Origin of the sequence: Beduini sp., assembly GCF_047239305.1 — a bacterium.
Lineage (GTDB): Bacteria > Bacillota_I > Bacilli_A > Erysipelotrichales > Coprobacillaceae > Beduini.
This window is the reverse complement of the sequence record NZ_JBKTEM010000002.1, coordinates 461374-518097: the sequence shown is the minus strand read 5'-3', so window position 1 is coordinate 518097 and position 56724 is coordinate 461374. Positions and strand designations below refer to the sequence as shown.

The 56724-nt window shown below is 38.1% G+C and carries 57 protein-coding genes and 1 other annotated feature (1 of these 58 only partly in view); of the genes, 11 read left to right on the top strand and 46 right to left on the bottom strand.

Annotation, left to right across the window (positions count from 1 at the left end):
- Window positions 1–3: 3 nt before the first annotated feature.
- Window positions 4–1356 carry a PTS sugar transporter subunit IIC gene (locus ACLRVU_RS06255; RefSeq protein ID WP_412891172.1) on the bottom strand — a complete coding sequence of 451 codons (1353 nt, stop codon included), beginning with the start codon at window positions 1354–1356 and terminating at the stop codon, window positions 4–6.
- 218 nt (window positions 1357–1574) lie between these two features.
- Here ACLRVU_RS06255 and ACLRVU_RS06250 point away from each other — a divergent pair, with 218 nt between their 5' ends.
- A complete protein-coding gene (locus ACLRVU_RS06250; RefSeq protein WP_412891171.1) occupies window positions 1575–2741 on the top strand; it encodes a MerR family transcriptional regulator in 1167 nt (388 codons plus the stop codon).
- A gap of 131 nt (window positions 2742–2872) precedes the next feature.
- On the opposite strand, the gene tuf is transcribed toward ACLRVU_RS06250, so the two are convergent.
- From tuf to rplK, 13 genes are all read right to left on the bottom strand, one after another.
- Window positions 2873–4057, bottom strand: a complete 1185-nt coding sequence (tuf, locus tag ACLRVU_RS06245) for an elongation factor Tu (RefSeq protein ID WP_041139882.1) — start codon at window positions 4055–4057, stop codon at window positions 2873–2875.
- Window positions 4058–4152: 95 nt separating this feature from the next.
- Window positions 4153–6225, bottom strand: a complete 2073-nt coding sequence (gene fusA, locus ACLRVU_RS06240) for an elongation factor G (RefSeq protein WP_147553787.1) — start codon at window positions 6223–6225, stop codon at window positions 4153–4155.
- A 33-nt stretch (window positions 6226–6258) separates the two neighbouring features.
- Window positions 6259–6729, bottom strand: coding sequence for a 30S ribosomal protein S7 (rpsG, locus tag ACLRVU_RS06235; protein ID WP_041139884.1), 471 nt, complete (start codon window positions 6727–6729; stop codon window positions 6259–6261).
- A 42-nt stretch (window positions 6730–6771) separates the two neighbouring features.
- A complete protein-coding gene (gene rpsL, locus ACLRVU_RS06230; protein ID WP_041139885.1) occupies window positions 6772–7185 on the bottom strand; it encodes a 30S ribosomal protein S12 in 414 nt (137 codons plus the stop codon).
- Window positions 7186–7394: 209 nt separating this feature from the next.
- A complete protein-coding gene (locus tag ACLRVU_RS06225) occupies window positions 7395–9209 on the bottom strand; it encodes a glycerophosphodiester phosphodiesterase family protein (protein ID WP_412891170.1) in 1815 nt (604 codons plus the stop codon).
- 89 nt (window positions 9210–9298) lie between these two features.
- Entirely contained in the window at window positions 9299–12967 is a 3669-nt protein-coding gene (gene rpoC / locus ACLRVU_RS06220; protein ID WP_147553785.1) for a DNA-directed RNA polymerase subunit beta', read from the bottom strand.
- Window positions 12968–12981: 14 nt separating this feature from the next.
- A complete protein-coding gene (gene rpoB / locus ACLRVU_RS06215) occupies window positions 12982–16671 on the bottom strand; it encodes a DNA-directed RNA polymerase subunit beta (RefSeq protein WP_412891169.1) in 3690 nt (1229 codons plus the stop codon).
- Between the two features lie 142 nt (window positions 16672–16813).
- Window positions 16814–17410, bottom strand: coding sequence for a class I SAM-dependent methyltransferase (locus ACLRVU_RS06210; RefSeq protein WP_412891168.1), 597 nt, complete (start codon window positions 17408–17410; stop codon window positions 16814–16816).
- Complete coding sequence (locus tag ACLRVU_RS06205) at window positions 17407–17670, bottom strand: hypothetical protein (protein WP_412891167.1); 264 nt, start codon at window positions 17668–17670, stop codon at window positions 17407–17409. Before ACLRVU_RS06205 ends, ACLRVU_RS06210 begins: the two co-directional genes overlap by 4 nt.
- Window positions 17671–17732: 62 nt before the next feature.
- Window positions 17733–18104: a 50S ribosomal protein L7/L12 gene (gene rplL / locus ACLRVU_RS06200; RefSeq protein ID WP_412891166.1), complete on the bottom strand. Its 372-nt coding sequence runs from the start codon at window positions 18102–18104 to the stop codon at window positions 17733–17735.
- A gap of 19 nt (window positions 18105–18123) precedes the next feature.
- Window positions 18124–18642: a 50S ribosomal protein L10 gene (gene rplJ / locus ACLRVU_RS06195; RefSeq protein WP_147553780.1), complete on the bottom strand. Its 519-nt coding sequence runs from the start codon at window positions 18640–18642 to the stop codon at window positions 18124–18126.
- Window positions 18643–18680: 38 nt separating this feature from the next.
- Window positions 18681–18801, bottom strand: a sequence feature (ribosomal protein L10 leader region).
- Window positions 18802–18813: 12 nt separating this feature from the next.
- The gene (gene rplA / locus ACLRVU_RS06190) at window positions 18814–19500 is read right to left on the bottom strand and encodes a 50S ribosomal protein L1 (protein ID WP_147553779.1); all 687 of its coding nucleotides are present in this window, start codon (window positions 19498–19500) and stop codon (window positions 18814–18816) included.
- 83 nt (window positions 19501–19583) lie between these two features.
- Window positions 19584–20000 carry a 50S ribosomal protein L11 gene (gene rplK, locus ACLRVU_RS06185; protein ID WP_041139894.1) on the bottom strand — a complete coding sequence of 139 codons (417 nt, stop codon included), beginning with the start codon at window positions 19998–20000 and terminating at the stop codon, window positions 19584–19586.
- Window positions 20001–20221: 221 nt separating this feature from the next.
- Here rplK and ACLRVU_RS06180 point away from each other — a divergent pair, with 221 nt between their 5' ends.
- Window positions 20222–20677, top strand: coding sequence for a GAF domain-containing protein (locus ACLRVU_RS06180; RefSeq protein WP_412891165.1), 456 nt, complete (start codon window positions 20222–20224; stop codon window positions 20675–20677).
- A 25-nt stretch (window positions 20678–20702) separates the two neighbouring features.
- Here ACLRVU_RS06180 and nusG read toward each other — a convergent pair whose 3' ends face one another.
- From nusG to ACLRVU_RS06140, 8 genes are all read right to left on the bottom strand, one after another.
- Window positions 20703–21260: a transcription termination/antitermination protein NusG gene (gene nusG, locus ACLRVU_RS06175; RefSeq protein ID WP_041139896.1), complete on the bottom strand. Its 558-nt coding sequence runs from the start codon at window positions 21258–21260 to the stop codon at window positions 20703–20705.
- Between the two features lies 1 nt (window position 21261).
- Entirely contained in the window at window positions 21262–21450 is a 189-nt protein-coding gene (secE, locus tag ACLRVU_RS06170) for a preprotein translocase subunit SecE (RefSeq protein WP_041139897.1), read from the bottom strand.
- 11 nt (window positions 21451–21461) lie between these two features.
- Window positions 21462–21611 (bottom strand): 50S ribosomal protein L33, encoded by a 150-nt coding sequence (rpmG, locus tag ACLRVU_RS06165; RefSeq protein WP_041139898.1) that lies wholly within the window; start codon window positions 21609–21611, stop codon window positions 21462–21464.
- A 52-nt stretch (window positions 21612–21663) separates the two neighbouring features.
- Window positions 21664–22281: a sigma-70 family RNA polymerase sigma factor gene (locus tag ACLRVU_RS06160; protein ID WP_412891164.1), complete on the bottom strand. Its 618-nt coding sequence runs from the start codon at window positions 22279–22281 to the stop codon at window positions 21664–21666.
- Between the two features lie 16 nt (window positions 22282–22297).
- Window positions 22298–23023 carry a 23S rRNA (guanosine(2251)-2'-O)-methyltransferase RlmB gene (gene rlmB / locus ACLRVU_RS06155; RefSeq protein ID WP_412891163.1) on the bottom strand — a complete coding sequence of 242 codons (726 nt, stop codon included), beginning with the start codon at window positions 23021–23023 and terminating at the stop codon, window positions 22298–22300.
- Window positions 23024–23033: 10 nt separating this feature from the next.
- Entirely contained in the window at window positions 23034–23444 is a 411-nt protein-coding gene (locus ACLRVU_RS06150) for a Mini-ribonuclease 3 (protein WP_412891162.1), read from the bottom strand.
- Window positions 23444–24781 (bottom strand): cysteine--tRNA ligase, encoded by a 1338-nt coding sequence (gene cysS / locus ACLRVU_RS06145; RefSeq protein ID WP_412891161.1) that lies wholly within the window; start codon window positions 24779–24781, stop codon window positions 23444–23446. The genes ACLRVU_RS06150 and cysS overlap by 1 nt, the downstream gene beginning before the upstream one ends.
- Window positions 24782–24948: 167 nt before the next feature.
- Complete coding sequence (locus ACLRVU_RS06140; protein ID WP_412891160.1) at window positions 24949–25488, bottom strand: hypothetical protein; 540 nt, start codon at window positions 25486–25488, stop codon at window positions 24949–24951.
- Between the two features lie 323 nt (window positions 25489–25811).
- On the opposite strand from ACLRVU_RS06140, the gene ACLRVU_RS06135 reads away from it, so the two are divergent.
- Entirely contained in the window at window positions 25812–26180 is a 369-nt protein-coding gene (locus tag ACLRVU_RS06135; RefSeq protein ID WP_412891159.1) for a cell wall hydrolase, read from the top strand.
- A 10-nt stretch (window positions 26181–26190) separates the two neighbouring features.
- Window positions 26191–26637: a spore coat protein GerQ gene (gene gerQ, locus ACLRVU_RS06130; protein WP_412891158.1), complete on the top strand. Its 447-nt coding sequence runs from the start codon at window positions 26191–26193 to the stop codon at window positions 26635–26637.
- A 23-nt stretch (window positions 26638–26660) separates the two neighbouring features.
- On the opposite strand, the gene ACLRVU_RS06125 is transcribed toward gerQ, so the two are convergent.
- On the bottom strand, window positions 26661–27854 hold the full coding sequence (locus ACLRVU_RS06125) for a bifunctional folylpolyglutamate synthase/dihydrofolate synthase (RefSeq protein ID WP_412891157.1): 1194 nt from the start codon (window positions 27852–27854) through the stop codon (window positions 26661–26663).
- A gap of 123 nt (window positions 27855–27977) precedes the next feature.
- On the opposite strand from ACLRVU_RS06125, the gene ung reads away from it, so the two are divergent.
- Window positions 27978–28646: a uracil-DNA glycosylase gene (gene ung / locus ACLRVU_RS06120; RefSeq protein WP_412891156.1), complete on the top strand. Its 669-nt coding sequence runs from the start codon at window positions 27978–27980 to the stop codon at window positions 28644–28646.
- Between the two features lie 36 nt (window positions 28647–28682).
- On the opposite strand, the gene ACLRVU_RS06115 is transcribed toward ung, so the two are convergent.
- Genes ACLRVU_RS06115 through ACLRVU_RS06090 form a run of 6 tightly spaced genes read right to left on the bottom strand, consistent with a single transcriptional unit; the run spans window position 28683 to window position 32191 of the window.
- A complete protein-coding gene (locus ACLRVU_RS06115; protein ID WP_412891155.1) occupies window positions 28683–30134 on the bottom strand; it encodes a UDP-N-acetylmuramoyl-L-alanyl-D-glutamate--2,6-diaminopimelate ligase in 1452 nt (483 codons plus the stop codon).
- A gap of 15 nt (window positions 30135–30149) precedes the next feature.
- Window positions 30150–30392 (bottom strand): FtsB family cell division protein, encoded by a 243-nt coding sequence (locus ACLRVU_RS06110; RefSeq protein WP_412891154.1) that lies wholly within the window; start codon window positions 30390–30392, stop codon window positions 30150–30152.
- 8 nt (window positions 30393–30400) lie between these two features.
- Window positions 30401–30847 (bottom strand): spore cortex biosynthesis protein YabQ, encoded by a 447-nt coding sequence (yabQ, locus tag ACLRVU_RS06105; protein WP_412891153.1) that lies wholly within the window; start codon window positions 30845–30847, stop codon window positions 30401–30403.
- Window positions 30847–31140 (bottom strand): sporulation protein YabP, encoded by a 294-nt coding sequence (gene yabP / locus ACLRVU_RS06100; protein ID WP_412891152.1) that lies wholly within the window; start codon window positions 31138–31140, stop codon window positions 30847–30849. Before yabP ends, yabQ begins: the two co-directional genes overlap by 1 nt.
- 56 nt (window positions 31141–31196) lie before the next feature.
- On the bottom strand, window positions 31197–31469 hold the full coding sequence (locus ACLRVU_RS06095) for an RNA-binding S4 domain-containing protein (protein WP_041139909.1): 273 nt from the start codon (window positions 31467–31469) through the stop codon (window positions 31197–31199).
- Entirely contained in the window at window positions 31466–32191 is a 726-nt protein-coding gene (locus ACLRVU_RS06090; RefSeq protein ID WP_412891151.1) for a glycerophosphodiester phosphodiesterase family protein, read from the bottom strand. Before ACLRVU_RS06090 ends, ACLRVU_RS06095 begins: the two co-directional genes overlap by 4 nt.
- A 155-nt stretch (window positions 32192–32346) precedes the next feature.
- Here ACLRVU_RS06090 and ACLRVU_RS06085 point away from each other — a divergent pair, with 155 nt between their 5' ends.
- Entirely contained in the window at window positions 32347–33129 is a 783-nt protein-coding gene (locus tag ACLRVU_RS06085; protein WP_412891150.1) for a Cof-type HAD-IIB family hydrolase, read from the top strand.
- Here ACLRVU_RS06085 and ACLRVU_RS06080 read toward each other — a convergent pair.
- Window positions 33121–33837, bottom strand: coding sequence for a transglutaminase-like domain-containing protein (locus ACLRVU_RS06080; RefSeq protein WP_412891149.1), 717 nt, complete (start codon window positions 33835–33837; stop codon window positions 33121–33123). The genes ACLRVU_RS06085 and ACLRVU_RS06080 overlap by 9 nt on opposite strands.
- A 10-nt stretch (window positions 33838–33847) precedes the next feature.
- A complete protein-coding gene (locus ACLRVU_RS06075) occupies window positions 33848–34594 on the bottom strand; it encodes a DeoR family transcriptional regulator (protein WP_412891148.1) in 747 nt (248 codons plus the stop codon).
- 170 nt (window positions 34595–34764) lie between these two features.
- On the opposite strand from ACLRVU_RS06075, the gene ACLRVU_RS06070 reads away from it, so the two are divergent.
- A complete protein-coding gene (locus ACLRVU_RS06070) occupies window positions 34765–35658 on the top strand; it encodes a glycyl-radical enzyme activating protein (RefSeq protein ID WP_412891147.1) in 894 nt (297 codons plus the stop codon).
- On the opposite strand, the gene ACLRVU_RS06065 is transcribed toward ACLRVU_RS06070, so the two are convergent.
- The 7 genes from ACLRVU_RS06065 to kdpA all read right to left on the bottom strand — a co-directional run bounded on the left by ACLRVU_RS06065 (window position 35655) and on the right by kdpA (window position 44766).
- Complete coding sequence (locus ACLRVU_RS06065) at window positions 35655–35846, bottom strand: hypothetical protein (protein WP_412891146.1); 192 nt, start codon at window positions 35844–35846, stop codon at window positions 35655–35657. The genes ACLRVU_RS06070 and ACLRVU_RS06065 overlap by 4 nt on opposite strands.
- Before the next feature lie 101 nt (window positions 35847–35947).
- Window positions 35948–36658, bottom strand: coding sequence for a response regulator (locus ACLRVU_RS06060; protein ID WP_412891145.1), 711 nt, complete (start codon window positions 36656–36658; stop codon window positions 35948–35950).
- Entirely contained in the window at window positions 36651–39335 is a 2685-nt protein-coding gene (locus tag ACLRVU_RS06055) for a DUF4118 domain-containing protein (RefSeq protein WP_412891144.1), read from the bottom strand. The genes ACLRVU_RS06060 and ACLRVU_RS06055 overlap by 8 nt, the downstream gene beginning before the upstream one ends.
- A gap of 111 nt (window positions 39336–39446) precedes the next feature.
- Window positions 39447–40331, bottom strand: a complete 885-nt coding sequence (locus ACLRVU_RS06050) for a hypothetical protein (protein WP_412891143.1) — start codon at window positions 40329–40331, stop codon at window positions 39447–39449.
- Window positions 40328–40933, bottom strand: a complete 606-nt coding sequence (gene kdpC / locus ACLRVU_RS06045) for a potassium-transporting ATPase subunit KdpC (protein WP_412891142.1) — start codon at window positions 40931–40933, stop codon at window positions 40328–40330. The genes ACLRVU_RS06050 and kdpC overlap by 4 nt, the downstream gene beginning before the upstream one ends.
- An 11-nt stretch (window positions 40934–40944) precedes the next feature.
- Complete coding sequence (kdpB, locus tag ACLRVU_RS06040) at window positions 40945–43014, bottom strand: potassium-transporting ATPase subunit KdpB (RefSeq protein ID WP_412891141.1); 2070 nt, start codon at window positions 43012–43014, stop codon at window positions 40945–40947.
- A 15-nt stretch (window positions 43015–43029) separates the two neighbouring features.
- Complete coding sequence (gene kdpA, locus ACLRVU_RS06035; RefSeq protein ID WP_412891140.1) at window positions 43030–44766, bottom strand: potassium-transporting ATPase subunit KdpA; 1737 nt, start codon at window positions 44764–44766, stop codon at window positions 43030–43032.
- A gap of 210 nt (window positions 44767–44976) precedes the next feature.
- Here kdpA and ACLRVU_RS06030 point away from each other — a divergent pair, with 210 nt between their 5' ends.
- Complete coding sequence (locus tag ACLRVU_RS06030) at window positions 44977–45444, top strand: GNAT family N-acetyltransferase (protein ID WP_412891139.1); 468 nt, start codon at window positions 44977–44979, stop codon at window positions 45442–45444.
- On the opposite strand, the gene ACLRVU_RS06025 is transcribed toward ACLRVU_RS06030, so the two are convergent.
- Both ACLRVU_RS06025 and ACLRVU_RS06020 read right to left on the bottom strand, forming a co-directional pair.
- Window positions 45441–45941, bottom strand: a complete 501-nt coding sequence (locus ACLRVU_RS06025; RefSeq protein ID WP_412891138.1) for a 2'-5' RNA ligase family protein — start codon at window positions 45939–45941, stop codon at window positions 45441–45443. The genes ACLRVU_RS06030 and ACLRVU_RS06025 overlap by 4 nt on opposite strands.
- Window positions 45931–46389, bottom strand: a complete 459-nt coding sequence (locus ACLRVU_RS06020) for a GNAT family N-acetyltransferase (protein ID WP_412891137.1) — start codon at window positions 46387–46389, stop codon at window positions 45931–45933. The genes ACLRVU_RS06025 and ACLRVU_RS06020 overlap by 11 nt, the downstream gene beginning before the upstream one ends.
- A 161-nt stretch (window positions 46390–46550) precedes the next feature.
- Here ACLRVU_RS06020 and ACLRVU_RS06015 point away from each other — a divergent pair, with 161 nt between their 5' ends.
- Complete coding sequence (locus tag ACLRVU_RS06015) at window positions 46551–47183, top strand: CatB-related O-acetyltransferase (RefSeq protein WP_412891136.1); 633 nt, start codon at window positions 46551–46553, stop codon at window positions 47181–47183.
- Between the two features lie 37 nt (window positions 47184–47220).
- Here ACLRVU_RS06015 and ACLRVU_RS06010 read toward each other — a convergent pair whose 3' ends face one another.
- The 5 genes from ACLRVU_RS06010 to ACLRVU_RS05990 all read right to left on the bottom strand — a co-directional run bounded on the left by ACLRVU_RS06010 (window position 47221) and on the right by ACLRVU_RS05990 (window position 53106).
- Window positions 47221–48567 (bottom strand): MATE family efflux transporter, encoded by a 1347-nt coding sequence (locus ACLRVU_RS06010; RefSeq protein ID WP_412891135.1) that lies wholly within the window; start codon window positions 48565–48567, stop codon window positions 47221–47223.
- On the bottom strand, window positions 48560–49402 hold the full coding sequence (locus ACLRVU_RS06005) for a GNAT family N-acetyltransferase (protein WP_412891134.1): 843 nt from the start codon (window positions 49400–49402) through the stop codon (window positions 48560–48562). The genes ACLRVU_RS06010 and ACLRVU_RS06005 overlap by 8 nt, the downstream gene beginning before the upstream one ends.
- A gap of 111 nt (window positions 49403–49513) precedes the next feature.
- Complete coding sequence (locus ACLRVU_RS06000) at window positions 49514–51760, bottom strand: ABC transporter permease (protein ID WP_412891133.1); 2247 nt, start codon at window positions 51758–51760, stop codon at window positions 49514–49516.
- Between the two features lie 2 nt (window positions 51761–51762).
- Window positions 51763–52458 (bottom strand): ABC transporter ATP-binding protein, encoded by a 696-nt coding sequence (locus ACLRVU_RS05995; RefSeq protein ID WP_412891132.1) that lies wholly within the window; start codon window positions 52456–52458, stop codon window positions 51763–51765.
- 63 nt (window positions 52459–52521) lie between these two features.
- Window positions 52522–53106: a TetR/AcrR family transcriptional regulator gene (locus tag ACLRVU_RS05990; protein ID WP_412891131.1), complete on the bottom strand. Its 585-nt coding sequence runs from the start codon at window positions 53104–53106 to the stop codon at window positions 52522–52524.
- 152 nt (window positions 53107–53258) lie between these two features.
- Here ACLRVU_RS05990 and ACLRVU_RS05985 point away from each other — a divergent pair, with 152 nt between their 5' ends.
- Complete coding sequence (locus tag ACLRVU_RS05985; RefSeq protein WP_412891130.1) at window positions 53259–54140, top strand: helix-turn-helix transcriptional regulator; 882 nt, start codon at window positions 53259–53261, stop codon at window positions 54138–54140.
- A 108-nt stretch (window positions 54141–54248) separates the two neighbouring features.
- Window positions 54249–56174, top strand: a complete 1926-nt coding sequence (gene bilR / locus ACLRVU_RS05980; protein ID WP_412891129.1) for a bilirubin reductase, long form — start codon at window positions 54249–54251, stop codon at window positions 56172–56174.
- A 44-nt stretch (window positions 56175–56218) separates the two neighbouring features.
- Here the strand turns inward: bilR and ACLRVU_RS05975 are convergent, their stop codons facing one another.
- Window positions 56219–56724, bottom strand: partial view of a hypothetical protein gene (locus tag ACLRVU_RS05975; RefSeq protein WP_412891128.1) — the 3' portion only. 355 nt of this gene lie beyond the right edge of the window; 506 of the gene's 861 nt are visible here — the last part of the coding sequence; its start codon lies off the right edge, out of view; the stop codon is at window positions 56219–56221.

The window sequence follows — 56724 nt, the reverse complement described above, 5'->3', positions numbered from 1 at the left end:
TTTTTATTCTGCATTGGCATTTTGTTTGTTTGATACCATTACAAATGGCATCCATAACAATGTCAATAACACGATTTCGATTGCATTGTAAATCGCTGCCTTGATTCCTCCACCTGTTGCTAAGAATGCGAACAAGATTGGTGGTGTTACCCAAGGTGCTGTTAATGATACTCTCTCGATAATGTTCAAATCCATTAAGATATATGTCAATGCTGCCAAAATAACTGGCCCTGCAATGAATGGTAACATATAGATTGGGTTCATTACGATTGGTACACCGAATGTGATTGGTTCGTTGATTTCGAATAATCCTGGTGCAATTGAAATTCCGATAACTGTACGTTCTGCTTGTACCTTACCAAAGATTAACACTGCAATAATTAATCCTAATGTTGATCCTGATCCACCGATTACGGCGAATGGTGCCATACCATGAGCGATGTTTGGAATATCTGCTCCTGTTTTTCCTGCTTCATATGCTGCTGTATTTTCTAATAACATTGGAGTAAAGATTGGTGTTGTTACTGATCCTACAATGTTTGCCCCATGTAATCCGAATACCCATAAGAAGTTGATTAAGAAGTAAACTAAGATAACTGTACCTAATGTATCTGCTACACTGTTTAATGGTGCTGATACGAATTTCTGTACGATTGTCCATAAGTTCATTCCTGCTAATTTGTCAATATAGATTCCAGCTGCTACAATTAAGATAACTGTAATGATTGCTGGGATCAATACTGTAAATGATCCTGCTACTGCTGGTGGTACTCCATCAGGCAATGTGATTTTTAATTTATCGTTTCTTGATAATCTTACAAAGATTTCTGCTACGATAATTGTTAAAATCATCCCAACGAACATCCCGTTTGAATCCAGTTTGTTCGCTGCTAGTCCGCCAGTAGCTACATCTGCTGTTAACACATCTACATTTGTTGCTTTGTCAGCCCATGAGTAGTTGTTTGTTAATGTCTGCACTGCTGGTGCTAATCCTAAATAGCAAGTTAAGGCTACTACTGAAGTGGCAATCCCATCTCCGTTTAGTCCTTTTGCCATTTGGTATCCTAATGTTACGACTAACAAGATTGCCATCATGTTGATAGATCCTTTGTTAACTGCTGTCATAACGTCCTGAATACCTGTTGTTTTAATAAAGTTTGTGTATCCTTCTTGAATTGAAACGATGTTCAACCCGTTTTCTGCAAAGATACCTTGGATGTTGTTGATCAATACCGCAATCGCACCAACGATTGTAACTGGCATGATAACAACGAATGCATCCCTGATCGCAACTAAGTGTCTTTGTGACCCGATTCTAGCTGCAAGAGGGACAAATTTTTCTTCCAAAAATTTCATTGTCTTTTTTCCTCCCGTAAGGTTCAGCCAACGCCTGCTCAGAGCGCTAACTGATTGCTGTGTCTGTGCACTATTGTAGTATATATTGTGGAAGCGCTTTTGTCAATCGTTTTGGAAGCGATTTCGCAAAAAAGTTCACATAAAATTCACAATTCAAAAAACTACTGCTTGACAGTGACGTATGGTCAATCGGTATACTTTATACAGGAGGATTATATATGTTATATTTTACTATTCTTGAATTTTCAAAGATTGCACAAACAACAACAAGAACTATTCGATTTTATATAAAAAAAGAATTACTAAAGTCAGTATATGACAAAACGCGCAATCTTACTGTTTTATCAGAAAAAGAGTTCATCACCCTGCAGATGATTGACCTTTTAAAATCAGCTCATTTTACATTAAAAGAAATTAAATTCATACTAGAGAAGAATGATTTTAAGGAACGTTTGAAACTACAGAAAAACATTTTAATTAAACAGATTACTGAAAACCAGGCAATGCTTGAAATGATCGAAAAAATTGAAATCAACAATGAGAATTCACCGCAAGATTATTTAAAAATATATCAGCATCATTTAAAAGACCACCACTATAAACAGCAGTTCCTAGATAATTCCCCCTTAGATATACGCATCCAATTTCATGAACGCTATAATACTGTCAAACCGGAATGGTTTTTATGGCTCTTTGACCAGTATCAATTCAATGACCATGACTGTGTTTTAGAAGTAGCCTGTGGTCAAGGAACACTATGGAGAAAAAATCAAAAACGTATACCTAAAAATATTTCTATTTCACTTACTGACTTATCAGATAAAATGGTCGCAAGCAGCGTTGATCTTCTGTCATTGCCACAAATTAAAGAAGTGCTGACTACCGATGTCCATCACCTGCCATATCACGATAATACCTTTAATATTGTTATTGCTAATCATTTATTCATGTATTTCGATGATTTAGAGAATGTTTTAAAGGAAATATCCCGTGTCTTAAAGCCTAATGGGCGTCTGTATGCTTCTACAATCTCAAAGTACCATAATTCAGAATTAGAAAATTTATTGAAGCAGTTCAATCCTCATGCCAACATGGGACAAAAGCTGCTCACCGATCAATTTTCATTAGAAAATGGTGAAAAGAAATTAGCTTCCTATTTCAAGAGTATTACTAAAAACGAACGTCGAATCCCTTACTTAATCGATGATCCGGAAATGCTCACTCAATATATCTATTCAACAAGATGGATCGGCAATATTCAAGAGATTCTTGACGATCGCTATGATGATTTTAAAAAGTTTGTGGAGAAGGAGATGTTGAAACAGGATGGCTTGTTTGAGACAACAAATTACAGTGGTCAATTCACAGCAATAGTTAAAAAATAAGAATGTTGATTCACTTTAAAGCGGCAGGTATGTCGCTTTTTTATTTCCTAATGGACTTTTGTATGATTAAAATTTTTAGGCACTCTTATTTCTAAAAGAAAAAATCCCGCCTAAGCGAGATTTTAGTTTAATTATTCAATGATTTCTGATACGTTACCAGCACCAACTGTTCTACCACCTTCACGGATAGAGAATTTAGTACCGTTTTCGATAGCGATTGCGTGAATTAATTCTACAGTTAATTCAACGTTATCACCAGGCATAACCATTTCAACACCTTCTGGTAATTCGATTACACCAGTGATGTCAGTAGTTCTGAAATAGAACTGTGGTCTATAGTTTCCGAAGAAAGGAGTGTGACGTCCACCTTCGTCTTTTGATAATACGTATACTTGACATTTGAATTTTTTGTGAGGATGTACTGAACCTGGTTTAGCTAATACTTGTCCACGTTCGATTTCATCACGGTTAACACCACGTAATAATACCCCTACGTTATCTCCTGCTTCAGCGTAATCTAATAATTTACGGAACATTTCGATACCAGTAGCTACAGTATTTTTAGTTTCATGGATACCAACGATTTCTAATGGGTCATTTAATTTTAATTGTCCACGTTCAACACGTCCAGTGGCAACAGTTCCACGTCCAGTGATTGTGAAAACGTCTTCAACTGGCATTAAGAAAGGTTTGTCAGTGTCACGAGTTGGAGTTGGAATATAAGAATCTACAGCAGCCATTAATTCATCAATAGCTGGAGTCCATTTTGGATCTCCTTCTAATGCTTTTAATGCTGATCCACGGATGATTGGAGTATCATCTCCAGGGAATTCATATTCGTTTAATAATTCACGAACTTCCATTTCAACTAATTCTAATAATTCTTCGTCATCAACCATATCACATTTGTTTAAGAATACGATGATGTAAGGTACACCTACTTGACGAGATAACAAGATATGTTCTCTAGTTTGAGGCATAGGTCCGTCAGTTGCAGCTACTACTAAGATAGCTCCATCCATTTGTGCTGCACCAGTGATCATGTTTTTGATGTAGTCAGCATGGCCTGGACAGTCAACGTGTGCGTAGTGACGAGTTTCAGTTTCGTATTCAACGTGAGAAGTATTGATTGTAATACCTCTTTCTTTTTCTTCAGGTGCGTTATCGATTGCAGCATAATCCATTGCAGCAGCACCACCTTTTTTTGCTAAGCAAGTAGTGATAGCAGCTGTTAAAGTAGTTTTACCATGGTCAACGTGCCCGATAGTACCAATATTTACGTGCGCCTTTGAGCGGTCAAATTTTTCTTTAGCCATTCTAAAGTTTCCTCCTATATTTAGTATATTTATTAAACAATTACAACATCATTGTAATTTATTTAACTGTAAAAATCAACTGTATTTTTTAAGAATTAATTACCAGTATTTTTCTTGATAATTTCATCTCTGATACTCTTAGGAACTTGTTCATAACGATCAAATTGCATTGTGTAATTTCCACGTCCCTGAGTAAATGAACGCAAGTCAGTTGCATAACCGAACATTTCTGAAAGTGGGATACTTGCCTGAACAACAATTGCATTTCCTCTTTCTTCCTGACCTTCGATCATACCACGTCTAGAAGAAACATCTCCCATAACGCTTCCTAAGTATTCATTTGGTGCTGTTACTTCAACTGCCATGATCGGTTCTAACAATACTGGATCACATTTCTTAGCAGCAGCTTTTAAAGCCATAGAAGCAGCGATCTTATAAGCCATTTCTGATGAATCGACATCATGGTAAGATCCGTCGAATAAAGTAGCTTTAACATCTAATACTGGATACCCAGCAATGATACCTGTGTTTAATGCATCTTCAAGACCAACACGGATAGAGTTAATATATTCTCTAGGAACTGATCCACCTACGATAGCATCAACGAATTCAAATCCTTTACCTTCATTAGGTTCAAATTTGATCCATACGTGACCGTATTGTCCACGACCACCAGACTGTTTAACGTATTTCCCTTCACATTCAGCAGCAGATTTAATTGTTTCTCTGTACGCTACTTGTGGAGCTCCTACGTTAGCTTCAACTTTAAATTCTCTTTTCAAACGGTCAACGATAACGTCTAAGTGTAATTCACCCATCCCGGCGATAATTGTATCCCCAGTTTCTTCGTCTGTATAAGTTTTGAAAGTTGGATCTTCTTCAGCTAATTTAGCTAAAGCTAAACCTAATTTATCTTGGTCTTGTTTTGTTTTTGGTTCAATCGCAACGTTGATAACCGGTTCAGGGAATTCCATTGATTCCAAGATTACGAAATGATCTTCATCACAGATAGTATCCCCTGTAGTTGTGTTTTTAAACCCAACAGCTGAAGCGATATCCCCAGCATATACAGTTGAGATTTCTTCACGTTTATTAGCATGCATCTGTAAGATACGTCCTAATCTTTCTTTCTTGTCTTTCGTAGAGTTCAATACATATGAACCAGAATCAACAGTACCAGAATATACACGGAAGAATGTTAATTTTCCAACAAATGGATCTGTCATGATTTTAAAAGCCAATGCAGCAAATGGTTCTTCATCTGAAGCATGTCTTTCTACTTCTTCACCTTTTTCGTCAATTCCTTTAATTGAAGGAATGTCTGTAGGTGCAGGTAAGAAATCGATTACGGCATCCAACATCTGTTGAACCCCTTTATTTTTGTAAGCTGAACCACATAATACTGGGAAACATTCAACAGCGATCGTACCTTTACGTAAAGCTGATTTAATTTCTTCTTCTGTGATTTCTTCTTCTTCTAAGACTTTCATCATTAGATCATCATCGAATGAAGCAGCAGCATCAATCATTTTAGCACGATATTCTTCTGCTTGAGCTTTATATTCTTCAGGAATATCGGTATATTTTTGATGTTCACCTTTTTCATCTTCATTGAAGATTGCTTGCATCTTAATTAAATCGATAAGTCCTTCAAAATGATCTTCAGCACCGATTGGAAGCTGTACAGCAACTGCATTTGCTCCTAATCTTTTGTGTAAAGATTCTAATGACATAATGAAATCCGCACCAGTCGCATCCATCTTGTTACAGAATACGATACGAGGTACTTTATAAGTTGTAGCTTGGCGCCATACTGTTTCAGTCTGAGGTTCAACCCCAGCTTTTGAATCCAATACGGTAACCGCACCGTCTAATACACGTAATGAACGTTCAACTTCAACAGTGAAGTCAACGTGACCCGGAGTATCGATAATGTTTACACGATGCCCAGCCCATTGTGCTGTAGTAGCGGCTGAAGTGATAGTGATACCACGTTCTTGTTCTTGTTCCATCCAGTCCATCTGTGAAGCACCTTCATGCGTTTCACCGATCTTATGGATTTTTCCTGTATAGTACAGGATACGTTCAGTCGTAGTTGTTTTACCAGCATCGATGTGAGCCATGATCCCGATATTACGAGTTTTTTCTAATGAAAATTGACGAGCCATAATAATCTCCTTTCTAAATTGTTAGTGAGTTTATTACCAACGGAAATGTGCAAATGCTTTGTTTGCTTCTGCCATTTTGTGAGTATCTTCTTTTTTCTTAACTGAAGCACCAGTTCCATTAGATGCATCAATAATTTCGTTAGCTAAACGATCTACCATTGTATTTTCGTTTCTTAAACGAGAATAGTTCACTAACCATCTTAATCCTAAAGTAATTCTTCTTTCAGGTGATACTTCAACTGGTACCTGATAGTTAGCTCCACCGATACGTCTAACTTTAAGTTCTAATACCGGCATGATATTGTTAATCGCTTTATCAAAAACTTCCATAGCTGGAGTTTGTGTTTTCGCTTCAATTTTAGTAAATGCATCATAAAGAATGTTTTGAGCAACACCCTTTTTACCATCTAGCATAATATTGTTTACTAATTTAGTAATTAATTTTGAATTGTATACTGGATCTGGTAATACATCTCTTTTAGCAACATGACCTTTTCTTGCCATTGCGTCTTCCTCCTTCCAAAGATTAAATATCTATTTCTAAGCTTATTGTTTTGGTTTTTTTGCTCCGTATAAAGAACGTCCTTGCATACGATCTTTAACACCAGCACAGTCCATAGTTCCACGAATGATATGGTAACGTACCCCTGGTAAGTCCTTAACACGTCCACCACGAATTAATACAACACTATGTTCTTGTAGGTTGTGACCAATTCCTGGAATATATGCTGTAACTTCCATACCATTAGATAAACGAACACGGGCATATTTACGTAAAGCCGAGTTAGGTTTCTTTGGTGTCATTGTAGCAACACGAGTACAAACTCCACGTTTTTGTGGTGCAGCAACTTTAGTAGGTCTCTTAGATAAAGAGTTATATCCTCTATTTAATGCTGGAGATTTTGATTTTGATACTTTATCACTACGTCCTTGTTTTACTAATTGATTAATTGTAGGCATTTCTTATCTCCTTTCTTGAACTAAACACACATTACCAGGTGTTTCAAATTCAATTGTTATTTTTATGCTCAATAACGAGCACCTTTGACATTGTATTATAAATATTTGATAGTGTCAACCTAAAATTTAAAATTTTTATTGAAATATTCCGCTTTTTATCTATTTATGCCAAAACGGATCATTAATAAGTATGATCCGTTTATTTATTATTATTCATCTAATAACTGTTTATAGAAATTCCGCAGTTCACTGTCACTGGCAAAGATTTCCTCACGTGCTTTAATCGGATAATTGGTAATCATCGCATCTCCGCCAAGTCCGATCGAGCGCTGCATATCGCTCTCGGTATTGACAGTCCAAATATAGACATCTTTCCCAGCTAAATGCACCTTTGCTACCTCATCTTTGCTTAAATAGGTTTGTTCCAAAGTGAAGAAGTCTGCTGCGGGAAGTTTCCAGTACTGTCCATAGCTCATTGAAATAATAAATCCACATTGCATAGTCGGATCGATCGCTTTAACGCTTTCCAAGATCGAATAATCCAAACAATGAATCTGAACATCTTTGCTCATCCCCGTCTTTTTGACGACCTCCATCGTCGCCTCTGCTAAACGCTGATCATGTCCGTTAGGTTTAGGTTCGATTAAGACTTTAATTCGTCCGCGGCATAATTTCAAGACATCCTCTAAGGTTGGCACTGTGGCATTAGCATACTGTCCGTTAAAATCATTACTGCTGTTGACATGCAGAGTTTGCAGTTCGTCTTTTGTCCATTCCCAGACATTGACATTCTGATCAAAAATACGTCCCAAGCTGCTGTCATGAGTGACCATCACCACGCCATCCTTTGATTCTTGAACATCGAGTTCTATGTAGTCAGCTTTGGCATCAATTGCAGCGATGAATGCCGGCATGGTATTCTCAGGAGCAACGGCACAATATCCACGGTGAGCGATAATCTTCATTTTATTGCTGGCTAGGCTTTGATCCCAATCTCCCTGTCGGAGTGAATTCATTGAAATCAGATTGACAAGGAACACCCCTGTCACAAAGGCTGCCAGTACCCCAACGGTTAAAAAGCCATTTTGAATCTTTCGATGCTTTTGGATCGGTTCAATTGCTTTTGGCAGTTCTTCCTTTTTTTCAATACGCAGACGATTATATAATTGTGAAACATACGCATAGGTTGTAAACATGGCAATACTGCTGGAAAAAGAAGTAAAAATACTTTCCAGTGAATCTGTAATAGTCAGATACATAGCACCCTTTACCCCCTGCGGGTAATAATGATTCACCACTAGAAAAACCAACGCTGAAATTCCAACAGAGATTAATGTCGTGATAAAGAAAACAAGTAGAGTCAATAAAATGTAATCCCAAATCATTCGGATACGATGCTTGGCACTTAGTTTCCAGCTTGCAATCATTGATTTTAAACCGCCATAACCATCTAATGTGAAATACTGATAAGTAAACAATGTTCCTAAGGCAAAGACGGATAATAAAATAAGGGTACCATAGTAAAGAACTTCCAATCTAAAGGGCAATGCTTCGGTTATAAACCGCGGCAATTCTAAATTACTGACAAAGCTGGAAGTAAGGATTAACTGTGTAAAAGGAATAATAACTACTGTAAAGGGAATTAATATCCAGTTACGCGGTGACAACAGTCTTTTAGAACGGGAAAATCCCTGTTTAAAAAGTTGAATAATTCCCAGTTCTTTATTTTCCCTTGCCTGATTGAAGCAGATTGCCAAGCAATTGAACTCAAAAATCATGACCACTGCCACTACAATGATCGCTGTGATAATAAAAAACATCATTCCCGGAGAGGTAAATATTCGATATATATTCGTACTGCTAATATAATTAATTTTCGTTAAGCTCAGACCAATGTTAAGCCAGCCATGCAGCAATGGAATCAGAATCAATGATCCTAGTCCCTTATAGAAGATTTCAAAAAGGAACAGAACCCGCCAGCTTTTCAATGTCAGTTTGAGTGCGTTCCGAATACTTTTTTTCATGTTATCGCCCCTATCTACTCTTTCTATTCTACACATTTTTAAGCAAAGTTTCCACTTACATTAAAAAAAGAGTGAGGTTTCCCCACTCTCTACGCATTGATTTGTGTTTCTTCTAATTCAGATGTTTCTTCATTCAATCCTTCATAATCGAAATCTTCATCATCTTCCATCATATCTTCCGCCATTTCTACTTTATTCGGATCTACTAAAGGTCCTCTTAAACCAGTTCCGGCAGGTAATAATTTACCGATAATAACGTTTTCTTTTAATCCGGCTAAATGATCTACTTTTCCTTTGATTGCTGCATCAGTCAGGATACGTGTTGTTTCCTGGAATGAAGCGGCGGATAAGAACGAATCTGTTTCCAATGAAGCTTTTGTGATACCAAGCAGGATCGGACGACCAACTGCCGGACGTTTTTGTAAACGTAAAGCTTCTTTATTTAACTCCGTAAATTGTGTCACGCTGACATGGATACCAGGCAATGTTCCCGTATCTCCGCCTTCTACGATTGACATTTTTCTTAACATCTGTTTAATGATGACTTCGATATGCTTATCTGAAATCTCAATCCCTTGAATACGATATACTTTCTGTACTTCTTTTAAGATATAGTTTTCAACGGCTTTGATATCAGCTACAGCTAATAATTCTTTTGGATCGATTGAACCTTCAGTGATTTTTCCACCGATCTTCACTTCGTCTCCGGTATTGACTCTCAGCTTAGCACCATATGGTGTTAAGTAGCTTCTTGTTTCAAGATCGTTGCTGACAACAACTTCCGCACGACCGTCATGATCTAGGATGGTTGTAACAACTCCTTCGATTTCAGAAATGATTGATTTTGCTTTTGGATTACGGGCTTCAAATAACTCTTGGATACGAGGTAACCCCTGAGTGATATCCGCACCACCGGCAACCCCACCCATGTGGAATGTACGCATGGTTAACTGAGTACCCGGTTCACCGATAGACTGTGCAGCCATAATTCCGATTGCTTCACCGATTTCAACTTCATTTCCGGTTGCCAAGTTACGTCCGTAACATTTCTGACAAACACCACGTTTAGCGTTACATCCTAATACTGAGCGAATTTCTACTTCTTTTACTCCGGCATTTACGATTTCATTTGCCAACGCTTCGGTAATTAAAGTATTTCTTTTAGCAAGTACCTCTTTTGTTTGTGGATGCAGGATATCTTTTTGTGTATAGCGTCCAACTAAACGATCATATAGCGGTGCGATGATTGAGTTATCCGATGTATCATATAAATCGGTAACAATAAATCCTTTATCTGTTCCACAGTCTTCTTCAGTAATGATGACATCTTGAGCAACGTCAACTAAACGACGTGTCAAATATCCTGAATCGGCTGTTTTCAACGCTGTATCGGTAGATCCTTTACGGGCACCATGGGTAGAAATAAAGAATTCTGATGCAGTTAATCCTTCACGGAATGAAGATTTGATAGGCAATTCGATGGTTTCCCCTTTAGGGTTGGACATCAGACCACGCATCCCTACTAACTGCGTAAAGTTTGAAACGTTCCCACGGGCACCGGAATCTGACATGATGAAGATTGGGTTCAATGGATTGCTTTCGAAATCTTCTTTTACGACATCCTGAACACGATCTTTTACATCTGTCCATAAACTGATCACGTGCTGTTTACGTTCTTCTTCTGTTAACATACCTTTACGATAATATTTCTTAATAACTTCTAATTGTTCATCAGCCTCATCAAATAAACGATATTTTCTTTCCGGTACTTGGATATCATCTGCTGAAACGGTAATACCAGCGATTGTTGAATAATAGAATCCTTGATCTTTCATCTTATCCAGCATGACGCTTGTATCTGAAATTCTGTTTGCTTTGAAAGCTGCGTTGATGATATTTCCTAAAGCCTTCTTATTTAAAGGTTTAATGATCGGCTGATTTTGAATATGTTCTTTAATGTTTGTTCCCATTGGTACAAAGAATTTATCCGGTGTACGAATCAAGTTCTCTGATGATGGTTCATTGATGAAAGGGAAATCTCCATTAAAGATGGTATTGAAGATAATCTTACCTACACTGGTAATTAAGAATTTTTCATTTTGTTCCTTTGTAAATGTTACATTATTCATTGCTTTAGCTGGAACTGCGACACGAGTATGCAAATGAACGGCTTGCGCATTATATGCCAATAAAGCTTCATTGACATCTTTAAAGACGCTTCCTTCTCCAACAGCTCCGGCTTTTTCAAGGGTTAAGTAATAGTTTCCTAATACCATGTCCTGAGAAGGGGTAACGATTGGCTTACCATCTTTAGGTCCTAAGATATTGTTAGATCCTAACATTAACTGACGTGCTTCTTGAATGGCTTCATCAGATAAAGGCACATGGACTGCCATTTGGTCCCCATCGAAATCGGCATTGAATGCCGGTGTAACTAATGGGTGAAGACGAATTGCACGTCCTTCAACTAATTTAGGTTCGAACGCTTGAATTCCTAAACGGTGAAGTGTTGGTGCACGGTTTAGTAATACCGGATGTTCTTTGATGACTCTTTCCACGATTGGCCAGATTTTGTCATCCATTTTATCAATTAAACGTTCTGCGGCTTTAATGTTTGTCGCTAATCCATCATTTACTAATCCCGAGATGACGAATGGTTTAAATAAATTTAATGCCATTTCACGTGGAATCCCACATTGATACATTTTCAAGTCAGGTCCTACTGCGATAACTGAACGTCCAGAGTAGTCTACACGCTTACCTAGTAAGTTTTGACGGAAACGTCCCTGTTTTCCTTTTAATGTATGTGACAGTGATTTTAACGGTCTGCTTCCTGCCCCGGTAATCGGTTTAGAACGACGTCCGTTATCAATTAAAGCATCTACTGCTTCCTGCAACATACGTTTTTCATTTTGTACGATAATAGATGGTGTCCCTAACTCTAATAGTTTTTTAAGACGATTGTTACGAGTGATAACACGACGGTACAAGTCATTTAAATCACTTGTTGCAAAACGTCCGCCATCCAATTGCAGCATTGGTCTTAAATCAGGAGGAATAACCGGAAGAACATCCATGATCATCCATTCTGGTTCATTTTGTGAGCTTCTGAAAGCTTCGATGGCTTCCAAACGTTTTAATAATTTAGCACGGCGTTGCCCTTGTGCTTCTTTTAATTCTTTGGTCACATTAGCAAATTCAAAATCAAGGTCTACTTTTTGCAGTAAGATTTTGATTGCTTCTGCTCCGATTTTTGCTTCAAAATTGTTGCCGAATTTTTCGCAACAGTTACGATAGTCTCTTTCAGATAAAACTTGCTTATACTCTAATGGTGTAGATCCTTTATCAGTTACAACATAAGATACGAAGTAAATGATTTCTTCTAATTGTTTTGGTGACATATCTAGGATTAATCCCATTCTTGAAGGGATTCCTTTTAAATACCAAATATGTGCAATCGGTGTCGCCAGCTCAATATGTCCCATACGTTCACGACGTACAGAAGATTTTGTGACTTCAACGCCGCAGCGATCACAAATCACACCTTTATATCTTACTTTTTTGTATTTACCGCAGCTACATTCCCAATCCTTAGAAGGACCGAAAATTCTTTCACAGAATAAACCGTCCTTTTCAGGCTTTTGAGAACGATAGTTGATTGTTTCCGGTTTTTTTACTTCACCATAAGACCATTCACGAATTTTTTCTGGAGAAGCTAACCCTATTTGTATCGCTGAAAATTTATTAACATCTGCCATGGTTAATTCCTCCTCTATTCATCTTCGTCTTCAAAATTATCTTCTTCATCAAGGTCGTCTTCATTTTCATCTTCATCAAATTCTAATTCAATATCCAGATCCATATCTTCTTCCAGAATATCTTCATCCTCTTCAATGTCCGTTTCTTCAACGACTTCCTCTACAACCTCAGTTGCGCCATTATTGACGTCTTCAATTGAAGTAGGGAATCTTCTTTCCTCTTCTTCAATCTTTCGCATATCAATTTCATTACCATCGTCATCCAATAAACGAACGTCCAATGCCAATGCCTGTAATTCTTTTTTCAATACTCTGAATGCTTCAGGTAATCCTGGTTCAGGTAATTTTTGTCCTTTAACGATCGCTTCATATGTTTTGACACGACCAACAACATCATCGGATTTAACAGTTAAGATTTCACGTAATGTATAAGCGGCACCATAAGCCTCCAATGCCCAGATTTCCATTTCCCCGAATCTTTGTCCACCGTTTTGAGCTTTACCACCAAGTGGCTGCTGTGTAACTAATGAGTAAGGTCCGACTGAACGGGCATGTAATTTATCATCAACCATGTGGGCTAACTTAATCATGTACATGATTCCGACAGAAATTTTCGAATCGAAATAATCGCCTGTCTGACCACTAATCACCCATTGCTTACCATCTTTTGCCATTCCGGCTTCTTCCATGATGTTTTCCAAGTCATTACGATGTAAACCATCGAATGCTGGTGTTGCGATATATAATCCTAATTGCTTAGCAGCATATCCTAAGTGAAGTTCCAATACCTGTCCGATGTTCATACGGCTTGGTACCCCTAATGGGTTCAACATGATATCAAGCGGTGTCCCATCTTCTAAGTGCGGCATATCTTCGATTGGCAAGATACGTGAAATAACCCCTTTATTACCGTGACGTCCGGCCATTTTATCTCCTTCAGAGATTTTACGTTTCTGAACGATGTAAACTTTTATTACTTGGTTTACTCCCGGCTGTAAGTCATCTCCATTTTTTCTTGAGAAAACTTTGATATCATGAACGATACCCGCCCCGCCATGAGGAACTCTTAATGAGTTGTCTTTAACTTCTCTTGATTTTTCACCGAAGATTGCTAACAGCAATTTTTCTTCTGCTGATAATTCGGCTTGTCCTTTTGGGGTTACTTTCCCAACTAGGATATCACCTTCTTTTACTTCTGCCCCAATCATGATAATTCCTGTTTCGTTCAAGTTTTTACGAGCGTCTTCCCCAACGTTAGGAATATCACGTGTGATTTCTTCTGGGCCTAATTTTGTATCACGACATTCAATACTGTATTCTTCAATATGGATAGACGTATACACATCTTCCTTCACCAGTCTTTCAGACATGATGATGGCATCTTCGTAGTTATATCCGTTCCATTCCATGAATCCGACTAATACGTTTTGTCCTAATGCCAATTCACCCTGTTCCATAGCAGGTCCATCGGCAATAACTTCGCCTTTCGCCACTCTTTCTCCTACTTTAACGATCGGAGAATGGTTGATACAAGTTCCGGCATTGGAAATATAGAATTTCAGCAGACGGTACGTTCTTGGACCGTTTGCTTCTTCAATGATTACTTTTTTAGCATCGACATAAGTGACGATTCCTTCTTCTTTAGCAACAACGGCACTACCAGAGTCTCTGGCTGCCTGATGTTCCATTCCGGTTCCGACAAACGGTGTATGCGGTTTTAATAAAGGTACGGCCTGACGCTGCATGTTGGCACCCATCAAGGCACGAGTCGCATCATCGTTTTCCAAGAACGGAATACAAGAAGTAGCAACTGAAACGATCTGTTTAGGTGAAATATCGATGAAATCCACTTCTTCACGTTTCGCCATGATGTTTTCCCCTAAATGACGAGCAATAACTTGTTCATCTAAGATTTCTCCATCTTCGCTTGTTCTTACGTTAGCCTGTGCAATAACGTAATTCTTTTCCACATCCGCTGTTAAATAACGCACATCACTTTCATTGATAATAGCCTGATTAACTTTACGGTACGGTGTTTCAATAAAACCATAATCGTTAACTTTTGCATAAGAAGCTAAAGTCGTAATTAAACCGATATTCGGACCTTCCGGTGTTTCAATTGGACAAATACGACCATAGTGAGAACTATGAACGTCACGTACTTCGTATCCGGCACGGTCACGGCTTAATCCCCCTGGACCTAAGGCAGAAAGACGACGTTTATTTGTCAATTCGGCTAATGGATTGATCTGATCCATGAACTGTGACAACTGACTTGAAGAGAAGAACTCTTTCATAGCCGCTGTCAATGGACGAATATTCGTTAAAGACTGTGGTGTTGCTGAATCCCCTTCAGCTAAAGACATTCTTTCGCGAACCACTCTTTCCATTCTTGATAAACCGATTCTGAATTGGTTTTGGATCAATTCTCCAACAGTACGCACACGTCTGTTTCCTAAATGATCGATGTCATCTAATAATCCTAAACGCATCATATATTTAATACGATCATCTGTCGGATACTGTAATTCATCGAAAATATCCACTAAGTTAAACATATATGAATAAGCAGCCAGCATATCTGAGATTGTAATAAATTTGCTGTCTAAAGATAAATCCGTTCCGATGATACGCATTTTCTTTTGTTTTGTATCATCTACCCATACGTCTACATATTGAATGGTTCCATGAGAATTCATTCTTTCATTTGTTTTAACGCTGGTTTGATGTGCCCCTGCTTCAAATACTTCCTGTAAGCGATCTAATTGATCTTTATCGATAAAAGTTCCTTCTTTTAACACTACATTGCCATCTACATCAACGATGTCCTGAGCCAATACACGTGTATAAAGACGGTCTAATAAGCTTAATTTTTTACCGAATTTGAAACGACCGGCACTTGCCAAATCATATCTTTTCGGATCGAAGAATTTTGTGAATAATAAATTGTTAGCACCGTCTAAAGTAGCCGGTTCACCAGGTCTCAATTTGTTATAGATCTCAATTAATGCTTCTTCCGTGTTATGTGTCGGATCTTTCGCTAAAGTATTGGTAATATATTCATGTTCACCAAACACTTCAATGATATCTTCATCGGTTGAAAGACCTAAAGCACGAAGCAAGATCGTTCCAGGGATCTTTCTAGTACGGTCAATACGCACATTTAATACATTTTTAGCATCATTTTCAAATTCTAACCAGGTACCACGTGACGGAATGACACTTCCGGCAAAAACAGTTTTCCCGCTTTTGTCAACTGCATCATTAAAATAAGCTCCTGGAGAACGAACTAACTGAGAAACGATGACACGTTCCGCTCCATTGATAATAAAGGTTCCTCCATCCGTCATTAATGGAAAATCACCCATAAATACTTCATTTTCTTTAATTTCACCGGTATTGGTGTTTACTAAACGTAACGTAGCTCTTAACGGTGCCGCATAGTTAGTATCACGATCTTTACTTTCATCAGCAGAGAATTTCTCCTGATCAAAATAACAATCCACAAATTCTAATGATAAAGTTTCATTGTAATTCTTAATAGGATATATATCATGAAAAACTTCCTTGATTCCTTCTTCTCTAAACCAACGATAAGAATCCGTTTGGATCTCAACGAGATTAGGCAATTCCAAAGAACCACTGATTCTTGAATAATTACGACGAGTTATTCTGCTTTTTTCGCGCGTTTTGTTTTGTTCCACGTACATCCACCCCTTTAAAGTTCTCTATTTCCATGTTTAGGTAGCATAAAAACCCCACTTTTAAACATTAATAGGCATTTTAATATGCTAGCACAAGTTTTTCCATAAGTCAAGCACTTCAATGTCAAAAGTAGGATTTTGTTTATTCTTTCTTTGATTTTAAGATATAATACCCTTTATCTTTTTTTACAACCTCACAATTACCAAATACCTCATTCATTTTGCTTTTGGCACTAGGAGCTCCCTGTTTTTTCTGAATCACGATCCATAGTTCACCATCAATATTAAGATGATCATAAGCTTTTTCCAAGATCTGATGCACTACTTCTTTTCCGGCACGGATTGGCGGATTGCTCACAATCAAATCGAACGATTTTTCTACGTTATCATAGATATAGCTTTTATAGATTGCCACATCTTGAATATTATTGGCTTCTGCATTGTTTCTGCACAGGTTCAATGCCCGATCGTTAACATCGACCATTTCCATTTTCAGCCATGGATAAACGGTTTTCAGACAAACCCCAAAGGTCCCATAACCACAGCCTACATCAAGCAATGTTTTTTTAGTTTCATCCACCGCAATGGCATCTAATAATACCCGAGATCCATAATCTATCATCGCTTTTGAAAAAACACCATGATCACTGGTAAAATTCAGTATATGCCCACGATAGTCATATTGAAAAACCACAGGTTCACTGATTAAATCTGTATTATCTGTATAATAGTGCTTCATGACTTCCCTCCATTCTTTTTAAAGTAATAAAACCACAAACCTCCGATGACAACGACATCTATACCTATAAATAAAACAGCAGTTAAAAACTTCTGATCTAAAAACATTTGAATTCCTAAAGAAAGTATACCCAAAACAATGAAACCATAAAACACCATGATAAGCAATAAGATAGGATAACGAATCCATTTAGAAAGCTTCTTGTTTTTTGTTATTTCCATGACTGCCTCTAAAATTACTTCACCAATAAATTCAAGCATATCTGCTCCTTCTCCAATAAACAAAAGAGCCCTAAAATTTAGGACTCTTTATTTTAAATTAATTATTTAACTTCTACAGTAGCTCCAGCTGCTTCTAATTTTTCTTTGATTCCAGCAGCTTCATCAGCTGAGATGTTTTCTTTGATTGTTCCAGGTAATTTGTCAACTAACCCTTTAGCATCAACTAAACCTAATCCAGTGATTTCTCTTACAGCTTTGATAACTGCAACTTTAGTAGCTCCAGCTTCAGTTAATGTAACAGTTACTTGTGCAGGTGCAGCATCTTCAGCAGCGTCTCCACCAGCAACAACAGCTACAGGAGCAGCAGCAGTTACATCAAATTTTTCTTCGATTGCTTTTACTAAGTCATTTAATTCTAAGATAGTAGCTTCTTCTAAGTAAGCTAAGATGTCTTCATGTGATAATTTTGCCATTTTTCTTTTCCTCCGTTAATTAAGCTTCTTGTGCAGCTTCTTCAGATCCGCCTCTAGCGTCTGATACTGCTTTTACAACACGTGCAAATTTACTGATTGGTGCTTGTAAGCATCCAAGTAACATAGAGTACATACCGTCTCTGTTTGGTAATTTTGCGATTTCTTTCATTTCGTCTTGACCTAAGACTTTTCCTTCAACGATTCCAGCTTTGATCACTAATAAATCATTTTTCTTAGCGAAGTCAGCTAAAATTCTTGCAGGCGCTACAGCATCGTTTGTTCCGAATGCAATAGCGTTAGGTCCAACTAATTGAGAATTAATTTCTCCATACCCTAAGCTTTCAGTAGCTCTTTGTACCATTTTGTTTTTGTAAACTTTGAATTCAACGTTTTCTGCTCTTAATGCTCTACGTAATTCAGTTACTTCAGCCACTGATAGACCACGGTATTCTACAACAACAGCAGATTGAGCGTTTTGAAATTTTTCAGCGATTTCAGAAACGACAACTTTTTTTGCTTCAATTGCTTGTGCAGACATTGTTACACCTCCTATTAAATTTTAATATATGCAACAATATATCCTAATAAAAACCCTCAGATTGCTCCGAGGGTTATGTCAGCGTTAAAAAACGATAACACCTCGGCAACATAATTAAACTTTCGTCGTTGCTGTCTACGGTATATTGGTTGCGTCTAGTTTGTTTGCTAATTAGATAGCAGTTGCTACTTTGATGCTTGGTCCCATTGTTGATGAAACGGCGATGTTTTTCATATAAACACCTTTAGCACTAGCAGGTTTTGCTTTTACTAATACATCATAGATAGCCATATAGTTTTGTACTAACTTTTCAGCATCGAAAGATGCTTTTCCGATTGTTACATGAACATTTCCTTGTTTGTCAGTACGGTATGTTACTTTACCGGCTTTAACTTCGTTAACAGCTTTAGTAACATCCATTGTTACAGTTCCAGTTTTAGGGTTAGGCATTAAACCTTTAGGTCCTAAGATACGACCTAATTTACCTAATTCAGCCATCATATCTGGAGTAGCGATCATTACTTCGAAGTCTAGCCAACCTTTTTTGATTTCTTCTAAAACTTCGTTTCCGCCTACTACGTCAGCTCCGGCAGCTTTTGCTTCTTCAGCTTTAGCTCCTTGAGCTACTACTAATACTTTTTTAGATTTTCCAGTACCGTTAGGTAATACGATAGCGCCACGTAACTGTTGGTCAGCATGACGTGTATCTAATCCTAATTTGAAGGCAACATCCACAGTTGCATCAAATTTCACTGTACTTGTTTTCTTTACTAATTCGATAGCTTCTTCGATTGAATAAGCTGTTCCTTTTTCGATTAAAGCTTTCGCTTCAACGTATTTCTTACCTTTCTTAGCCATTTTGCTTCCTCCTTAAGTGGTAATAACGGATCATCCTCCCACGAGGTTGTTATATCCTTAACTTTTTAAACTTTACATCAAGATTAAAACGCTTCTACTTCAATACCCATATTACGTGCAGTTCCGGCAACAATTTTCATTGCTCCTTCGATATCATTAGCATTTAAATCTGGCATTTTGTATTCAGCGATCTCTCTTAACTTATCAGCTGAAAGAGTAGCTACTGTTTCTTTTCCAGGGTTGCTAGATCCTTTTTTAACTCCACAAGCTTTTAAGATTTTTTCAGCTGCTGGTGCTGTTTTTAATACAAAGGTAAAATCTTTGTCTTCAAAAACAGTGATGACAACTGGTACTGTTTCACCCATACGATCTCTTGTTTGATCATTGAATGCAGTACAAAATTTAGGCATTTGAATCCCTGCACCCGCTAATGCTGGTCCCGGTTTCGCTTGTCCTGCTTGGAATTGAATCTTAACTGTTTTTAATACTTTTTTACTCACGCGACACACCTCCTATAAAATTTGTCCGTGCTGTGGTCTATCGGACACTGTCCTTCCACGCTTGGTTAACACATACTGTGCCGATTACTTATTTTACATTAAATCGTGTAAAATGCAACACTTTTTTTCATTTTTTTCAATTTTCTCGATAGTCGATTGAATTCTTTTTCTTCCTCTATATTTTTACCCCATCTGCCGCTATAATATTCATGGGTGATAATATGAATGAATTAATGAATCAACAACTGTCCTTATTAATTGAAGATACAGATTACGAAATCTCTATTCTTAGCAACGCTGCCGCCTTATTAAAAGAAAGTATGAACAATGTTTCGTGGGTTGGCTTCTATCTTTATCAAAACAATGAATTGTGCTTAGGTCCCTTTCAAGGCAAAGTCGCATGTACTCGCATTCCTTTAGGAAAAGGTGTCTGCGGCAACAGCGCTGCCGACAAAAAAACGTATTTAGTTCCTAATGTTCATGAATTTCCCGGACATATTGCCTGTGACAGTGCTTCAAACAGTGAAATTGTGATTCCAATCCTGCTTGACGATCAGCTTTATGGAGTCTTGGATATTGATTCCGCTTCTTTTGACCGTTTCACTAAAGATGATCAGCAAAGTTTAGAAGAATTCGTTAAAATTTTAGCCAACCGCTTACTTCAATTAAAGCAGTAAAGGTATCCCTCGGGATACCTTTTTATTAATATTCTACTTTTTCTAACTGTGATAATTCGACTTCCATCGGTACTAATGTTCCTAACATATCAACCAAGATTTTTGCTTCTTGCTTATCCATGTCAATCACTTCCACTTTACCGATCTTATTTGCCATCGGTCCGGAAATCACTTTCACGTCATCGCCAACCCCGAAATTAAGATTAACGATTTCACTACGGATTCCCATCTTTTTCAAGATTGGCTCCACTTCCCCTTTTTGTAATGGGAATGGTTTTGCTCCACCACCGGAAGAACCGATAAACCCGGTAACTCCTGAAGTGTTACGTACGATATACCATGCTTCATCTGTCATGATCATTTCAACCAAAACATATCCCGGGAACATATTTTTAGTCACATTGACTTTCTTACCGTCTTTGATTTCTGTTTCCGTATGTTCAGGAATCACAATATTAAATAAATAATCCTGCAATCCCATTGATTCTACACGTTTAATTAAGTTTTCTTTTACCTTATTTTCATGACCTGAGTACGTATTGACTACATACCATTGTCTTCCTTCGTCATTCATTCCAGCCATATTAGTTCAACCCCAACATTCTCAAAATTACAGCGATGATGGCATCACTGCCAAAAAAGAATAAACCTAAAACCAAGCAGAAAGCCAATACAGTGGCTGAATTTACAAACAGTTCTTTCTTTGTCAGCCATGTGACTTTTTTCATTTCTGCACGAATACCGCTAATACTGAACCAATCTCTAAATTTCATACTGAGCCCCCTTATTTTGTTTCTTTATGCAGGGTATGTTTCCCGCATTTCTTACAATATTTATTTAATTCCAAACGCTCTGGATTTGTTTTAGTATTCTTATATGTCGAATAATTCCTTGATAAGCACTCTGTGCAAATCAGCGTTACTTTTTGCTTCATTTTTCATCACCTACAATAATTAAATTTAGCATATAATCTTCTATTAGTCAAATTAATGTTTGTTTAAATCAAACTTTTTTCTGATTCGGTAGATCGTATTAGATACTTTTTTGTCACTAATCGAAAGTCTTCCGGCTATCTCTTTATCACTGTATCCCAGCATCTTCATTTGCGCAATATCAGAAACATATTCCATTTTGCTTTCCTCTACCGCCTGATAAACCTGCTCGAGTGTTTCTTTAATGATTAAGCTTTCTGACGGCTGATGTCCGCGATAGGGATCTGCCAGTGCATTTTCTAAACAGATTGTACTTTCTTCATTGTCAGTCGTATACAATGGCTGATCGAGCGAAATAAATTGGTAATGAAACTTATTTTTAGCTATCGTTGCTTTCCTGACCATCGTATACCATCTTTTCTCCACGCAATTTCTGACAAATGTACGAAACGTTGCCAACGTATCATGCCGATACCGATCATAAACTAAATACAAGACAATTTGTGCTTCCTGCAAGAGATCATCTTCATTCAATGACCTTAATAGATCATAATAATAATTATTTAAAATCTTTTTAAAATAAGTGCGATACTCTTTAAATAAAAAATGTAACGCACATTCACTTCCTTGTAATATTAAATAGAGTAATTCGTAATCATTGACTTCTTCCACGTCATTTCCTTTCTACCTAGAGTGGAAAACGAGAATGATAGACCTGATAGAGAATCACCGCTGTTGCAACTGAGGCATTCAATGAAGTCACATGTCCTACCATCGGCAGCACCACTTTATAGTCACACTGCTGCTTCACGATACGGGTAATGCCCTTTCCTTCTGAACCAATGACAATACATGTCGGCATATTGTAATCGACGCTGCGATAATCCTGTGACTGATCGTTGTCACATCCCACAATCCAATAACCACGTTTTTTTAAATCTTCCAATGTTCTGGCAAGGTTCGTCACTTGTGCAACTTTCACATGGTCAATTGCCCCCGTCGATACCTTTGCGACTGTCCCATTTAATGAGACACTGCGGTTTTTAGCGATAATCACGCCGTCCACGCCAACTGCATCACAGGTCCTTAATATAGCCCCCAAATTATGCGGATCTTCTAAACCATCCAGCATTAAAAGCAATGGCTGTTTATTTTCAGGAATTGCTTTGATGATCTCATCGATGGAGTAATAGCGATAACCCTCAACGCTTGCGATTACGCCCTGATGATTAACATTTCCCACCAAGCGATCCAGCTCATTAGAAGAAACGATCTGATAAGGAACCTTTAACTGCTGACACAGTTTGGGGATCGTATGATCTTTTAGTGTCTTGCTGACCAATACTTCATAAACTCGTTTTTGCCCATTCAAGGCTTCTGATATTGTATTTTTTCCGTAGATATATTGTCTCATACTTTACCTCTTAATTCTTTTCATCTTTGCATTCACTTTGTTCAACAAATGCTTCATAGATCGTAAATAATTGTGCCAGTCTTTCTTCATTATGATTTAAATGCAAATGACCGATAACCGCCTCAAAGCCAGTTGACTTACTGTGAGCCAAAGGACTGGTATTTTTCAATACACGCGTTTCCTTTGCGTTTTTACCACGACGATAAAAGCTGAATTCCTCCTCAGTAAAAATATTCTCTTTTAGTGCATAATCAATGAAGGCTGCCTGTGCTTTGGCACTGACATAGGCAATAGATGCCTGCTGTAATAGATTTGGCTTAATAATATTCAAGTCCAATATGATATGTTCACGCACCCTTGTTTCCAAGACGGCATCCCCAATATACGCTAAAACAACAGCATTCATTAATTCTGTTCTCACTATAAGATGCCTCTTTCAATCAGCTGGCTGCGAAGACTATCTGCCTTCTCAAAGTCTTTTATTGCCTTGCTGTTTTGCCACTGCTGATATAAATCGATATCTTTATCAGTCAATGTTTTGATTTCAAACTTAAATCCAAACACTTCCAGCATCATCAGCAATGTATGATAGAGTTTAGCAATCGCATCAGCATCTTTTTCTTTTTGACGATACAGCTGATTCAACCCTTTGACTGCTTCCAGAACTTTTGATAATGCCAGTGATGTATTTAAGTCATCCTCTAATGCTTCAACCATTTCCTCTAAAAGAGGATCACATTGTGAACTAGGATCAATATGGTTTACCTGCATCCATAAAGAAATCTGTTTGATAACACTGCTGACTTTATCGACTTCTTTTCTGACATTACTCACCAAATCCTCTGTGTAATTAAGTGGATTGCGATAATGCGTTGACATCATCACCCACTTATAAACATTTATCCCTAATTTGGGAATCAAATCTTTTGCCCACATAACATTACCTAATGACTTCGACATTTTCGCATTATCTATGTTAATCATCTGATTATGCACCCAATAATTGGCAATCGGATGATGATGGCAAGCCATTGACTGAGCGATCTCATTTTCATGATGCGGGAATTTTAAATCCTGTCCGCCGCCGTGAATATCAATCTTTCCGCCTTCAAACAAATCGTTGATCATGACCACACACTCCGTATGCCATCCCGGTCTTCCTTTTGACCACGGACTATCGAACTGAATTCCATCATCTGTCTTTTTCCACAAAGCAAAGTCAACCGGACTTTCCTTTTTGCCATTTTCTTCTACACGGTTGCTGGCTCCATTCAGCAGATCTTCAATGCGTATTCCAGACAGATGTCCATATTCTTCAATTTTCTCTACTCTAAAGTAAACATCTCCATCTTTTTCGTAAGCAAACCCATTTTTCACCAAGTCATCAATGAACGCAATGATTTGATCCATAGTGTCTGTTACTCTTGGCGTATACGTTGGATGCAGTAAATTCAGTTCATCGCGAACAGCATTATAAGCATCGATATAGCGCTGTGCTAAAACCCGTTCATCGATTCCTTCTGCCTTTGCCGCTTTAATAATTTTATCATCCACATCAGTAAAGTTGGAAACAAAGATAACCTTCTTCCCACGATATTCCAACACTCTGCGCAGAACATCAAAAATAATTAACGGACGTGTATTGCCAATATGTGCATGATTATAAACGGTAGGTCCACAAACATAAATACTCACTTCATCCTCTTTTATAGGAATAAATTCTTCTTTTTTATTGGTCATTGAATTAAATAATTTCATGTTTTACCCTCCTAACAAAAAAGGCATGCATTCAAAGAAGCTTCACTTTTCATGCAATGCCAGATAACGAATCTTTAATGAGTAAACTGTCTCTACCCTTTATTGTACTCGCATCATAACTATTCTATTATTAACTTTATCATAACCGCTTTTAAATAGCAATTCCCTTATTCGCCTTGCTCTTTCACGGCAAACGTATAAAGAAATTTATCTATATTAATGATCTTGTTGTCGTAATCCTTTGTTGCTGTTTTATATTTTAAGCAATAGCGATATCCTTCTTCAAAAATCACCATATACTTCGCTTTTACGTCTCCGTTTTCAGCCACAATCTCATAGCAGCCATCACCATTAGTTAAAGTGACTTTAGTATTTGAAATAATCGTCGCTCCAGTGGTTTCCACTTCTACACGAAAAAGCTGAATCAATTCTTCCACTTTATTGTTTTCGATGACCGGATCAATCATCAGTGTCATCTCTTCTTGATCCTTTGCAAAGATCGTTTTAACGTGATCGCTTAATTCTTCTGATCTATTATATAAAGTCGCATCCTGTTTTTTAAAACTATTAGGATAAGTAAAAGAAACATTAGCATATTCATATACAGTTCCATCTTTTGTAATATTCACTGTTTTGTTTTTCGCACCGCAGGCCACAACTACCATACAAGCTACAACCAAAAGAGCGAATTTGATGATTTTTTTCATCAAACCACCTCCAAGCAGTTATAGTATACAAGATTTTATTTAATAAATCAACTTTTCTAAAAAAAGCCCTATTCATCAACACTTTTCTATTTATCAAATACACATTCAGAGTGATATTTTTCCACTTGAAAAGTATCTTTCAAAGTAAAACCAAGACCATTTTACTTAGCTTCTCATTCACTTTCTGAGGTCTATTTTTACAGAATTATTTTTCATGTATTTTTCAATCGTTTCTCTCATATATTAGAACGTATAGAAAAGAAGGTGAGAAAATCGCTAGATGTAAATATATCACAAAAGATATTGATTTATTAGGCCGTATCATGCGTTCAGAGGCATTGGGAGAAGGAAATTTCGGAATGCTTTTAGTTGGAAACGTCGTTATTAATCGTGTTGTTGCCAACTGTGATGTGTTTAGAAATACGACCACAATTCAGCAAGTCATCTATCAAAAGAATGCCTTTGAAGGGGTAGGTACCGATCTTTGGTTCGGAAGTGCCAACGGGAAAGAACGAGAACTGGCTTTAAGATGCATTAACGGTTATCGTGCTGATCCGGCAACCGATGCGTTATGGTACCGTAATCCTGGCAGGGACGTTCCTTGCCCGCCTGAATTCTATGGAGTCTTAGCAGGTCGTTTTAAACAACATTGCTTCTATGACCCAAAAGCTAATTTAAACTGTAATTTATAAAGGAGACAATATGGATTATCAAAAAACTTACACTTATCCCTCAACATTAAATCAGACAACGCAGGGGGCATCAACAACCACCCCTTACACACCACAGCAGACGATGCCGCAATATGCGCCTAATCAGCCATATCCAACACCGCCTGCTCAAACCCCACTGCAGCCAGTACCGCCTCAAATCTTACCACAGCCGGTACCTCCTATCAATTTCCCTGAACAATCTTACATTGAAAACATACTCCGTTTAAATAAGGGAAAGGTAGGGACTTTCTACTTTACTTATACGGATTCAAATGAATGGCGTGACCGTGTCTATAAAGGGGTAATCGAAGCGGCAGGACGAGATCATTTAATCATCAGTGATCCTAAAACCGGAAAACGTTATTTATTCCAAATGATCTATTTTGTATGGGCAGAATTTGACGAAGAAATTCAATATGAATACCCATATCGTTAAAAAGCGAACATGACGTTCGCTTTTTATTTGAGTAATTTTCTTCTTACATCGGAAATGAAATGCAAAGAACCTGTTACCACAATCATTTCTTTAGTCAGCAGTGCCCGGCTCAATGCTTCTTCAAAAGAAGCAAAGACATGGCAATGTCCCTTTAAATCCGTCAGATCGACTTTGCGTTCATCAGCAAAAACGGTTAAGTAAACGGTATAGTGCTTCTCCAGTTCAGCGATCATCTTCTCATAATCCTTATCTTTCAAAGCGGAAAAGATGATAATCACTTCTTTTTGCTTAAAGGCATCAATTGTTTTCTGCAAAGCCATGATCCCATCAATATTATGGGCACCATCAATATAAATTGAATGTCCTTGATAAGTGATCTTTTCAAATCGTCCCGGCCAGCTGGTTTCCAAAATCGCCGTTTCAATCTGCTGAGGCGTTAGCGAGATCTTCAAATAAAACAATGCCTCCAAAGCCAAACAGACATTCTCCACTTGATATAGTGCCGTTTGCTTTAAATGCAAGGACATATTGCGATACTCAAAGCAAATCGGATACGCATTAACAAGCGGCGGCTGACAGATCATCATCTGTGCCTGTTTTAACTCTGCTTCCTTTTTAATGACCGCTAAGCAGTCAGGCTGTGTCACAGTAGTAATGACCGCAGTATTTTCTTTTATAATTCCTGCCTTTTGAAAAGCAATCTCCTCCAGATTATTACCTAGTGAGGGAATATGATCATATCCGATATTGGTAATCAACGACAAGCAGCTGCTGATCACATTTGTTTTATCATATCTTCCCCCAATTCCCACCTCAACAATGGCATAATCGACTTGCTGAGAGGCAAAATATACCAACATAATCAAGACATCAATTTCAAATTTAGAGAGTCCTTCACTGATAATCCACTCGTAATGTTCATTAACGATTGTTAGTAATTCCTCATCGCTGATCGGCAGTTTATCAATGCAGATGCGATCATGATAGCTGATCAAATAAGGTGACGTAAAAGTTCCAACCTTATAACCCGCCTGATTCAATAAGCTGCGCAGATAATTGACAGTACTTCCTTTGCCATTGGTTCCGGTCACATGGATAAATTTCAATGTATCGGTTGGTATCTGATGCTGTTTCAATATTTTTTGATATGCAGCTAATGGTGACTTGTGAATTTGTCTTTCAATATAATCGATCGCTTCCTGAGCCGTTTTAAACATGAAATGACCTCCCTACATACTTTTAGCACACCTATTATACTCCAAAGTGAAAATAAAATATAGAATAAATAAAATCTATGATACAATAAAGAAAATATTGTAGAAGAATGGAGTTATTTATCGATGGTAAAAATAAACAACGACTGGGATGATCTATTAAAAGAGGAATTCAGTAAAGACTATTTCACCCAGCTAGAAGCATTTTTAGAAGAAGAATATGCAGCACAGACGATCTATCCGCCTAAAGAAGATTTGTTTAACGCATTAACTTACACCTCTTACCAAAATGCCCGTGTTGTCATCTTAGGACAAGATCCCTATCATGGCAAAGGACAGGCGCATGGCTTATGCTTTTCAGTAAAAAAAGGGATTACTCCGCCGCCGTCACTAAAAAATATGTATAAGGAATTACAGAGCGATCTAGGCTGTACAATTCCTGATCATGGTGAACTGACCAAATGGGCAAAACAAGGTGTATTAATGCTTAATACAGTACTAAGTGTTCGTGAAGGAAAGCCGAATTCCCACGCTAAAAAGGGTTGGGAAACCTTTACCGATCAGATTATCCGCAAGATGAACAAAAAAAATACTCCGGTGGTTTTTCTTTTATGGGGGCGTCATGCTCAGCAAAAAGCAGAATTAATCACCAATCCGCAGCACCTTATTTTAATGTGTGCACACCCAAGTCCTTTTTCCGCAAGAAACGGGTTCTTTGGCTGTCAGCATTTTTCTAAAACAAATGCCTTTTTAACCGAGCATCAGCTAATACCGATTGATTGGCAAATTGATTAACTTAAAAATGGCAGTGATCCAATTCACCGCCATTTTTTATATCTCTTTATGTGGAAGACACTCCAGGATGACTTCTTTTTCGATAAACTCTTTTTTGACTCCGTTTAGCTCCTGGTATTGTTCATGCCCTTTTCCTAAAATGAGAATCATATCTCCTGACTGTGCCAGCTGCAATGCAAATTCAATCGCACTTTTACGATCTTCGATTGCGACATATTTACCACTGGTTTCTTTCATTCCGCGAATGATGTCCGCCATAATATTTTCCGTTGATTCATAGCGGGAATTATCTGAAGTAATAATGCTTAACGTTGCATACATGCCTGAAATTTTCCCCATCTCATAGCGGCGCTGACGATCACGGTTACCGCCGCAGCCAAAGAGGGTTATCAATCGTTTGGGCTGATAGTGCAGCATCGTTTTTAAAATATTTTCCATGCTTAATGCATTATGCGCAAAATCAATGAATACATTGACTCCCGGATAAGTCTCCACAAATTCACTTCGTCCGCTGATATGAATCTCTTTTAAGGTCTCTTTAATCGTCATCACATCAATTCCGAGATATTCACATACACCAATGCACAACAGCGCATTGGAAACATTGAATTTACCGGGCAATGGGATTGTAAAAATCAGCTGCTTATAAAGAAACTTCATTTTTAATCCCTGTTCATTCAAATAATCAACAGCACTGACCGGCTCATCGACAACGCGAGTCAGATCATATAAACGAACTTTCCCATTCGCATTATTGATCATATCTACTGCATAAAAATCATCACGGTTGATAAAGCAGACATCACTGCGCCGCATCAGTTCCATTTTATAATGCTTGTATTCTTCAAAACTACTATGCTCATTTTCACCGATATGATCGGGAGATAAATTCGTAAAGCAGCCAATATCGAAAGTGAAACCATCTACACGATGCCGCATAATACCGATGGATGTCACTTCCAATATGACATGCGTATATCCCTGATTGACCATTTCTCTTAAATAATATTGAATCTCATAAGATTCCGGAGTGGTATTTTCAGAGGGATAGATTTGATCTCCTATAAAAATGCCGTTAGTTCCCATTAGTCCTACTTTAATCCCACTGTTTTTTAGTGTTTCATAGATCATGACCGCTACCGTGGTTTTCCCTTTGGTACCGGTAATGCCGATCATTTTCAGCTGACGAGCCGGCTGGTCAAAAAAACGACAGGATAATAATGCCAACGTCTTACGGATATCCTCGACATAAACCATCGTTACATCCGGATAGTTCAGGCTACGATTTTCCGTCACAATGGCAACAGCACCATTTTCAATTGCTTCATTGATAAATTGACTGGCATCCTGTCGTGTTCCGTTTATACAAACAAATAGAGATTGAGGTTTAACTTTCTTTGAGTGATAAGCTAAATGTTCAATCTCTACATCTAAATCTCCATGCATTAATACAAAATCTATTTGATCAAATAGTTTTGTCAGTTCCATAGCATACCTCAATCTTTATTGATTTTTTTGAGGTAAGATGACAACTGTTTCTCCGTCTTTTGTGAAAACATAATTTTCTCTGGCATATCGCGTAACATAATCTTCATTATTCAACATTTCGATTTCCAGCTGAATCGCTGCTTTTTCTTTTTCCAGCGCTTCTTTTTGTGCCGTTACTTCGGCCATTTCTTTCTTCTGTGTTTCAATGGTTTTATAATAATCTGAGACCAGCAGCCCCAATAAAACAATACTTACCATTAAATACGCTACTCCTCGTAGTTTTGAGAAGTCAAGTTTTCTTTTCTTTTTTTTATGCTTTTTCGCAGCCACTGTCTCACCTTCTTTTTGCATAGCTTTAATATACCACAAATCTTTTTAAAAATGAATACGCAGGGGCTAAAAATATATTTCAGCCCACGCATCACATATTCCATGTAATATAATGTATAAACTGCATAATAATGCTCATACATAATCAAACCCATCGTTAGACATAACAACATATAAAGATTGATTTGACCATCATTGATGTAAACATTCACGATCACATAAAGAAAAGAAAAAGCTGCCATCATTACCACTTCAAGCAAATAGCGTAGAATCGTTTTCCTTAAAACAAACACCAGGCGATTGATCGCACTGTAAATAAATCCCATGATGAGTCCGTAGGCAAACGATACCAGCAAACTCAGAAATTGAACTGAAAGGCTCATTATTTAAGTAATTTTCCCAGCATCTTTTCTTTTTGGACCATTTTCTTCTTGTTTGATACATAGCTCATTGATTCAATATTCCCTCTGATGCCAACTTCTCCTTTTTCCTGATCATAGCGTGCCAAAGCTAATTCATTACCTATGATATTCAAGAATCCGAGTGAAGTTTCAATCAAAAACTCCAAAGAATCAAAGCTTTCTATTTTTTTAACACCTGTTAATTCCACCGTTTTACGATCTTTTAAGTAAACATGATGAAACGGTGCATGGTCAAAATGGACATTATTTTCCATATTGATTCCTCCTTTCATCATAAAATATGAAAAAAGGCACTCTATTATGTCAAAACTTAATCATCATAATTCTGACTGATTTTCTCTTCTTTTACTATTTCATACAACATCGTACTATCATTTTTTAAAACATGCTCCTTAAGTTCCAACACTCTGACAACTAAGCGGCGAGTTCCAAACTCAACCGTAATCAAATCTCCGATCTTAAGTTGGGTACTTGGCTTTGCCACTTTATCATTAACAAGCACACGCTCACTTTCTGCAATTTCCTTTGACAAAGTACGTCTTTTGATAATACGCGATACTTTTAAAAACTTATCTAACCTCATGATTTCTCCTTATTCACTATTTTTTTAGCGACTAAAACACGGTTTGTTATGCACATATTGACTCCATAGCCGCTGACCATTTCTAAGTTTTCCTCTTTATTAGGTGTCCATACATTGAGCTTCAATCCATTTTCCAATGCTTTTTTCACTATGTTATCTGTCAGCATTGAATAGCGAGGATGCAAGTAATCAATTTTATAATGTCTTGCCTTAATGGCATTATCTTCAAAACGGCGTTCAAACACAAAACCGGCTTGAATCGTTGGATCAATTCCTTTTAATTTGGTTAATGAATCCATATGACTTGACGAAAAAATTACTTGATCCAACAAATCATATTTCTTAACTAACTCATAGACTTTTTCTTCAAGACCGACATAATCAATACAGTCTGTTTTCAAATCTAAGATTAACGGTACCTTCTTTTCTTTAGATAACGCTAATAATTGTTCAAGATTAGGAATTTTCACCCATTCTCCCACATCCTTGCCATTATTAAATTCAAATTCCAGTAATTCACGATAAGTGTAATCTTTGACCCATCCCATACCGTTAGAAGTACGATCGATTGTTTCATCATGGATCAATACACAAATTCCATCTTTACTTAATTGAACATCGGCTTCGATTCCGTCAGCCCCTTTTTCAATCGCCTGAGTAAAAGACAGCATCGTATTTTCCGGGTACTGATCACTTGCACCACGATGTGCATAGACTTTCATAACACCACCCCTTTATATAAGTATACGATAAAAGTTTCACAATGTGTAGAAAGAATTCACAGTGTGGATATGTTTACTCATTTTTACAGAATTTGAATGTTACTATCAAAGCTGTAGAAATATGTTATAGTAGGGATGAAAAAAGGAGGAACATGATGATTAAAGCAATTTTCTTTGATGTGGATGGAACCTTGTATTCTCACACATCCCATTCAATACCCAAAAGTACCCTGGCAGCTTTAAATAAACTAAGAGAAAAAGGGATTCAGCTCTATATTGCCACGGGGCGTCACATGCGAGAATTAGAGTATCTTAGAGTTCCCGAAGCCTTTTGCTTTGATGGTTATATCACTTTAAATGGGCAGTATTGCCTAGATCATGAGGAGGTGATTTATCATCGTCCCATTGATCTAGAAGACATACAGTGCTATTTGGATTATATAAAACTAAATCCAATCTCCACTTTATTTATTGAAAAAGATGATATGTATGTTAATTTTATTGATGAACATACGATTGCTGCCCAAGCAGCGATCTCCTCACCAATCGAACCGGTACGTGATCAGATTGACGGAAAAGCACCGATCTATCAGATGTGTCCTTATGTCAGTTTAGCTACTCATCAACAGATCTTAGCTTCTTTATTACCTCATTGCTCAATTACCTCTTGGCATCCGCAGGCGCTGGATATTACTCCGCTAAACGGAACGAAAGTCACCGGCATTGAAAAAATCATGGAAAAATACGGCTATCAAAAAAATGAAGTCATGTCTTTTGGTGATGGTCATAATGATTTGGAAATGATGGAGCATACCGGTCTTTCCATTGCCATGGGCAACGCCAATGAAGAAGTGAAAAAAAGAGCCGATTATATTACCGCTTCTGTTGATGAAGACGGTATTTATCTAGCTCTCAGCCATTTTGATTTACTAAAATGATGATTGTTCATCATTTTTTCTTATTTTATTTACATTGCGGTTCATTAAGCGACGCCCTACATGGCGAAATAAAAATGCTTTGCCTTTAGATAATGTCTGATGATGTTCCAGCAGTAAATCATCGGGACAATCATAGACACCAAAATCTTGATTGATGCCTCCGCTTTGAATATACGTATTATTTTTGTCCCAGTCAATCACTAAATGCCTGAAATCCTTAACTGCCACCCCATAGCCGCAAAAAGCACCGGTGCAGTCTTTAAAGATGGTTTGTAATTGGGTTAAATATGTCCGATCTAAAATATAGGCTTCCAGTTCATACCAAGTTCCTTCAAACCATACTTCAACCCAGCTGTGAAATACATTGCGGGGAGCAAGCTTATAGACAAAGCCGGTCATCGCCCCTTTTTGCAGCGACTTATCGATCGTGAAGCCATGAATGCGGCAGGGAATCCCCACGCCACGCAGCAGTGCCATGAATAAAGTTCCTTTTGTATTGCATTGTCCATAACCATCTTTTAAAACCTGTGCGGCAGAAATTTCATCACTGACATTATAGCCAAAATAAATCTCATCACGCACAAAGGCATAGATAGACTTAATTTTTCGTTCATCATCCAGCCTTTTCCAACCTCGCTTCAAAATCAGATCCTGCAGCATTTCAGAATTAAAATCAAGCATCGCTGTTTCTTTCAAGTAGCGTTCCATCTTTTTTATCCTATACCTTATAGACATCGATATGATGTTCTTTCAAGACCGCTTCATCTTCTATCGAAAGCTGTTCATCCGTAAAAACGGAACTGATCTGATCAAAACGGAACTGCAAAACGACACCCTGCTGATGAAATTTAGTAGAATCTGTCAGTATTGCTACATGCTGAGCCGATTCTGCCATGTTGCGAACGGCTTCACAGCGCAGCATATCCCCACCTGTAAATCCTTTCTGTTTTAAAAAGCCATCAGTCCCAACAAACAGCTTATCAACAAATAAATCCGCTATCTGCAAACGAATCATCGGTCCTACAGTGACCTGTGACTCTTTTTGATAGTCACCGCCTAATAAAATAACTTTGCATAAAGGCGCTTCTTTAATATAAGAAGCAATGAAAGCAGAATTAGTAATGATCGTGACCTCTTTTTTATGATAAGCCAGCTCTGCCGCTAACAGCGCGCAGCTTGATCCGGATTCAATCATCACCGTTTCACCGTCATTGACTAAAGCTGCTGCCTTCTTGGCAATTCTTAATTTAGTATCATAATTAAAAGCTAAACGTTTATTGATATCATCGGAATTATTTAGTACCGCATAGCCATGCTCACGAATCAGCAGTCCCCTTGAAGTTAATAAATCCAAATCCTTGCGAATCGTCACTTGAGAGACATTAAGCATTTCCGATAGCTTTACTACTTCCATTTTTTTATGTTCATTGACAATGTCTAAAATCTTCGTTTGTCGTTCATTCATATTCAGCACCCTCTTATGTAAGCAGTATAGCATAATCCCTTGTATTAGACAAATTAAATTGTTTCAATTAAGATATTATCACTTTCATTTGAAATATATTTTATATTTATATGTAATTATTAATTTACTATTAATGAGGAACATGCTATTATGGGATAGAGGTGAAATACATGAAAGCCACTATTTTCAATATACAAAAATTCAGTATTCATGATGGTCCCGGCATTCGCACGGTCGTCTTTTTCAAGGGATGCCCCTTGCACTGTAGCTGGTGTTCCAATCCTGAATCACAGTCCACTCATATTCAATTAACTTATAATCTTTCGGTATGTCAACATTGCTTGACATGTCTTCATCAATGTCCGACACAAGCCATTACCCATAATCAAAACAAAATTCATTTCGATTCTAAAAAATGTACGCTCTGTCTGCAATGTATCGAAGCCTGTCCTATGCAGGCGATTGATAAGGAAGGAGAAGAGAAGACGATTGAGGACATTGTTCAGGAAGTATTGAAAGATGTTCCTTTTTATGAGGAATCCGGTGGCGGGGTTACATTTTCCGGCGGTGAGTTTTTAAGCCAGCCCAAAGCTGCTTTAGACCTAGCTTATCAGTTAAAAGCACATCATCTTCATCTAGCCTGTGAAACAACCGGATTTTGTACGCATGAGACGTTTAAAGAGGTGATAGCCCCCTTTGATCTGCTTTTGTTTGATATGAAACACCATGATCCAAAAAAGCACCGGCAGTATACCGGTGTTTCCAATGATCTGATTATCAAAAATCTAACTTATGCCATTAAACAGGGAAAAGATGTGATCGCTCGGATTCCGGTCATTCCCCATGTCAACGATGACTTAACAGATGCCAAAGAGTTTTCGCTGCTGCTACAAAGGATTGGAATAAAACGAGTTGATCTCTTGCCTTTCCATCAGTTCGGTCAAAATAAATATGAGCTGTTAGATCAGTCTTATGAAATGAAAGATGTTCTGGCATTGCACCCGGAAGACTTAAAAGCGTATCAGCAGATTTTCTTAGATGATGGCTTGGACTGTCATCTTTAAAAGAAGAATTTAATCATAAAGTCACAAAGGATAACAATCGTTCCGACACTTAAAAATAAAGCTGTGATCATGCAAATTGAAAGAAAAAACATCATCCCTGCCATTTTAAACAGACATAGACTGCTTTCCAATCTTTCCTTGATTAGATATTGTGATTTTTCTTGTGACATGCTCATTATAATGTGCATATGGATCTCCCCTTTTCTACTTAAACAATACCATTTCTTTCATAAAGATGGCATCAAGGGTATATCCGATATCATTAAAGTTATATAAAGAAAAAGGGAAACTATCCCTTTTTTTGTTCGATTTGAAGCATACGGTATCCAACCCCAATATGGGTTTGAATATATTGCGGATGTGCCGTATCCTTTTCAATCTTTTTACGCAAAGTTGCCATAAATACTCGAAGAGAAGGCACATCCTCCGCTATTGCATTCGCCCATACCTTTTGCAGTATATAGTTGTGAGTCAGCACTTTTCCCACATTTTTAGCTAACAAACAAAGTAATTTATATTCAATCGGTGTTAAATGAATCTCCTTTTCATCAATATAGGCAAGACGGGTTGTATAGTCAATCCGCAGGGCTCCGTTGATAAATTCAGTTTCATCCGGTTTCACCTGAGCATCATAGTTTAAACGGCGGATCGTTACACGCAAACGAGCCAATAACTCTTCAACACTAAATGGTTTAGTAAGAAAATCATCTGCACCGGCATCCAGCGCCTCTATTTTATCGCGGTCTTCGCTTCTGGCACTGACCACGATGATCGGAACATTCGACCATCCCCTGATTTTCTTAATCACATCAATTCCATCCATATCCGGCAGACCTAAATCTAAGATAATAATATTCGGAGCTCTGGAAACAGCTTCCATAATTGCCGATTCTCCCGTTTTGGCAGAATAAAATACATAATGCTGAGTTTCTAAAGTGGTGGTAATCAGATTGCGTATTGCACGGTCGTCTTCCACAACTAAAATAGTAATATCAAACATATAGATTAACCTCCTGAGCTGGCAGTGTAAAGTAAAAAACCGTTCCCTGCGGATCATTATCCCTAACGCCGATCTCTCCTCCATGAGCTTGAATGATAGATTGACATAAAGCCAAGCCTAAGCCTAAACCACGACGGCTGTCACCTGATATGGAATCAGCTGTATAAAACATTTCAAACAGCTTGCCTTTATCTTCATCTGCAATTCCCATTCCATTATCCGCAATTTCAAAAAGAACCATCGCTTTTTCTCTTCTGACACTAATTTCAATTTTAGAACCGATCTGTGTGTATTTAATCGCATTATCCACAATATTAATCAGTACCTGCATAATTAAACGGGTATCCATCTTTGCCATCAGCCACTCATTTTCAACATGCAGTGAAATCTCATGCTCGCGGCTTTTGCGGCTTATATGACTTAATGCCTCGACACAGACTTCCTCAACCAATTCCGGTTCCATATGGATAGCGATCGTCCCATTATCAATGCGGGTAACGGCTAATAGATTTTCCACCAGATTGATCAGCCAGATCGAATCGTCATAAATATCGTTGTATAGGGACTGTTTCTTGGCTTCATCTAAAATCTTTCCATTATTTAATAAAACTCCTGCATTTCCGGAAATTGAGGTCAGCGGTGAACGTAAGTCATGTGAAATCGATCTTAATAAATTAGCACGCAGCTGCTCCTGCTTTGCCTGCATTTCAATTTCATTTTTTCTTTGAGTTGCCACTTCTTTTTCCAAAGCTAAAGCACATTCTCCTAATAAAGCCACTAACAAATTCTTTTCTAAAGAAGAAATCTGTTCCTTTGTTTTGATCGCAATCCCCAATACCGCAAAGACTTGATCTTGACTGCGAATGGCTAAATACAGACATTTTGCCCCCGGTAAAGTGTTGGTGGAGGCTCCGGCATGCTTATTATTTTTAAAGACCCACTGAGCAACAGCCTGTTCATCCATCGTTAGATAGCCTTCACTTTCAGTACCCGAATCACCGGAATAGAAAATCGGCGCTTTTAGTGTTTTATTTTCACAAGAGTATACAACAACCGGACAATTCAGCAGCTTAATTACTTGAAAAGCGGTCTGCTTGAGAATTTCATCATAGGTCATCATACGCTGCAGCTTCTGACTGGTTTCTAAAAGAACACTGGTACGATGTGCCTGTCGTGCCGATTGCCGTGCCTGTTCTTTTACTCGGGTCGTTAAGGTACTGATTAAAAAAGAAGCAATAAACATAACTAAGAATGTCACCGGATAACCTTTATCATAAGCCATTAAAGTAAAATGAGGATACGTAAAAAAGTAGTTAAATATCAAAACACTCAGCAAGGAAGAAGTGACACTGTAAATTCTTCCTTTTGTCACCATGGCAATAATTACGGTACTTAATATATATACGGTAATGATATTCGCATCGCTGAAACCCAAACTATAGAACCATGCTCCGATTAATGTAGCAATCACCAGCAAGAGTATTGTTTTCCACAGATCAATAAAGGATAAATGGATAGCTTTTTTCCAGTTATTTCTTTTATGCTGCAGGGCATTGGGATAATCCGGAATAATATAGACATCCAAATTAGGTGCTAAGACGGTTAGCTTTTCAACGAGGCTCTGCTTATTAAAAAAATAGCGCCTTTTATTATTGGAACGTCCGATAACGACTTTCGATACCCCTGCTGCTTTTGCAAACTCAGAAATCTGATCGGCAATATCCTCCCCATGCATTGTCACAATTCTTGCTCCCGACTGTTCTGCCAGCTTAATATTATTAAGTAAGCGTTCATTATCTTCTGTACTTAATGATTCTGACTTTTCCACATATAAAGCAGTAAAAGATCCATTAAACGCTCTTGCCATACGTGAAGCAGTCCGAATTACTTTCGCATTGGAGGGAGAGGAGGATAAGCAAATCAAGATATGCTCCTCCGTAAAGTAATCTCCTTTATGGGTTCTCTGCTTATTTTTTTCAACGAGCCGATTTACTCGGTCCGCACTGCGTCTTAATGCAATTTCTCGCAACGCCACCAGGTTTTCTTTTAAAAAGAAATTTCCCAGTGCCTTGCTTGCCTGCTTTTGCTGGTAAATTTTACCCTCATTTAAACGTTCAATCAGTTCATCCGGCTCAATATCGACTAACTCTACCTGATCTGCCGAATCAAAAAGGTCATCGGGAATACGTTCTCGAACAATAACCCCTGTAATGGAAGCAACGATGTCATTTAGACTTTCTAAATGCTGGACATTGACGGTTGTATACACATCGATTCCTGCTCGAAGCAGCTCCTCGATATCTTGATAACGTTTTTTATGACGCATTCCTACACTGTTGGTATGAGCAAGCTCATCGACTAAAATCAGCTGCGGATGGCGAGTCATTGCACGATCAATATCAAAATCTTTTAAAATCATATTCTTATATGGCAGCTCAACGTTCTCAATCTCTTCCAAGCCTTCGACTAATGCCATGGTTTCCGGGCGAGTATGCGGTTCGATATAACCAATCACGACATCTACACCGGCTTTTAAAGCGGCATGTGCCGCCTCAAGCATGGCATACGTTTTACCGACACCAGCCGCATAGCCAAAAAAGATTTTTAATTTTCCCCGATGTCTCTCCTTTGTTAAGCTTTCTAAGAGTGCATCCGGATTTAAACGTTCTTCTTCCATTTTGATATCCCTCGTTTCATCATTCTCATTATACACAATTATTTTTACAATCGCATTAGGATCCCATATAGATTTTCACTCACGTATTAAGATTGTATAAAGAAAAGAAGATCAAAATCTTCTTCTCACCGGAAATAATATTTTCAAAAATAGTTTTTCCCCTTCTGCCGCCGAATGACTATCCAACAACAGTCGCTGATCATGCTTATAAATTTCAAAATGCCGAGAAGTCAAAACAACTCTGATTTCGCAGTGGAGTAAGGCCATGCGTAAGGACATTTCTAAACGAAACAATTCCAGATGCGAAGTACTTTGTTCAAATAAAGATAATTCATAAGGAGTCACTTGTTCATTCAAGAAAATCTCCCATAATTTAGCTAACTGTTTTAACGATAAGGCTTCCTTCAATAATTCATTTCGTTGTTCCGATTCTTCTAAAACAATATAATCATAGTAATAAATATCTGTTTCTGTTTCAAACAAATCTTTTTCTTTAAGCTGGTTTTTCCAATAAGGTTCTACAGCGATCAACGGTTTGGAGAAATCCCATTTAGTTAAGACAGACTTGACGAACCTCCCCGTGACTTCATTTGAAAAGTTCATTTGCAGATGAATGGCATAGAGCTGAAAAAAAGGATTCCCGGAAATATTCTGATAGGTAACCGTTAATTGTTTTTCCTTGGCATGAAACATTAAGCTGGCTGGTTCATAGGCTTCACTGACACCGTGAACCGTTAATTCAAATTCATCTTGCAATGTATAAAGGAGCTCTTTATATTCGTGACTGAACATGCTGCAATCCATGCAGGAATTAGGAAACAGCAGCCAAAGCTGTGTTGTTTCCTCTAAACTCACAACCTCGCATTTCGCATCAAAATCTCTGGCTAAGCCCAAGATCAAATAAAACAGATTCTTTATTTTAGACTCGGAGAGCGTTTCTTGGAGAATAGGATATTCTCTGCTTAGTACCTCATGCATAGGATAAATTACTGTCATTTTAGGATGCCATCCAATGCCAAATTAACTTTCAGCACATTGACTACCGGTTCTCCAAATATCCCTAAAAATCTTGAAGTTGTATAACGATCAATAATAGCTTCCACTTCCTGAGAAGTTAAATGGCGCTCAGCTGCAATACGTTCTATTTGATATTTAGCGGCAGCTACCGAAATCTGTGGATCCAGCCCACTTCCTGAGCAGGTAACTAAATCTACGGGGATTGGATTTCCTGCCTGATCGGGGTGTGCTGTTTGAATTTTCTTTACTCTGTCACTAACCAGCTGTTCATATTCTTCACTTGTCACTGCTAGATTAGAGGGGGCTCCATAAGCTAGAGGCTGTCCCGATGCATCAGTAAAAGTTTGAATATCCACATTCATGATACGTCCCCATAAATACTTATTGTCACTAAATTGCTGGGCTAATAAGGCACTGCCGTATTTCTTTCCATCAATTTCAATGATACTGCCATTGGCAGTATGAGGAAACAGCAGCTGTGCAATACCGGTCACACTAAATGTGTAAAGTCCACCACACAGCACAGTGAGTATTAAGGCAAAAGCAGTCATCTTTCTAAAAATCGGTAAAATAGTTTTCATGTGTAGTCCTCCTATACGATCCCTAATGCAGTAATAATCATATCAATAAACTTGACTGCAATAAATGGAGTGATAATCCCACCTGCTCCAAAAATGAGCAGGTTTCTTGTCAATAGCTTTGATGCAGATACTTCACGGTATTTAACCCCCTTTAAGGCAAGCGGAATCAAAGCGATAATAATCAGGGCATTATATATAACAGCAGAGAAAATTGCACTTTCCGCACTATGAAGATGCATGATATTTAAAGCACCTAATCCCGGATACAGACCCATGAATAATGCCGGAATAATCGCAAAATATTTAGCGAGGTCATTGGCAATGCTGAAGGTTGTCAGGCTGCCGCGTGTCATCAGCAGCTGTTTACCGATACGGACAACTTCAATCAGCTTTGTCGGAGAAGAATCCAAGTCAACCATGTTACCGGCTTCTTTTGCTGCCTGCGTTCCGGTGTTCATTGCGACTGCCACATCCGCCTGTGCCAAAGCCGGAGCATCATTGGTTCCGTCTCCTGTCATAGCGACTAAGTGTCCTTTTGCTTGGAAATCACGAATCATCTGCAGCTTGCCTTCCGGTGTTGCTTCTGCTAGGAAATCATCCACCCCTGCCTCAGCGGCAATGGCTGCGGCAGTCAATGGGTTATCCCCTGTAATCATGATGGTTCGAATCCCCATTTTTCTTAGATCAGCAAATTTTTCCTGAACTCCCTGTTTAATAATATCTTTCAAATAGATAACACCTAGAATTTTAAAATCCTTTGTCACAATCAGTGGTGTTCCGCCTTTATGAGAAATTTCCTCAACCACCTGCTGACATTCCTTTGAATAATTATGCCCATGAGCTTCCACATATTCTTTAATCGCATCCATCGCTCCTTTGCGAATTTCCAAACCATTCAGATTCACTCCGCTCATTCGTGTTTTTGCACTGAAAGGAACAAATTCCATGTTTAATTCATGCAGATTACGTCCTCTGATATTAAACTTCTCTTTCGCTAAAACGACAATACTGCGCCCTTCAGGTGTTTCATCTGACAAGGAAGAAAGCTGAGCAGCATCTGCCAATTCTTCTGTGTCTGCACCATCTACCGGAATAAATTCACAGGCTTGACGATTTCCTAAGGTAATTGTCCCCGTTTTATCTAACATCAAAATATCCACATCTCCAGCAGCTTCGATGGCTCGTCCGCTCATCGCTAGTACATTCGCCTGATTTAAGCGGCTCATACCGGCAATACCGATAGCAGAAAGCAACGCTCCAATCGTAGTCGGCGCTAAACATACGAGCAATGCGACTAAAGATGTTACTGAGATGGGATTGGTGATCCCTGCTAACTTAGCCGAAAAAACAGAATAGGTATAAAGAGATACGGTGACTAACAGAAAGATAATGGTCAAGGCAATCAGAAATATCTGTAATGCAATTTCATTAGGCGTTCTTTTTCTGGCTGCCCCTTCCACCATTGCAATCATCTTATCTAAAAAACTTTCTCCGGCAGCATGAGTCACTTGAATCACCAGATAGTCAGAAATCAAAGTCGTTCCTCCGGTAACTGCACTGCGGTCTCCGCCGGCTTCACGAATCACAGGAGCCGATTCTCCGGTAATGGCACTCTCATCGACAGAAGCAGCCCCTTCGATGACATCCCCATCTGCAGGAATCTGCTCCCCGGCTTCCACATAAACAATATCTCCTTTTTTCAAAGCTGTGGAATAGACGTTTTCAATCTGATCTTTACGATCTATAGAAGGAATGCGATGCGCTTCGACATCCCTTTTTGATGCACGCAATGCATCTGCCTGAGCTTTTCCGCGCCCTTCAGCAATCGCTTCTGCAAAATTGGCAAATAAAACCGTAAACCACAGGATCACTGTAATGCCAAAGATAAAGATTGGTGAAGCATCGCTGTATCCGCATAATGAAGCAAGCCACAGCAAAGTCGTTAAAATAGAAGAAAGATAAACCAAAAACATAACCGGATTTTCTTTCTGTGTTTTAAAAGACAGTTTAATAAAGGAATCTTTAATTGCCCGTTTTATCATCTTATGGTCGATAAAGCTTTTCTTATTTTTCACATTCATTGTATTCTCCCCCTATCACATACCAAAGAATTCGGCAATCGGTCCCAATGCTAATGCTGGAAAGAAGCTTAATGCCCCGATCAACACAATAACAAAGATCAGCAGCCCGACAAACATTGCATTATGAGTAGCTAAGGTGCCTGCCCCTGTCGCTATTTTTTTCTTTTTTACTAAGCTTCCGGCTATTGCCAGTGTAGCTAATATCGGAGCAAAGCGGGCAAAAAGCATAGATAACCCAGTGCTTATATTCACAAAGATCGTATTCGCATTGAATCCGGCAAAGGCAGAACCGTTATTTCCCCCAGCAGACGTATACGTATACAATAATTCAGAAAAACCATGCGCACCGCTGTTATTTAAACTATCCGCTACAGATGGCACTATTGCGGCAATACCGCTTCCTATCAGAATCGCAATAGGAGTCGCTAAGCATAAAACAACTGCCATTTTCATTTCATAAGGCTCTATTTTCTTGCCAAGATATTCCGGTGTTCTGCCCACCATTAATCCGGCAATAAATACCGTTAGAATGACAAAGCCAAGCATTCCATATAATCCGCAGCCAACGCCGCCAAAGATGACTTCCCCTAACTGCATTAAGATCATTGGAATCATTCCTCCCAGCGGTGTATAGCTGTCATGCATCGCATTAACCGAACCATTTGAAGCCGCTGTCGTAAAAGCAGTCCAAGTTGAAGAAGCAGCAATACCAAAACGGCTTTCTTTTCCTTCCATGTTTCCGCCTGATTGCTGATTGGTCGTAAGATCGACGGTTTGATTTTGAGACAGCTGCGGTGTTGCCATCTGTTCATTGACAACAATGGCAGATGTCGCTAAAGTTAAAACGATAAACATCGCCGCAAAGATTGCCCTTCCTTGCCGACGATCATGAATATTACGTCCGAAAGTAAAGCATAAAGCTGCCGGAATTAATAAAATAGAAAGCATTTCAATCACGTTTGTCACATTATTTGGATTCTCTAAAGGATGAGCCGAATTAGTGCCGTAAAAGCCCCCGCCATTTGTACCTAACTGCTTAATCGCAATCTGACTTGCTGCCGGTCCCAACGGAACTACCCCTTTTTCAATCACTGTACCATCTTCTAAAACAATCGGTTCTACAAGATCAATTTGTTCATAACCCTTAAAATTCTGAGAAACGCCTTGAGAGGCTAAGACAACAGATGAAACAAGAGATAAAGGAATCAAAATATAAAGAATAATACGTGTCACATCCTGATAGAAATTACCTAGTCCCTGTTTTTGAACCTTTATAAAACCACGAATCAAAGCAAATAATACAGCAATTCCCACTGCTGCCGAGACAAAGTTCTGCACAGTTAATCCCATCATTTGTGTAAAGTAGGATAAGGTGCTTTCTCCTAAGTAAGCCTGCCAGTTGGTATTCGTCACAAAACTTGAAGTCGTGTTAAAAGCTAAGTCCCACCTGACATTCTTCAAGCCTTCAGGATTTAGTGGAAGAACCCCTTGTAAAACCTGTATGCCAAATAAAAGAATAAAGAAGATACCACTGAAAACTAAAACGCTAACCGCATATTTTTTCCAGTTCATCTCATCTGTTACATTCACTCTTAACAATTTATAAATCCCTTTTTCGATAGGCGTTAAAAGGCGGCTTAGAAATACCTTTTCCCCATTCATTACTTTCCCGATATAATTGCCTAACAAAACTGCTAATACAATTAAAATAATTAAATAGAATGCTATCTGAATCCATACCGATGTCATCATTTGTCCCCCCACAATAATATTTTAACCAGATACATCAGAAAGCCTAAAGCGGCGATCCCAATGCCTATGACAATCCAATTCATGTATAACCCCTCCTTATTACGTTTTCAGTCTAGCATAGCAAAAATAAGAATAGTGTTAAGGAACTATTATCCGTATTAAGATCGTATTAATATTAAAATCGTGTTATCATAATAATGAGGTGAAACAATGATACGATTATTACCCGCCAGTAAAAAAAACAGATCGGATTTGCTGAAGCTGAGCCTTCTTCCTAATCAGACGCATTTTATCGAATCGGTGGAGGATTGTTTAAAAGAGGCCGATGCCTTATCCTTATGGAGACCTGTCGGCATCTACGACGATGACACATTGATCGGCTTTGCCATGTATGGATTATGGAAAAAAGAAGGAGATCACGGACGTGTCTGGCTGGATCGCTTTTTAATTGACAAAAGTCAGCAAAACAAGGGATATGGCAAAAAAGCATTGATTGCTTTGATTCAGCATATTTTTGAAAGCTATGGTTATGATGAAGTGTATTTAAGCTTATATGAGGATAACACAGTGGCTTTAAATTTATATAAAAAGCCGGGGTTCTCTTTCAATGGAGAAAAAGATATACACAATGAACGAATTATGGTATTAAAAAAGACAGCTTTTCAAAGCTGTCTCTAAAGAGCATTATCGCTCTTTTTTAGTTTTATAGAACAAATCTGTCGAACAGGAAAAAATTCATAAAGATACAAACGATCTACTTTTCCGACAAACGCTTTAAATGTTTTTGATAAAACAGAGGAAGCCTTAATGATCATATCCGGTTCACTGATCAGCATAGTCGTATGCGCTGTCCAATTCCAGCTGTCGCCAAATCGTTCTTTAAGTTTAAGCAAAGAAAAGCTGACATCTGGTGATATAAACAGCACCTTAGCCCCACCAAATATGCCGATATGATTGAATGTAATGGGGAAAGCCTTAATATCCTCAGCCGCACCTATCATCGCTTTTTTTATTTCTGCTTCTCTTTCAGTTGGAACACTGCATAATGTGATGTGATGAGGCAGTCCTTTCGTTTCCTGAGTTTCAAAATGCTTCAAACATTCTTTGAGCTTGTCCAGCCGTTGTGAAGTTTGATCATCATAGCCTGCCAACACACAAAGCATTTTATCCGCCATTTTTCTTTCCTCTGATCTTTTTATTCATCATAATCATTTCATTGGAAGTCACATAGTTTTTTTTATGATAAAAGCCTTCTGTTCGCGGATCTTTTAAAGTCAATAGAATAATCTCATCAACGCCCTGCACTAACAGACGTTTTTCAAATTCCGCTAACAACTTGGTCCCATACCCGCCGCTTTGATGATGAGGATCGATGCAAAACTCTTTAATCTCGAACTTAATACCATCATAATATTGCTGTTGATTACCTAAAATAAAGCCAACTAAACTATCGTCCTGATACATCATCAAACCATAAAAATCGGGTGTCTTCGCCATCTGATTCAGACGCTTTTGCACACTCCACGCTTCCCAGTGATCATTCCATGGTTCCTGATTAAACGTACGGATATAGAGATCCGTTATTTTTGAAATATCCTCATCTTTCATTTCTATATAGGTCATACTAGATCTCCTTTCTTTTTATTCTGTTTCTATCCTCTCAAAAATCCATACCGATGTAAACCCTATTGTGATAAAATAAAAAATAGAAAGAAGGGATAGTGTGAAACGCTGCATTGCTGTAACTGGAATGATCAATAGTAACTAACAGAACAGGAGAAATAATGATGATTCCAGATAAAACAAAACTATATCCCCGTTTAGGAGATACACAAACTATTTATTTAAAAAACGCTGTTATGGATGAACGTATCCAAATTGGTGATTTTACAATCTATAATGATTTTATTCATGATCCAAGAGACTTTCAAAAGAATAATGTATTGTATCATTATCCTATTAATCAGGATCGGCTGATTATTGGCAAATTCTGCTCCATTGCCTGTGGTGCAAAATTTTTAATGAACAGTGCTAATCATACTTTAGATTCTTTATCCACATACCCCTTCCCCATTTTTTATGATGAATGGGAGCATGGCATAAGTCCTAAAGAAGCTTGGGATAATAAGGGTGACATTATTATCGGCAATGATGTTTGGATTGGCTATGAAGCAGTGATTCTAGCCGGTGTCACGGTCGGTGACGGGGCAATCATTGGCACTCGTGCCGTTGTGACCAAAGATGTTCCGCCATATACAATCGTAGGCGGTATTCCCGCTAAAGTCATTCGTCCCCGCTTTCCTAAAGAAGAAATTGAGAGACTTCTTGACTTAAAATGGTGGGATTGGTCGATTGATCAAATATCAAAGAATATTCACGCAATTTTGCATGGCGATTTTACTTCACTGACTAAATAGAAAAAAGGACTGATTTCAATGATGGAATCAGTCTTTTTTATAAGTAATGATATTTTTTTCTATACCCCAACAGTAGCACTCCCGCAAGGATCATCGTCATTCCCTCTGCAATCGGAACCGCCAGCCATACCCCATTCACACCAATATAAGCTGGTAAAATAAGCAATGCTGTGGTAATCAGACCGAATGTCCGTAAAAAAGATATGACAGCTGAAATTTTGCCATTAGACAACGCTGTAAACAGTGCAGATGAATAAATATTGAGCCCGCAAAAAAGAAAGCTGAATGAAAATAAAGAGAATCCATGACGAGCATAGAGATAAACTGTACTCACTTGATCTGAGAATAATCCCACTAATGCAGAAGTAAACAATTGTGCAAATATAAAGATTAAGACAGACGTACCTAAGATAAAAGACAGGCACATCCTCACCATTCTTTTTAGCCGATCATGATTTTGACTTCCGTAATTATAACTGATTATCGGAGCTGCTCCCATCGAAAAGCCAATATAGAGCGTCGTTAATAAAAACTGTGTATAGATAATAATCGTGATAGCAGCCACTCCGTTTTCTCCTAAAAGACGCATCATGATGCTGTTGAACAAAAAAGTAGTGACTGCCGCTGCTGCCTGACTTACCATTTCTGATGACCCATTCAAACAGCTTTCTAAAAGCATAGCCCCATCCAGTCGGGGCTTTTCAAAATACAGTCCTCCTTTATTTCGGGTAAAAAAGTAAAGTCCAATCACAGCAGGAATCAAATAACCAATCCCGGTTCCCAATGCCGATCCCCTGATCCCCATATTTAAAGGTACCATAAACAGATAATCCAATGCGATATTCACTGCTCCCGCTCCAATCGACAGGATCATTCCAAAAGCCGGTCTGCCGGCTGTTACAATTAAATTTTGAAACAGCATCTGCAGCATGCTGGCAGGAATAAAAAGCAGTAAAATCAATAAATAATCACGGCAGTAAGGATAAAGCACCTCACTGGCTCCCAATCCCCATATCATCGAGTTTAAAAAAAGTAAACCTAAACAGGTAATGCCAGCTCCCAATAGTAATCCCACTATTATGATTAAAGTAAAATTCTGACGTGCTTCTTTGTTTTTACCCTCTCCCATTTTGCGGGCAATAATCGCACTTGCTCCATTTGAAAGCATTGCTCCCACACCAACAATGATGTTAATGACCGGGCAGACAATATTAATAGCGGACAAGGCATCTGTATTCACCAAATTTGAAACAAAGATCGTGTCAACAATCGTATAAAGTCCCATAATAACCATCATGACCATTGAAGGAAAAGCAAATTTAAGCAGTCCTATAAAGTTATAATCTTTAGCTAATAGATTCACTGTATCTATTTCTTCATTCATCGGTTCGCTCCTTTATAAAAATCATTCTTTGAGTAGGGTAGCCATATTCTTTCAGCAATTCAGCTTCCGCAAACCCCAGATGCTCCCAAACCTTTCGATAACCAGGATCTGCTTTATCTCCTTTCCGAAAGGTTGTGATGCAAGGCGTTTGGTCGATAAGTTTTTCCCCAATAAGTTTTTCTAAAAAAGCTTTCGCAATGCCTTGTTTTCGATACTGAGGATGAACACCTAAAAATTCAATATTTCCACTGCTTCGATCAAAAGCCATCATCGCAATCAGCAAATGTTCCTCTTTAAGTATAAATACTTGTTTCTTTTCTATAAAGCTTCCTATACTTGCAAGATATTCCTCCTCTTGAAGATTAGGAAAACCATCTACAATCTGATACACCAGTTCTAAACACAAAGGCAAATCTTCTTTCACTGCCAGCTGAATGTGAGCCTGCCAGTCTCGTTGTTTAAGCTTAGGCTTTTCGCTTAGATTGAAGCGCAGCTGTAATGGGTAATATGCCTCGTTTTCCCGATATTGATAAGGTGTTTTCTTATACATTTCTTTAAAGATGGCACTGAATGCCTGCTGACTTTCATAACCAGCAAGAAGCGCAATATCTAAGATCGAATGATCAGAAAAGACCAACAGCTTTGCGGCTTCACTCAGCTTTCTTCTTACGATATACTCATGAATGCTGAGTCCGATTGTTTCACTAAAAATTCGATGCAGATGATACTTAGAATAGTGAACCCCCTGAGCCACCTGGTCGAGATCCAGCTTTTTAGTCAAATTTGCTTCGATAAAGTCAATGACGGATATAACACTGATCACTTTGTTTGACATCTTTTTCCCTCCCAACGCCAGCTATTATAACAAAAATAATATTCCTTCTTTTCATGAATCTTGCGGTTTTCCACTCACTATACCATAAAAACAGTATGTTGCCATACTGTTTTACTCGTTAGCTTTTAATGCTGCAACCATATCGATATGATAAACTTTTCTTGAAAGCAGACGATTGATCGCCCATGACAGCAGTAAAGTCCCTAAAATACTTAATAGATAAATAGAGATAGGAATATAAACAGTCATATCAATCGTTGCCTGAACGGTCGAAAGCAGCACTAAAATAAACTGATATCCCACCGGTAACCCCAAGATGATGCCGATCACACTCAGCCATAGATTCTGCTGAATCATCAGTCTGCGAATCCTTGAATCGGAAAAGCCAAGCACCTTTAATGTAGCCATTTCATAATAGCGTTCATTATAGGAAAGGGTTCCTAAATTATAAAGGATAACACTGCCTAATAACATTGCCGCTATGACAAAGACCGTACACATCATGATTGATGCCTGCATCATCGTATCTAACCCAGCCTGTAAATCTTCTTTGTTTTGAATACTAGTCGTAAATTCTGATTCTAACAAAGATTCATCCAAGGCATGTCCTATAATTGAGGTAGGTTGATAGACAATGCCTAAGCGTTTCATCTCTTCTTTTTTTATTGTTATCCCTTGATTAAGAGGAGTACGAATGATCGCTGTAATTGTGCTGGTCAGCCATTGGTCGCTGCCATTTAATTTCCATTGAAGCGAATCTCCGATATGGAGATTTAGATCATCCGCAATATTTTTAGAAACAGCCAGCCCATCCATCAGTTCGATTTCTTCTTTTTCATTTATCATCAGATGCAGATAGTGCTGAGACTCAAGTGCAGTAAAGGTGACAGAACGTGACTGCTGATCCTGCCGAATCTCGACACCGCTTTCCATTATTGTCTCCCCATCCATAAGTGCTTTGATTTTCCGGGTATAAGCTTCATCACTGAAATCACCGATTACTTTGGTCTCATAAGTTTGAACCGTATCCATGTTCCAAGCGGTCAAATGATTCATTGAAGTATAAAGTCCAAAAGCACCATAAAGTAAGGAAACACAGCCAATTACCCCAAGAACACTCATTATGCTTCGCAGTTTATTACGGAAAATATCACGTCCGTTCCATTGACTTGAAAAAGATAAATGCTGCCATAATGCACAAAATGGCAAAGGTCTAAATTTCTTTTCATTCGTATTGCCATTGATTATCTTAGCAGCGTTTCCACGCAGATACTTACGACAGATCAGAAAAGAAATCACACCACATAACAGTGTACAGCCTAATGGCAAAAGCCAAGTATAAGGCAGCAGCTGTGCTTTTAAATCCGGAATCGTATACATCTCATTCATAAAATTGAGCAGTAATGGCGGCAATGTTAGATAGCCAAGAAAGAAACCTGACAATGCCCCCATGAGACAGACAAAGGTACTATGCGTGATATAGTGAATAAACAGCTGCCGCTTATTAAAGCCTAATGATTTTAATACACCAATCTGCATTCTTTGTGAACTCAGCAGACGATGTAAAGTCGTCATTGTGACCAATGCGGCAATGAATAGAAAAGCACAAACAAATAAAATACCAATCTCTTTATGCTGATTGATCTCTTCACTAACCATTAAGTAAGCAGAATGATCTTTCTGCATCAGCAATATAGCTTGTGAAAAATGATCCTGAACTGCCGTTTTCAAATCACCTTTCCCTAAAATTAACAGCTGATTATATGCCATTGGGTAGGGAAAATAAGCTTTGCTCATTAAGGCAAATCCGCTGTTTTGATGATCTGGTACCATTTGCCCGTCATTAACACTATAGATATATTCGGGATGATACCCTAATCCTACAATTTCTTTTTCCAACTTTATTCCTTGATATTCTAAAGTGATCGTGTCATGTAGCTGATAGCTGTTTGCAGCTGCAAATTGTGCATCCAGCCAGATACCATCAATATCTTTTTGATAGCTTACACCCTCAATCACTTTAAACTTAGATAGTGTATCTTCCTCTTTTACATAAAGATCAATCGATTGTTTTTGATGGTTCGATACTGTTGTGGGAACAAGAATTCTTCCTTCAGCCTCCTGGATACTTGGATCATTTTTAAATTCCTCTATTTTATCTTCTTCAAACAGCGAACCATAAACCCAGCCATCAGCTAACTGTGTTTCTTCGATATACTGATTAAACTTTGACTGTAATCCATGGTATTCACTGGTGATCCCCGAAAAAATAAAGTTTGCCATAAACATCATTAAGAAAATAGCAATAAACGGTATTTTATTGACTTTAATGTCTCTCAGCATTTTTTTAATTAGCATAACTACCACTCTACTTCCTGAATACTCACCGGATGAGTATTTATTTGTATATCTTTGATTTTTCCATTTTTAACTGTAATCACTTTATCTGCAGCTTGAGCAATATTGGCATTATGTGTCACGATAATAGTCGTTTTATGGTATTCTCGGCAAATATCCCAAAGAAGCTGCAGCACCTTGCATCCAGTCTCACTATCCAGCGCTCCGGTTGGTTCATCACATAAAAGAACCTTTGGATTTTTCGTTACCGCTCTGGCAATTGAAACACGCTGCTGTTCTCCGCCGGAAAGCTGACTGGGAAATTTTTTTGCGTGATCCTTTAACCCTACTCTTTCTAATATATACATAGGATCTAAAATATCTTCTTTAATCTCTTTCATCAAGGCAATATTCTCATAGACGGTTAATGTGGGTATTAAATTATAAAACTGAAAAATAAATCCAATCTGATTGGCACGATAGCTAGACAAGGCATTCTCACTCAATTGCCCAATAGACTGCCGATCAATAAATACGTCTCCCTCACTGAGCTCATCAATTCCCCCTAAGATATTCAGCAGAGTGGATTTACCTGCTCCCGATGGTCCCAAAATCACAACAAATTCTCCCTCTTTGATATCAAAGCTGACATGATCCAATGCGGCAGTTTGTTTCTCACCGCTTTGATAATACTTTGATAATTGGTTTACACGAATCATTTTATTGCCCCCCTTTTTTATTTTCAGCGATAATAAAAACACTGACTAAAAAAGCAAGTGTTCCTATTTATAACGTGTGGCTATGCCCGTACAGAAGAAACGAAATAATTTAATAAATTCTTTTCTTGTTTCAATGAACGTTTCATTCTCTAACAAAGCCTGTTTAATACAATCCGTAACCATATTGATGATGATCTTACTGTATGAGCCGTCTTTTTCACCCATTCCCAAATGCCACGAAAGATGATCGCTAAACTCATCAAGCAATTTTTGCTTTCTTGCCAGCAAAGAACTGCTGTTTAACTCTAAAAGAATCACAATCTTTTTATCCAGCAAAAAATCTAACTCTTTAAAATCTTCACCCTGTTCATAGCGATCAATATAATCGATCAGGTCTTGCAAAGTATATGAGATATCCGTTAATTTAAGATGATTGGCTAATCCGATATCTAAATTATCCAAAGTGGGAGTCAGCAATTCTACCAGCAAAGCTTCTTTATTAGGAAAATAATGATAGATATTTCCAAGAGTCGTATTGGCTTTCTTTGCAATGATGCGCATCGACGCACTCTCGTATCCGCGTTTTAAGAATTCATCTTCTGCCACATCTAATATCTTTTGTCTTATTTCTTCTTTCTTTACCTGCATTATTCCTTCCTCCTTAAATCCATCTTAGTCTATCTGAAATGAACTTACAATAGATGTTCATTATTAAAAATCATTAGTTAATTCCTGTTCATTTTTGAATAAGCTATTTCCCAAAAGACAAGCCTGCGTTACAATAAAGAGAGGTGATCTATATGTATATTCAAACGCAGCTTCAAACATCAAAATTTGAAAATGATGAATTAAGTGAATTATTAAGTCAAATGACTTTCCAGATCCATAGTTTTGGCTTATGGGAAGAAGAACATGATACCCAAATCCGCTATACTACCGATGATATTGAGATCGTCTATTATAAAAAAGGAGGCTCTACAACGATTATCGGCAATAAAGAATATCATTGTCCCCAAGGAAGTTTTCTAGTTTTAGAACCTTATCAGGTCAACATCTCTAAGAATGAAGGAGAAGAAGCCTATGCCTATTACTATTTTCATTTTGATATGGAGCCCCTGCATTTAAAGCCTCAGTTCTTATCTTTGCTGACGAAGCATGGACCTCTCGTTTATCCAAACGAAATACGAGGATTTTCGGAAATGTTTGAACGCCTTGTCAATGAAGCCAAGGAAAAAGATATTGGCTATTCAAGCATCATCACTTCTGCTTTGATACGTATTATTGTCTTTATTATGCGTGCACAGTTAAAGCGTGGAAAAGAAGATGCCATTATTACCGTTCATTCTCCTCATATAGCCTTAGTCAATGATGCGATTGCTTATATTCAGAAGCATTTCCATGAGCCGATTCGACTATATGAAATGGCTCAGGAATTAGGTGTTTCAACCAGTGTCTTGTATAAAGCTTTTAAAAACATCATGAATTTATCACCGGGAGAGTACATTCAGCAGCAAAAGATTCATTATGTTCAGCAGCGCCTGCTTTTAAACGAAAGTTTAACCTATTTGGCTCAGGATTTAGGCTATTCTTCTGCCTACCATCTTTCCAAAGCCTTTAAACAGCAAGTTGGAATCAGTCCCCGTACTTATAAACAGCACTATAAGAATTTAACCAAGCAGTGACATATACATAAAAGTATATGTTTTTTTAATTATTTCGTATGTTTTATATATATGTAAGTGCTATCATTATAATATAGAGAGAATGGTATTAAAAAAGGAGGAAGATAAATGAAATTATTAGAACCATTAAAAGTCGGAAAGATTACTTTAAAAAACAGAGTAATGTTTCCGCCAATGACGACCGGGTATGAAAATAAAGATGGGTCAATCAGTGAACAAAGCTTCAATTTCTATAAACGTCTTGCCCAAGGCGGCACTGCGTATATCGTTTTAGGTGATGTAGCACCGGTAAATACGGTATCACCTACACCAAAATTATTTAAAGATGACCAGACAGAAGCCTATAAGAAGCTCGCAGATGCTCTGCATTCTTATGACTGTAAATTAGGAATTCAATTATTCCATCCGGAATATGATGTTGATGCCCTCGCTGAATTATTCCAAAAAGGGGATATGCAGGCAGCACGTGCCAAGCTGCATCATGATATGCTTCATTATATTGATGAAGTAACACACGAACAATTAAATACCATTCTTTCTAAAATGGGAGATTGTGTCAGACGTGCTAATGAAGCAGGGATCGATGCGATTGAAGTTCATGGCGATCGAATGGTTGGGGCATTATGCTCAACGATATTGAATCATCGTACAGATGAATACGGCGGTTCTTTTGAGAATCGTATCAAATTTGCGTTAGCTGTCGTTAGGACTATTAAAGATAATGCGCCTGATATCATGATTGACTATAAACTGCCAATCGTTACCGATAACCCAACAATAGGTAAAGGCGGTCTGAAAATCGATGAAGCGATTAAACTGGCAAAACTGCTCCAAGAGGCAGGTGTAGATACACTGCATGTCGGACAGGCGAATCATACCGGAAATATGAATGATACTATTCCAGCTATGGGAACCCGTGCCTACAATTTTATGAAAGATTACGCTAAAAGAATCAAAGAAGCTGTATCAATTCCAGTGTCATGCGTAGGACGCATTTTGACACCTGAAAATGCCGAAATGCTGATTGAAAATGGATATTGTGATTATGTTGGTTTGGGACGTTCTTTATTATGTGATCCTGATTTTGTCAAGAAATTAGAAGAAGGAAAACCAGAAACCATTCGTCAATGTATGATGTGCAACAAAGGCTGTACGGATGCCATTCAAAATCGTCAATTCCTAAGCTGTGTCTTAAATGCAGAAAACGGATATGAATATCAACGTGTCATAACTCCCGCTGAAAATAAGAAAAAAGTGGTGGTTGTCGGAGGTGGACCGGCTGGATTGGAAGCTGCTCGTGTTGCTCGTTTAAAAGGACATGAGGTTACTCTGTTTGAAAAAGAAACTGCATTGGGAGGTCAGCTAAATATTGCATCTGTGCCGCCTCGTAAATCAGAAATGACAAGAGCGATTCACTATTTAAGTGAAGAAGCTGTACGCTTAGGGGTTCATTTAAAATTAGGACATCAGGCATGTGCCCAATGTATCGCACAAGAACAGCCGGATGCTGTGATTATCGCTGTGGGGGCACACAATGCGATCCCACCTATTGAAGGTCATGACCTCCCTCATGTTTATGATGCATGGAAAGTTCTAAATCATGAGCAACTGCCAGGAGGAAGAGTGGTTGTCATCGGCGGTGGTTTAGTCGGGGCTGAAACAGCTGAATTGCTTGCTACAAGGGGTTGTGAAGTAACAATCGTAGAAATGCTGGAGGAAATCGCAAAAGAAGAATCCACAACGGTTAAGCCTACAATGTTTGCCGCTTTTAAACAACATCATGTACAACTGCTGACAAAAACAAAAGTGACAAAAATCACAGCTTCTGCAGTAGAGGCTGAAAATGAAGAAGGTCTAGTTTCACTCCCTTGTGATTATGTCATCTTAGCGGTAGGAGCTAAACCTAATGCGTTTGATGCTCAATCATTGATTGATCAAGGCATTCAAGTAGATTATGTCGGTGATTGCCATGATCGTGCTGCCGATATCAATCGTGCAATTGAAGAAGGTTATTTAGCTGCGAATCGTATTTAATAAAAAAGATGAACATTAAAGTTCATCCTAATAGATCAACTTGTTTAATTCAAGTTGGTCTTTTTTATATTCGCTGTACTTTCTAAAGGATATTGTTTTATCTTTAAATCTTTATCCAAAGATTGTATCTCTTTTAAAGCACTACTTTCTTTAATCTTCACGATATAATTATTTGTTTTCACTTCTTCGATTTGATGTTCATTTATCAAATTTTGCATTTGTTCCAATGGGATATAAAGCTGTCCGCACGACGAAGAAATTCCCGGGTTCAAAATGCCTGCTACTTTAATTTTTAGTGTATATGGATATAACAACTGCTTATCATTCGTCACATCTTGAACAAGCTCAGGATTTTCTTCAAACATGGATTCATCAATAGTATTGCTCACTGGGATTAAACAATAAATTTCCAGTTCATAATTATCATCCAAGTTATTAATTCCCAATTGTTGGGCAACATCAGCACTCAAATAACACCCCTCAGCTATTTCCCTTTTACGTTGATAAGCGGTAAACTTACTCATATCTAACCCCTGAGGATATCCCCAAA

Excerpts from the sequence above, each read along its gene's own strand:
- ACLRVU_RS06255 (WP_412891172.1), bottom strand. The coding sequence starts at position 1,356 with ATGAAATTTTTGGAAGAAAAATTTGTCCCTCTTGCAGCTAGAATCGGG.
- ACLRVU_RS06250 (WP_412891171.1), top strand. The coding sequence starts at position 1,575 with ATGTTATATTTTACTATTCTTGAATTTTCAAAGATTGCACAAACAACA.
- tuf (WP_041139882.1), bottom strand. The coding sequence starts at position 4,057 with ATGGCTAAAGAAAAATTTGACCGCTCAAAGGCGCACGTAAATATTGGT.
- fusA (WP_147553787.1), bottom strand. The coding sequence starts at position 6,225 with ATGGCTCGTCAATTTTCATTAGAAAAAACTCGTAATATCGGGATCATG.
- rpsG (WP_041139884.1), bottom strand. The coding sequence starts at position 6,729 with ATGGCAAGAAAAGGTCATGTTGCTAAAAGAGATGTATTACCAGATCCA.
- rpsL (WP_041139885.1), bottom strand. The coding sequence starts at position 7,185 with ATGCCTACAATTAATCAATTAGTAAAACAAGGACGTAGTGATAAAGTA.
- ACLRVU_RS06225 (WP_412891170.1), bottom strand. The coding sequence starts at position 9,209 with ATGAAAAAAAGTATTCGGAACGCACTCAAACTGACATTGAAAAGCTGG.
- rpoC (WP_147553785.1), bottom strand. The coding sequence starts at position 12,967 with ATGGCAGATGTTAATAAATTTTCAGCGATACAAATAGGGTTAGCTTCT.
- ACLRVU_RS06210 (WP_412891168.1), bottom strand. The coding sequence starts at position 17,410 with ATGAAGCACTATTATACAGATAATACAGATTTAATCAGTGAACCTGTG.
- ACLRVU_RS06205 (WP_412891167.1), bottom strand. The coding sequence starts at position 17,670 with ATGCTTGAATTTATTGGTGAAGTAATTTTAGAGGCAGTCATGGAAATA.
- rplL (WP_412891166.1), bottom strand. The coding sequence starts at position 18,104 with ATGGCAAAATTATCACATGAAGACATCTTAGCTTACTTAGAAGAAGCT.
- rplJ (WP_147553780.1), bottom strand. The coding sequence starts at position 18,642 with ATGTCTGCACAAGCAATTGAAGCAAAAAAAGTTGTCGTTTCTGAAATC.
- rplA (WP_147553779.1), bottom strand. The coding sequence starts at position 19,500 with ATGGCTAAGAAAGGTAAGAAATACGTTGAAGCGAAAGCTTTAATCGAA.
- ACLRVU_RS06180 (WP_412891165.1), top strand. The coding sequence starts at position 20,222 with ATGAATGAATTAATGAATCAACAACTGTCCTTATTAATTGAAGATACA.
- nusG (WP_041139896.1), bottom strand. The coding sequence starts at position 21,260 with ATGGCTGGAATGAATGACGAAGGAAGACAATGGTATGTAGTCAATACG.
- secE (WP_041139897.1), bottom strand. The coding sequence starts at position 21,450 with ATGAAATTTAGAGATTGGTTCAGTATTAGCGGTATTCGTGCAGAAATG.
- rpmG (WP_041139898.1), bottom strand. The coding sequence starts at position 21,611 with ATGAAGCAAAAAGTAACGCTGATTTGCACAGAGTGCTTATCAAGGAAT.
- rlmB (WP_412891163.1), bottom strand. The coding sequence starts at position 23,023 with ATGAGACAATATATCTACGGAAAAAATACAATATCAGAAGCCTTGAAT.
- cysS (WP_412891161.1), bottom strand. The coding sequence starts at position 24,781 with ATGAAATTATTTAATTCAATGACCAATAAAAAAGAAGAATTTATTCCT.
- ACLRVU_RS06140 (WP_412891160.1), bottom strand. The coding sequence starts at position 25,488 with ATGAAAAAAATCATCAAATTCGCTCTTTTGGTTGTAGCTTGTATGGTA.
- ACLRVU_RS06135 (WP_412891159.1), top strand. The coding sequence starts at position 25,812 with ATGCGTTCAGAGGCATTGGGAGAAGGAAATTTCGGAATGCTTTTAGTT.
- gerQ (WP_412891158.1), top strand. The coding sequence starts at position 26,191 with ATGGATTATCAAAAAACTTACACTTATCCCTCAACATTAAATCAGACA.
- ACLRVU_RS06125 (WP_412891157.1), bottom strand. The coding sequence starts at position 27,854 with ATGTTTAAAACGGCTCAGGAAGCGATCGATTATATTGAAAGACAAATT.
- ung (WP_412891156.1), top strand. The coding sequence starts at position 27,978 with ATGGTAAAAATAAACAACGACTGGGATGATCTATTAAAAGAGGAATTC.
- ACLRVU_RS06115 (WP_412891155.1), bottom strand. The coding sequence starts at position 30,134 with ATGGAACTGACAAAACTATTTGATCAAATAGATTTTGTATTAATGCAT.
- ACLRVU_RS06110 (WP_412891154.1), bottom strand. The coding sequence starts at position 30,392 with ATGGTAAGTATTGTTTTATTGGGGCTGCTGGTCTCAGATTATTATAAA.
- yabQ (WP_412891153.1), bottom strand. The coding sequence starts at position 30,847 with ATGAGCCTTTCAGTTCAATTTCTGAGTTTGCTGGTATCGTTTGCCTAC.
- yabP (WP_412891152.1), bottom strand. The coding sequence starts at position 31,140 with ATGGAAAATAATGTCCATTTTGACCATGCACCGTTTCATCATGTTTAC.
- ACLRVU_RS06095 (WP_041139909.1), bottom strand. The coding sequence starts at position 31,469 with ATGAGGTTAGATAAGTTTTTAAAAGTATCGCGTATTATCAAAAGACGT.
- ACLRVU_RS06090 (WP_412891151.1), bottom strand. The coding sequence starts at position 32,191 with ATGAAAGTCTATGCACATCGTGGTGCAAGTGATCAGTACCCGGAAAAT.
- ACLRVU_RS06085 (WP_412891150.1), top strand. The coding sequence starts at position 32,347 with ATGATTAAAGCAATTTTCTTTGATGTGGATGGAACCTTGTATTCTCAC.
- ACLRVU_RS06080 (WP_412891149.1), bottom strand. The coding sequence starts at position 33,837 with ATGGAACGCTACTTGAAAGAAACAGCGATGCTTGATTTTAATTCTGAA.
- ACLRVU_RS06075 (WP_412891148.1), bottom strand. The coding sequence starts at position 34,594 with ATGAATGAACGACAAACGAAGATTTTAGACATTGTCAATGAACATAAA.
- ACLRVU_RS06070 (WP_412891147.1), top strand. The coding sequence starts at position 34,765 with ATGAAAGCCACTATTTTCAATATACAAAAATTCAGTATTCATGATGGT.
- ACLRVU_RS06065 (WP_412891146.1), bottom strand. The coding sequence starts at position 35,846 with ATGCACATTATAATGAGCATGTCACAAGAAAAATCACAATATCTAATC.
- ACLRVU_RS06060 (WP_412891145.1), bottom strand. The coding sequence starts at position 36,658 with ATGTTTGATATTACTATTTTAGTTGTGGAAGACGACCGTGCAATACGC.
- ACLRVU_RS06055 (WP_412891144.1), bottom strand. The coding sequence starts at position 39,335 with ATGGAAGAAGAACGTTTAAATCCGGATGCACTCTTAGAAAGCTTAACA.
- ACLRVU_RS06050 (WP_412891143.1), bottom strand. The coding sequence starts at position 40,331 with ATGACAGTAATTTATCCTATGCATGAGGTACTAAGCAGAGAATATCCT.
- kdpC (WP_412891142.1), bottom strand. The coding sequence starts at position 40,933 with ATGAAAACTATTTTACCGATTTTTAGAAAGATGACTGCTTTTGCCTTA.
- kdpB (WP_412891141.1), bottom strand. The coding sequence starts at position 43,014 with ATGAATGTGAAAAATAAGAAAAGCTTTATCGACCATAAGATGATAAAA.
- kdpA (WP_412891140.1), bottom strand. The coding sequence starts at position 44,766 with ATGATGACATCGGTATGGATTCAGATAGCATTCTATTTAATTATTTTA.
- ACLRVU_RS06030 (WP_412891139.1), top strand. The coding sequence starts at position 44,977 with ATGATACGATTATTACCCGCCAGTAAAAAAAACAGATCGGATTTGCTG.
- ACLRVU_RS06025 (WP_412891138.1), bottom strand. The coding sequence starts at position 45,941 with ATGGCGGATAAAATGCTTTGTGTGTTGGCAGGCTATGATGATCAAACT.
- ACLRVU_RS06020 (WP_412891137.1), bottom strand. The coding sequence starts at position 46,389 with ATGACCTATATAGAAATGAAAGATGAGGATATTTCAAAAATAACGGAT.
- ACLRVU_RS06015 (WP_412891136.1), top strand. The coding sequence starts at position 46,551 with ATGATGATTCCAGATAAAACAAAACTATATCCCCGTTTAGGAGATACA.
- ACLRVU_RS06010 (WP_412891135.1), bottom strand. The coding sequence starts at position 48,567 with ATGAATGAAGAAATAGATACAGTGAATCTATTAGCTAAAGATTATAAC.
- ACLRVU_RS06005 (WP_412891134.1), bottom strand. The coding sequence starts at position 49,402 with ATGTCAAACAAAGTGATCAGTGTTATATCCGTCATTGACTTTATCGAA.
- ACLRVU_RS06000 (WP_412891133.1), bottom strand. The coding sequence starts at position 51,760 with ATGCTAATTAAAAAAATGCTGAGAGACATTAAAGTCAATAAAATACCG.
- ACLRVU_RS05995 (WP_412891132.1), bottom strand. The coding sequence starts at position 52,458 with ATGATTCGTGTAAACCAATTATCAAAGTATTATCAAAGCGGTGAGAAA.
- ACLRVU_RS05990 (WP_412891131.1), bottom strand. The coding sequence starts at position 53,106 with ATGCAGGTAAAGAAAGAAGAAATAAGACAAAAGATATTAGATGTGGCA.
- ACLRVU_RS05985 (WP_412891130.1), top strand. The coding sequence starts at position 53,259 with ATGTATATTCAAACGCAGCTTCAAACATCAAAATTTGAAAATGATGAA.
- bilR (WP_412891129.1), top strand. The coding sequence starts at position 54,249 with ATGAAATTATTAGAACCATTAAAAGTCGGAAAGATTACTTTAAAAAAC.